The sequence below is a fragment of the Micromonospora sp. NBRC 110038 genome, assembly GCF_020884815.1.
Taxonomy (GTDB): Bacteria; Actinomycetota; Actinomycetes; order Mycobacteriales; family Micromonosporaceae; genus Micromonospora; species Micromonospora haikouensis.
Genome location: NZ_BBOL01000005.1, coordinates 1 through 55587, shown reverse-complemented (window position 1 = coordinate 55587; position 55587 = coordinate 1). Strand labels below are relative to the sequence as shown.

Annotated in this window: 56 protein-coding genes, 1 tRNA gene and 2 pseudogenes (1 of these 59 only partly in view); 34 read left to right on the top strand and 25 right to left on the bottom strand. The window is 73.7% G+C overall.

Annotation, left to right across the window (positions count from 1 at the left end):
- The 3 genes from LPU61_RS18550 to LPU61_RS18540 form a co-directional block, all read right to left on the bottom strand.
- Window positions 1–223: the beginning of a phosphatase PAP2 family protein gene (locus LPU61_RS18550; RefSeq protein WP_043961259.1), read on the bottom strand. 401 nt of this gene lie to the left of the window's left edge; only the first 223 of its 624 coding nucleotides appear in the window; its start codon is at window positions 221–223; the stop codon falls past the left edge of the window.
- 242 nt (window positions 224–465) lie between these two features.
- On the bottom strand, window positions 466–957 hold the full coding sequence (locus LPU61_RS18545) for a hypothetical protein (protein WP_043961260.1): 492 nt from the start codon (window positions 955–957) through the stop codon (window positions 466–468).
- Between the two features lie 335 nt (window positions 958–1292).
- The gene (locus LPU61_RS18540) at window positions 1293–1550 is read right to left on the bottom strand and encodes a hypothetical protein (RefSeq protein WP_229405623.1); all 258 of its coding nucleotides are present in this window, start codon (window positions 1548–1550) and stop codon (window positions 1293–1295) included.
- Between the two features lie 170 nt (window positions 1551–1720).
- Here LPU61_RS18540 and LPU61_RS18535 point away from each other — a divergent pair, with 170 nt between their 5' ends.
- Entirely contained in the window at window positions 1721–2257 is a 537-nt protein-coding gene (locus LPU61_RS18535) for a hypothetical protein (RefSeq protein WP_043961262.1), read from the top strand.
- A gap of 18 nt (window positions 2258–2275) precedes the next feature.
- Here LPU61_RS18535 and LPU61_RS18530 read toward each other — a convergent pair whose 3' ends face one another.
- Together LPU61_RS18530 and LPU61_RS18525 are read right to left on the bottom strand one after the other, a co-directional pair.
- Window positions 2276–3808, bottom strand: coding sequence for a serine/threonine-protein kinase (locus LPU61_RS18530; protein WP_043961263.1), 1533 nt, complete (start codon window positions 3806–3808; stop codon window positions 2276–2278).
- Between the two features lie 244 nt (window positions 3809–4052).
- The gene (locus LPU61_RS18525; protein WP_229405622.1) at window positions 4053–4286 is read right to left on the bottom strand and encodes a hypothetical protein; all 234 of its coding nucleotides are present in this window, start codon (window positions 4284–4286) and stop codon (window positions 4053–4055) included.
- Between LPU61_RS18525 and LPU61_RS18520 the strand changes: the two genes are divergently transcribed.
- Complete coding sequence (locus LPU61_RS18520; protein ID WP_229405621.1) at window positions 4269–4949, top strand: substrate-binding domain-containing protein; 681 nt, start codon at window positions 4269–4271, stop codon at window positions 4947–4949. The genes LPU61_RS18525 and LPU61_RS18520 overlap by 18 nt on opposite strands.
- 53 nt (window positions 4950–5002) lie before the next feature.
- Here LPU61_RS18520 and LPU61_RS18515 read toward each other — a convergent pair whose 3' ends face one another.
- Window positions 5003–5395, bottom strand: a complete 393-nt coding sequence (locus LPU61_RS18515) for a helix-turn-helix transcriptional regulator (protein ID WP_158499147.1) — start codon at window positions 5393–5395, stop codon at window positions 5003–5005.
- 167 nt (window positions 5396–5562) lie between these two features.
- Here LPU61_RS18515 and LPU61_RS18510 point away from each other — a divergent pair, with 167 nt between their 5' ends.
- The 4 genes and pseudogenes from LPU61_RS18510 to LPU61_RS18495 all read left to right on the top strand — a co-directional run bounded on the left by LPU61_RS18510 (window position 5563) and on the right by LPU61_RS18495 (window position 8701).
- On the top strand, window positions 5563–5847 hold the full coding sequence (locus tag LPU61_RS18510) for a helix-turn-helix domain-containing protein (protein ID WP_229405620.1): 285 nt from the start codon (window positions 5563–5565) through the stop codon (window positions 5845–5847).
- 1267 nt (window positions 5848–7114) lie between these two features.
- Entirely contained in the window at window positions 7115–7642 is a 528-nt protein-coding gene (locus LPU61_RS18505; protein WP_043963713.1) for a DUF6244 family protein, read from the top strand.
- A 194-nt stretch (window positions 7643–7836) separates the two neighbouring features.
- A pseudogene (locus LPU61_RS18500) lies at window positions 7837–8236 on the top strand (hypothetical protein).
- Window positions 8237–8251: 15 nt separating this feature from the next.
- Entirely contained in the window at window positions 8252–8701 is a 450-nt protein-coding gene (locus tag LPU61_RS18495; RefSeq protein WP_043961265.1) for a SitI3 family protein, read from the top strand.
- A gap of 478 nt (window positions 8702–9179) precedes the next feature.
- On the opposite strand, the pseudogene argS reads toward LPU61_RS18495, so the two are convergent.
- Window positions 9180–9655 (bottom strand): annotated as a pseudogene (gene argS, locus LPU61_RS18490) (arginine--tRNA ligase); the annotation flags it as partial.
- Window positions 9656–10060: 405 nt separating this feature from the next.
- On the opposite strand from argS, the gene LPU61_RS18485 reads away from it, so the two are divergent.
- The 3 genes from LPU61_RS18485 to LPU61_RS18475 all read left to right on the top strand — a co-directional run bounded on the left by LPU61_RS18485 (window position 10061) and on the right by LPU61_RS18475 (window position 13741).
- Window positions 10061–10132, top strand: a tRNA-Lys gene (locus LPU61_RS18485).
- 1015 nt (window positions 10133–11147) lie between these two features.
- A complete protein-coding gene (locus LPU61_RS18480; protein ID WP_052503584.1) occupies window positions 11148–11528 on the top strand; it encodes a hypothetical protein in 381 nt (126 codons plus the stop codon).
- Window positions 11529–11971: 443 nt separating this feature from the next.
- Window positions 11972–13741: a tetratricopeptide repeat protein gene (locus LPU61_RS18475; RefSeq protein WP_229405619.1), complete on the top strand. Its 1770-nt coding sequence runs from the start codon at window positions 11972–11974 to the stop codon at window positions 13739–13741.
- Between the two features lie 338 nt (window positions 13742–14079).
- On the opposite strand, the gene LPU61_RS18470 is transcribed toward LPU61_RS18475, so the two are convergent.
- Entirely contained in the window at window positions 14080–15294 is a 1215-nt protein-coding gene (locus LPU61_RS18470) for a hypothetical protein (protein WP_229405618.1), read from the bottom strand.
- Window positions 15295–15508: 214 nt separating this feature from the next.
- Between LPU61_RS18470 and LPU61_RS18465 the strand changes: the two genes are divergently transcribed.
- Window positions 15509–18421 (top strand): tetratricopeptide repeat protein, encoded by a 2913-nt coding sequence (locus LPU61_RS18465; RefSeq protein ID WP_082106139.1) that lies wholly within the window; start codon window positions 15509–15511, stop codon window positions 18419–18421.
- A gap of 110 nt (window positions 18422–18531) precedes the next feature.
- Here LPU61_RS18465 and LPU61_RS18460 read toward each other — a convergent pair whose 3' ends face one another.
- The 3 genes from LPU61_RS18460 to LPU61_RS18450 are packed head-to-tail and all read right to left on the bottom strand — an operon-like array spanning window position 18532 to window position 21442.
- Entirely contained in the window at window positions 18532–19353 is an 822-nt protein-coding gene (locus LPU61_RS18460) for an ABC transporter ATP-binding protein (RefSeq protein ID WP_043961277.1), read from the bottom strand.
- A gap of 44 nt (window positions 19354–19397) precedes the next feature.
- Window positions 19398–20420: an iron chelate uptake ABC transporter family permease subunit gene (locus tag LPU61_RS18455; RefSeq protein ID WP_043961278.1), complete on the bottom strand. Its 1023-nt coding sequence runs from the start codon at window positions 20418–20420 to the stop codon at window positions 19398–19400.
- A complete protein-coding gene (locus tag LPU61_RS18450) occupies window positions 20417–21442 on the bottom strand; it encodes an iron ABC transporter permease (protein ID WP_043961279.1) in 1026 nt (341 codons plus the stop codon). The genes LPU61_RS18455 and LPU61_RS18450 overlap by 4 nt, the downstream gene beginning before the upstream one ends.
- Window positions 21443–21544: 102 nt before the next feature.
- On the opposite strand from LPU61_RS18450, the gene LPU61_RS18445 reads away from it, so the two are divergent.
- On the top strand, window positions 21545–22594 hold the full coding sequence (locus LPU61_RS18445) for an iron-siderophore ABC transporter substrate-binding protein (RefSeq protein ID WP_043961280.1): 1050 nt from the start codon (window positions 21545–21547) through the stop codon (window positions 22592–22594).
- Window positions 22591–23502 carry a siderophore-interacting protein gene (locus LPU61_RS18440; RefSeq protein WP_043961281.1) on the top strand — a complete coding sequence of 304 codons (912 nt, stop codon included), beginning with the start codon at window positions 22591–22593 and terminating at the stop codon, window positions 23500–23502. The genes LPU61_RS18445 and LPU61_RS18440 overlap by 4 nt, the downstream gene beginning before the upstream one ends.
- On the opposite strand, the gene LPU61_RS18435 is transcribed toward LPU61_RS18440, so the two are convergent.
- Entirely contained in the window at window positions 23444–24481 is a 1038-nt protein-coding gene (locus LPU61_RS18435) for a LacI family DNA-binding transcriptional regulator (RefSeq protein WP_082106140.1), read from the bottom strand. The genes LPU61_RS18440 and LPU61_RS18435 overlap by 59 nt on opposite strands.
- A gap of 74 nt (window positions 24482–24555) precedes the next feature.
- Here LPU61_RS18435 and LPU61_RS18425 point away from each other — a divergent pair, with 74 nt between their 5' ends.
- Genes LPU61_RS18425 through LPU61_RS18415 form a run of 3 tightly spaced genes read left to right on the top strand, consistent with a single transcriptional unit; the run spans window position 24556 to window position 27048 of the window.
- Window positions 24556–25587, top strand: coding sequence for a P1 family peptidase (locus LPU61_RS18425; protein WP_052503589.1), 1032 nt, complete (start codon window positions 24556–24558; stop codon window positions 25585–25587).
- Window positions 25588–25614: 27 nt separating this feature from the next.
- Window positions 25615–25920 carry a hypothetical protein gene (locus tag LPU61_RS18420; protein ID WP_229405617.1) on the top strand — a complete coding sequence of 102 codons (306 nt, stop codon included), beginning with the start codon at window positions 25615–25617 and terminating at the stop codon, window positions 25918–25920.
- Between the two features lie 45 nt (window positions 25921–25965).
- Window positions 25966–27048, top strand: coding sequence for an NAD-dependent epimerase/dehydratase family protein (locus LPU61_RS18415; RefSeq protein ID WP_229405616.1), 1083 nt, complete (start codon window positions 25966–25968; stop codon window positions 27046–27048).
- A gap of 23 nt (window positions 27049–27071) precedes the next feature.
- Here LPU61_RS18415 and LPU61_RS18410 read toward each other — a convergent pair whose 3' ends face one another.
- The 4 genes from LPU61_RS18410 to LPU61_RS18395 all read right to left on the bottom strand — a co-directional run bounded on the left by LPU61_RS18410 (window position 27072) and on the right by LPU61_RS18395 (window position 30455).
- Window positions 27072–27818: a ZIP family metal transporter gene (locus LPU61_RS18410; protein ID WP_043961283.1), complete on the bottom strand. Its 747-nt coding sequence runs from the start codon at window positions 27816–27818 to the stop codon at window positions 27072–27074.
- Between the two features lie 40 nt (window positions 27819–27858).
- The gene (gene eis, locus LPU61_RS18405) at window positions 27859–29049 is read right to left on the bottom strand and encodes an enhanced intracellular survival protein Eis (RefSeq protein ID WP_229405615.1); all 1191 of its coding nucleotides are present in this window, start codon (window positions 29047–29049) and stop codon (window positions 27859–27861) included.
- The gene (locus tag LPU61_RS18400) at window positions 29046–29768 is read right to left on the bottom strand and encodes a PP2C family serine/threonine-protein phosphatase (protein WP_043961285.1); all 723 of its coding nucleotides are present in this window, start codon (window positions 29766–29768) and stop codon (window positions 29046–29048) included. Before LPU61_RS18400 ends, eis begins: the two co-directional genes overlap by 4 nt.
- 117 nt (window positions 29769–29885) lie before the next feature.
- A complete protein-coding gene (locus LPU61_RS18395; RefSeq protein WP_229405614.1) occupies window positions 29886–30455 on the bottom strand; it encodes a helix-turn-helix domain-containing protein in 570 nt (189 codons plus the stop codon).
- A gap of 55 nt (window positions 30456–30510) precedes the next feature.
- Here LPU61_RS18395 and LPU61_RS18390 point away from each other — a divergent pair, with 55 nt between their 5' ends.
- Window positions 30511–31821 carry a benzoate/H(+) symporter BenE family transporter gene (locus LPU61_RS18390; RefSeq protein ID WP_229405613.1) on the top strand — a complete coding sequence of 437 codons (1311 nt, stop codon included), beginning with the start codon at window positions 30511–30513 and terminating at the stop codon, window positions 31819–31821.
- Between the two features lie 159 nt (window positions 31822–31980).
- Here the strand turns inward: LPU61_RS18390 and LPU61_RS18385 are convergent, their stop codons facing one another.
- The 4 genes from LPU61_RS18385 to LPU61_RS18370 form a co-directional block, all read right to left on the bottom strand.
- Window positions 31981–32367: a hypothetical protein gene (locus tag LPU61_RS18385; RefSeq protein ID WP_043961287.1), complete on the bottom strand. Its 387-nt coding sequence runs from the start codon at window positions 32365–32367 to the stop codon at window positions 31981–31983.
- 178 nt (window positions 32368–32545) lie between these two features.
- Window positions 32546–32806, bottom strand: a complete 261-nt coding sequence (locus LPU61_RS18380) for a hypothetical protein (RefSeq protein WP_229405612.1) — start codon at window positions 32804–32806, stop codon at window positions 32546–32548.
- A gap of 81 nt (window positions 32807–32887) precedes the next feature.
- A complete protein-coding gene (gene mscL / locus LPU61_RS18375; protein WP_229405611.1) occupies window positions 32888–33361 on the bottom strand; it encodes a large conductance mechanosensitive channel protein MscL in 474 nt (157 codons plus the stop codon).
- Window positions 33362–33401: 40 nt separating this feature from the next.
- Entirely contained in the window at window positions 33402–34025 is a 624-nt protein-coding gene (locus LPU61_RS18370; RefSeq protein ID WP_043963729.1) for a FadR/GntR family transcriptional regulator, read from the bottom strand.
- A 377-nt stretch (window positions 34026–34402) separates the two neighbouring features.
- Here LPU61_RS18370 and LPU61_RS18365 point away from each other — a divergent pair, with 377 nt between their 5' ends.
- A complete protein-coding gene (locus LPU61_RS18365; protein ID WP_043963730.1) occupies window positions 34403–35557 on the top strand; it encodes an MFS transporter in 1155 nt (384 codons plus the stop codon).
- A gap of 9 nt (window positions 35558–35566) precedes the next feature.
- On the opposite strand, the gene LPU61_RS18360 is transcribed toward LPU61_RS18365, so the two are convergent.
- A complete protein-coding gene (locus LPU61_RS18360; protein WP_043961290.1) occupies window positions 35567–35923 on the bottom strand; it encodes an STAS domain-containing protein in 357 nt (118 codons plus the stop codon).
- A 164-nt stretch (window positions 35924–36087) separates the two neighbouring features.
- Here LPU61_RS18360 and LPU61_RS18355 point away from each other — a divergent pair, with 164 nt between their 5' ends.
- From LPU61_RS18355 to LPU61_RS18330, 6 genes are read left to right on the top strand one after another with little or no spacing between them, the layout of a single operon-like run.
- Window positions 36088–36948, top strand: coding sequence for an STAS domain-containing protein (locus tag LPU61_RS18355; protein ID WP_043961291.1), 861 nt, complete (start codon window positions 36088–36090; stop codon window positions 36946–36948).
- Window positions 36948–37358 (top strand): STAS domain-containing protein, encoded by a 411-nt coding sequence (locus tag LPU61_RS18350; RefSeq protein ID WP_229405610.1) that lies wholly within the window; start codon window positions 36948–36950, stop codon window positions 37356–37358. The genes LPU61_RS18355 and LPU61_RS18350 overlap by 1 nt, the downstream gene beginning before the upstream one ends.
- Window positions 37355–37774: an ATP-binding protein gene (locus LPU61_RS18345; RefSeq protein WP_043961293.1), complete on the top strand. Its 420-nt coding sequence runs from the start codon at window positions 37355–37357 to the stop codon at window positions 37772–37774. Before LPU61_RS18350 ends, LPU61_RS18345 begins: the two co-directional genes overlap by 4 nt.
- Window positions 37771–38787 carry an ATP-binding SpoIIE family protein phosphatase gene (locus LPU61_RS18340; RefSeq protein WP_043963731.1) on the top strand — a complete coding sequence of 339 codons (1017 nt, stop codon included), beginning with the start codon at window positions 37771–37773 and terminating at the stop codon, window positions 38785–38787. Before LPU61_RS18345 ends, LPU61_RS18340 begins: the two co-directional genes overlap by 4 nt.
- A 32-nt stretch (window positions 38788–38819) precedes the next feature.
- Window positions 38820–40145 carry a sensor histidine kinase gene (locus LPU61_RS18335; protein ID WP_229405837.1) on the top strand — a complete coding sequence of 442 codons (1326 nt, stop codon included), beginning with the start codon at window positions 38820–38822 and terminating at the stop codon, window positions 40143–40145.
- 2 nt (window positions 40146–40147) lie between these two features.
- Complete coding sequence (locus tag LPU61_RS18330) at window positions 40148–41689, top strand: SpoIIE family protein phosphatase (protein ID WP_043961294.1); 1542 nt, start codon at window positions 40148–40150, stop codon at window positions 41687–41689.
- A gap of 52 nt (window positions 41690–41741) precedes the next feature.
- On the opposite strand, the gene LPU61_RS18325 is transcribed toward LPU61_RS18330, so the two are convergent.
- Window positions 41742–41972 (bottom strand): hypothetical protein, encoded by a 231-nt coding sequence (locus LPU61_RS18325; RefSeq protein WP_043961295.1) that lies wholly within the window; start codon window positions 41970–41972, stop codon window positions 41742–41744.
- 146 nt (window positions 41973–42118) lie between these two features.
- On the opposite strand from LPU61_RS18325, the gene LPU61_RS18320 reads away from it, so the two are divergent.
- Both LPU61_RS18320 and LPU61_RS18315 read left to right on the top strand, forming a co-directional pair.
- A complete protein-coding gene (locus tag LPU61_RS18320; protein WP_229405609.1) occupies window positions 42119–42409 on the top strand; it encodes a Scr1 family TA system antitoxin-like transcriptional regulator in 291 nt (96 codons plus the stop codon).
- Window positions 42400–42591 carry a DUF397 domain-containing protein gene (locus tag LPU61_RS18315; protein ID WP_043961296.1) on the top strand — a complete coding sequence of 64 codons (192 nt, stop codon included), beginning with the start codon at window positions 42400–42402 and terminating at the stop codon, window positions 42589–42591. The genes LPU61_RS18320 and LPU61_RS18315 overlap by 10 nt, the downstream gene beginning before the upstream one ends.
- Before the next feature lie 31 nt (window positions 42592–42622).
- Here the strand turns inward: LPU61_RS18315 and LPU61_RS18310 are convergent, their stop codons facing one another.
- Window positions 42623–43573, bottom strand: coding sequence for a helix-turn-helix domain-containing protein (locus LPU61_RS18310; protein ID WP_043961297.1), 951 nt, complete (start codon window positions 43571–43573; stop codon window positions 42623–42625).
- 32 nt (window positions 43574–43605) lie between these two features.
- On the opposite strand from LPU61_RS18310, the gene LPU61_RS18305 reads away from it, so the two are divergent.
- From LPU61_RS18305 to LPU61_RS18275, 7 genes are read left to right on the top strand one after another with little or no spacing between them, the layout of a single operon-like run.
- Entirely contained in the window at window positions 43606–44175 is a 570-nt protein-coding gene (locus tag LPU61_RS18305) for a TIGR03086 family metal-binding protein (RefSeq protein ID WP_043961298.1), read from the top strand.
- Window positions 44176–44216: 41 nt separating this feature from the next.
- Window positions 44217–44501 carry a type II toxin-antitoxin system Phd/YefM family antitoxin gene (locus LPU61_RS18300; RefSeq protein WP_043961302.1) on the top strand — a complete coding sequence of 95 codons (285 nt, stop codon included), beginning with the start codon at window positions 44217–44219 and terminating at the stop codon, window positions 44499–44501.
- On the top strand, window positions 44498–44734 hold the full coding sequence (locus LPU61_RS18295) for a Txe/YoeB family addiction module toxin (protein ID WP_229405608.1): 237 nt from the start codon (window positions 44498–44500) through the stop codon (window positions 44732–44734). The genes LPU61_RS18300 and LPU61_RS18295 overlap by 4 nt, the downstream gene beginning before the upstream one ends.
- A gap of 12 nt (window positions 44735–44746) precedes the next feature.
- Window positions 44747–45283, top strand: coding sequence for a PadR family transcriptional regulator (locus LPU61_RS18290; RefSeq protein ID WP_229405607.1), 537 nt, complete (start codon window positions 44747–44749; stop codon window positions 45281–45283).
- On the top strand, window positions 45280–46053 hold the full coding sequence (locus tag LPU61_RS18285) for an ABC transporter ATP-binding protein (protein WP_229405606.1): 774 nt from the start codon (window positions 45280–45282) through the stop codon (window positions 46051–46053). The genes LPU61_RS18290 and LPU61_RS18285 overlap by 4 nt, the downstream gene beginning before the upstream one ends.
- Complete coding sequence (locus LPU61_RS18280) at window positions 46050–47513, top strand: FtsX-like permease family protein (RefSeq protein WP_229405605.1); 1464 nt, start codon at window positions 46050–46052, stop codon at window positions 47511–47513. The genes LPU61_RS18285 and LPU61_RS18280 overlap by 4 nt, the downstream gene beginning before the upstream one ends.
- Window positions 47514–47527: 14 nt before the next feature.
- Window positions 47528–48475 carry a threonine/serine dehydratase gene (locus LPU61_RS18275; protein WP_229405604.1) on the top strand — a complete coding sequence of 316 codons (948 nt, stop codon included), beginning with the start codon at window positions 47528–47530 and terminating at the stop codon, window positions 48473–48475.
- A gap of 9 nt (window positions 48476–48484) precedes the next feature.
- Here LPU61_RS18275 and LPU61_RS18270 read toward each other — a convergent pair whose 3' ends face one another.
- A complete protein-coding gene (locus LPU61_RS18270) occupies window positions 48485–50581 on the bottom strand; it encodes a S9 family peptidase (RefSeq protein WP_229405603.1) in 2097 nt (698 codons plus the stop codon).
- A 110-nt stretch (window positions 50582–50691) separates the two neighbouring features.
- Between LPU61_RS18270 and LPU61_RS18265 the strand changes: the two genes are divergently transcribed.
- Entirely contained in the window at window positions 50692–52050 is a 1359-nt protein-coding gene (locus LPU61_RS18265; RefSeq protein ID WP_043961314.1) for an FAD-binding oxidoreductase, read from the top strand.
- A gap of 274 nt (window positions 52051–52324) precedes the next feature.
- On the opposite strand, the gene LPU61_RS18260 is transcribed toward LPU61_RS18265, so the two are convergent.
- Entirely contained in the window at window positions 52325–54406 is a 2082-nt protein-coding gene (locus tag LPU61_RS18260; protein ID WP_043961315.1) for a SpoIIE family protein phosphatase, read from the bottom strand.
- A gap of 212 nt (window positions 54407–54618) precedes the next feature.
- On the opposite strand from LPU61_RS18260, the gene LPU61_RS18255 reads away from it, so the two are divergent.
- On the top strand, window positions 54619–55587 hold a 969-nt coding region (locus LPU61_RS18255), incomplete at its 3' end, for a HAMP domain-containing protein (protein WP_229405602.1).

Below are 55587 nucleotides of genomic sequence, written 5' to 3'. Positions count from 1 at the left end.
CGGTGGCCGGCGCGGCCACGGCGAGGGCCAGGTTGCGCGGCCCGGCACCCAGCTTGGGCAGGGCGGCGGCCACGAGGAGCAGGCCGAGCAGGACGATCGACCACTCGGTGAAGTGCGCGGCGAACCACTGGACCGGCTCGGGCGTGCCGTCGGCGAAGCTGACGACGTCGTGGTACAGACCATCGCTGAAGGGTGGAATCGATGACAAACCAGCGTTGATCATGATTCACCCTACCAAAGTTCATCTGCTGTTCACCCGACCCCAGGCCAGGAAACTGACCGGCGTCACCGGCCCAGACGAGTAGGCCGCCCTGGTCGACGACGAACCTCTTCACGAACCTGATGGCGCGGCGCAACCTGCGCGGCGCGGCCGAGGCCGTCACGCGGCATCCGGAGGTAAGGAGGGGCCCCTTGTCGACGCATACGGTAGAGAAGGGTCCCCTTCTTGCACCCGGGCGAGGCGGCTTACGCCGGGGGTGCGGCCGGGCCGGGGACGGGGTGCTGCACCACGCCGGACATCCGCTCGACGACGTCCTCCAGCGCCTCGAAGGCGTACGCCCAGTTGTGGCACTTGAAGCTGCGCAGCCCGTCGATCGGGGTCCGGCAGTCGACGCAGTGCACGCCGGGGATCGCGTCCGGGACCTCGGTGTTGACGTACCGGCGGTCGCCGAGGATCACCCGGGCGATCATCGCGGGGTCGTGCACCCCGTGCAGGGCCGACGAGACGATGTCCAGCCAGGTCATCCGCCGGCCGCACTTCGGGCAGTCCGGCTCGTCGCCGCTGACCCACAGCGGCGCGCCGATGCTGCGCGCCGGCATGCCGAGCAGCTTCTCGATCCGGCGTACGTCGTGCTCGGGGGTGACCCAGCGGTGTCGGCCGGGCAGCGAGGCCGGTGAGTCGTACACGGCGCGGAACAGGACCGGATCGACCTCGACGGTTTCCCGCTGGCGGGTCATGGCGACCTCCTCGACCTCGCGGCGCCGGCCTGGCCGGCACCCGCAGCCCACCGTCGCCCGGGTGGTCGACGGACACAACCGGATCAACGACACGATGGGCCTGTGGGCAGCCACGCGGGGAGCTGGACATTCAGGGCGCGCTCGCGGCGGGCTGCCCGGGTGGCGGGCGCCGACCGCTCCCGTGGAGGACGCCGTGCTGGCGTCCGGACGGCGAGCCGCGAGCGGGGGTGTCGCACGGCTTCGGCGGGGTGGGCGTCCGCCGCTGAGCCGCCCGGCCGGGCCGGAGGGCTGCCGTCGGGCGGGGCCCGGCTCGTCGTCGGGCCCCACCCGAGCCCCTACAGGTCCCCGGGGCAGGTGACGCGGTTGATGGTCGAGTAGGCGGTGCGGATGCCGTACTGGAAGTCGTCGAGACAGTTGCCGTAGACGACCATGCCGACCTCCACGGTCCTGCTGGCGTCCGAGTAGTAGATGATGGTGATGCTCTCGTTGGCCCCCGGGTAGGGGAGGGCGTGGGCCGGGCTGGCCACGACCGCCGTGGTGCCGGCGACCGTCAGCAGGGTGGCCACCACGGCGTTCCGCACGAGCTTCTTCACTGAGGCACCTCTCGATCGAGCGGGCTGGATGCGCTGATGATAGTCGTCTGTCGATCAATGGCGTAGGTGTGGCGGCGGTGGCTATCGTGCGGGGATGCCGATGACGGACGAGCCGTGACCGGGCGACCCGCCGCCGCGGACCACGACGGTGCAGCGGTGGGCCGGGCCCGATGAGCGACCCAGACGACGGAGCGCGCCTGGCCGGGGACCTGTCCGACCGGCTCGCCGCCCTCACCTTCGTCGACCTCACCACCGAGCGGGTCACCGAGCTGCTCGTCGACACGATCGCCGACTGGGGTGCGGCACAGGGGTGGCGGGTCTACCGGCGGGCGGCCAGCGTCGTGCCGCTGCCGCCCCCGATGTCCGGGCAACAGTCGGTCGTGGACGTCGCCTGCGCCCGGCCGGCCGCGCCGCCGGTGGTGATCGAGGTCGACCACACCGACCGGCGTCGTACGGTCGAGAAGCTGCTCGCCGAGGCCGCCGCCGGGCGGGTGCCGATCTGGGTGCGGTGGGGTTCCCGGGGCTTCACCGCACCGCCGGAGCCGGTGCGGATGGCCACCCTCACCGTTGCCGCACGGCGCGGGGAGGCGGGCGTACGCCTGTACTCCCGCCAGCCGGCGAGGCAGCTCCCGCCGCCGGAGCACCACGCCGAGCCGGTCACCGCCGGCCCGGCGGATCCCCTCTTCGGCCCCACGAGCGCGAGCTGAGCCCGCCACGTCCCCTGGTCAGGCCGCGCCTCGGTCGACCAGGCTGAACGTCGTGCCGACCGGGGCGTCGCCGAGGACCTCCACGTAGATCTTCTTCTGGCTGGGGCTCCACTGCACCACCCCGTACTTCTCGCTGATGATGGAGTAGGAGGTGCGCCCCTTGTCGTCCTTGCCCTCGCGGGTGATCCCGAACAGGGTGGCGTCGGTCGGCTGGCAGTCGGTGCCCACCAGCGACGCGTACCCCGCGGAATCGATCTTGACGCCGAGGCACGGCTGGTGCGCGATCTCCGGGTTCAGCGATCTGATCATGTAGTCGACGCCGACCGGTTCGAGCACGAAGACGGCGTCCTTGCCGGTGCCGTCGCCGACGTGGACCTTGCCGTCGTACGGCAGCGAGAGGTCACGGTCGATCTCCACGACGTGCAGCAGGATGCGCCGCTGGCCGGCGAGCATGGCCCGAGTGCGGTCGGCCCCGGCGGACGACGGCGACCCGGTCGGCGTACCCGATGCGGGTGTCGGCGTGGTGGACGCCGGCCCGGTCGTCGCCGGCCCGCCGACCGTGTTCGACCCGGTGGGGTCCGGGTCGGACGGGCCCAGCAGCCGCGGGCCGAACAGGGCGGCGGGCACCAGCACCGCGATCACCGCGGCGGTCACGCCCAGCCCGGTGAGCCAACCACGCCGTTTCGAGCCCGTGCGTCCGGCCGTGCCCGACCCCGACGACAGCGACCCCTGGTCCGCTGCCGTCAGCAGCCCGTCGAGCAGTTCCCGGGCGGTGGGCCGGGCGGCGGGGTCCTTCTCCAGCGCCCGGGAGACCAGCTCCCGCAGCGGCCCGCCGAGGCCCGCCAGGTCCGGGGGCTGGGTGAGGATCCGCATCGCGATGGAGGTGGCGGAGTCACCGCCGAACGGGTTGCGACCGGTCGCGGCATGGGCGACCAGGGCGCCCCAGGCGAAGATGTCGGCGGCCGGGCCGGCCGGCTTGCCGGACGAGGTGTCCAGCCGCTCCGGAGCCATGTACGACACCGTCCCGACCAGCTGGTTGGTCCGGGTGTGCTGGCTGGTCGCCTCGAACGCGCGGGCGATGCCGAAGTCGATGACCCGGATCCCGCCCGGCGCGACCAGGACGTTCGCCGGCTTCAGGTCCCGGTGGATCACCCCGGCGCCGTGGATCGCGGTGAGCGCGGTGGCCACCCCGACCGCGATGCTGTGCAGTTGCGCCGCGCCCAGCGGCCCGTGTTCCCGGAGCAGCTGGGCCAGGCTGGGACCCTCGACGTACTCCACCACCAGGTACGGCGGGTCGTGGTCCGGGTCGGCGTCCAGGACCTCGGCGGTGCAGAACGGCGGGACCTGGCGGGCCCGGTTCACCTCGCTGCGGAACCGGGCCCGGAACACGTCGTCGTGCGCGAGCTCCGGCCGGACGACCTTGACCGCCACCCGTCGCCCCTGCGGCGACCGGGCGAGGAAGACGCTGCCCATGCCACCGTCGCCGAGCCGGCCGAGGAGCTCGTACCCACCGAGTCGGGCCGGGTCGCCGGGACGCAGCCCGTCGTTCACGCCGGATGCCCGCAGGCCGCGACCACTGCGCGAACCATGTTGCCAACCACCCGTTCTCCTCAGGCCGCTCGAACGCCGCCCGCAGCCTATCGTTCGCCCACGCAGCGGCGTCGATGCCGTCCACGCCCGGGCGGGCCGCGACGCCGCCCGCGGACGCGCCCCGGCCCCGGAACGGACGGCGGGTCGACCGGAGAACCGGGTCGACCCGCCGTCCGCCACCCGTATCCGGTGCCGGGGCAGCGCCCTAGCCGACCCTGACCAGGTCGAACCGGTCGAAGACCATGCTGTAACCGGTGGAACCCGCGTTCTTCCCGACCACCACGGCCCGCAGGGTGTGGTTGCCGGCGGACAGCGACAGCCCACTCGGCTGCTGAACGGTGCCGCCGACGCGGCCCACGAGTCCGGCTACCTGCTGGACGTCGTGGGGCTCGAAGGCGACGCTTCCGCCAGGGCCGACCGGATGCACACGCTGCTGCATCCCGACAACATCGACGGCATCCTGGCCTTCGCCCCGCTCGCCACCTGCATGGCGGGCCTCGACCTCACGTCCTTTCCCGTGCCGGTGCTGGTCGAGGGCGAGTACGACGACAACATGCGGGCCCAGGGCCTGCTGGCGGACGCCGCGCCGATGGCCGAGATCGTGCGCCGACTCGCCGCCGACGGACACCGCCGCTTCGTGCACGTGGCCGGCTCCGACCTGTGGGCCTCCGCCCGCAACCGCCGCACGGTCTACGAGGCGACCGTCGCGGAACTCGGCCTCACTTCCTGCGCGGTCGTCGACGGCGACTGGACCGTACGCTCCGGCTGGGAGGCGGCCACCACGGTGATAGCCGGGTGCGGAGCCACCGCCGTGCTGGCCGCCAACGACCGGGTCGCGTTCGGGGTCATCCAGGGGCTACAGAGCCTGCACATCGACGTGCCCGGCCAGATCAGCGTCGTCGGCTGGGACGACGAGGAGATCGGCCGGTACATGCGGCCCGCGCTGTCGACCGTCCGGGTCGACCGGGAACGGCAGGGCCGTGAGGCGATGCTGCGGCTCCTCGCCCTCCTGAGAGGCGAGGAGCCGGAAAGCCTGGTACACCCGCCCGGCCTCAACCACGTCGTGCTGCGCCAATCGACCGGCCCGGCGCCTGGGGCGTGAGCCGACCACCCGCCCACCAGGCGACCGACGGGCCGACGCCCGCCCGGCCGTGCTCAGGTCCGGCGGCTGCGATTGGCCTGCTCGAAGATGTCGAGCAGATCCAGCATCGTCCTGCGCTGCTGGTCGGTGTAGGCCGGGTCCCGCAGGATCGCCTCGCGGGCGCTCACCCGGGGCGTGCCCTCCCCGTCGGTGGGGGCGGCCGGCGGGACCGGCGTGCGACCGGCGAGCCGGTGCGCCTCGGTAAGGTCGATGTCGAGGGCGTCCGCGAGGGCATTGACGACGCGGGCGGTGGGTGGCCGCCTCCCACCCCGGAGGCGGTCGACCGTCGTGCGGGCGATGCCGGTTCGGGCGCGTAGCTCCTCGTCCGTCCAGCCGCGTGCGCCCTGCTCGTGGCGCACGCGCCACCAGAAGTCGTACGCCACGCCCCTTTCGGGCCCCTGAGTCACGTGCATGTTGTAGCACGACTGCATGATCCGGACATAGTCCCGGCGGCGAGGGCACAGGTCACGAACTGCCGCCGTGTTCGTCCCGCATTGCTTTGCATCGGATTCGTGCGTCGACTAGCATCTTGTAGCGCACGGATGCGCTGCGATTCGATGCAAGGTGGTCTTCGATGACGGAGTTGGACACAGACCGCTTCCTGACCGTCCAGGAGGTCGCGGACGTCCTCCGGGTCTCCCGATGGAGCGTCGGGCGTTACATCGGGGCCGGCGCACTGGAAGCGATCAAGGGCGACGGGCCGAACGGCAGCATCCGCATCCCGCTCCGAAGTCTTCATGCCTACATCGAGGCCCACACCGTCGCCGGCTCTGAAAGGGGGCGAGGTGATCCACCCCGTGCCGGCGGCGCCGGTCCGGTGCGCGGTCCGGGTGCACATCGCGCGCGACCGCCGTCCTGACCCATGACACAGTGCCGCCTCCGGCAGGTGTGGCCCGGAGGTGACTGCACGCTATGCCCGATCGGCGGGCGGCCATCTGGTTCACAGTCATATGTTTTCGCACGTCAGTGCATATTTGTGAGAGTGCCGCGTCGTTATTGAAGCGTCCTCGTTGGATGCTGAGAATGGTGCGGGGCCGGCATGCGCCGGCCCCGCACCGGGAGCGGCTACCTCTGATCGTTGAACTTTGCGAGTGCGGCGATCAGGCGTAGCAGATGGGCGGTGGCCCTGGCTGCGTCAGCAGGGCCACCGCTTCCCCGGGCCTCCAGCACTACTGCTGCAAGCTCGAACGCGGTGGCCAGCGCCTCCACTGCTCGGACCGTGCCGTCTCGGGGTGCTGGCTGCCTCCCGGGACGGGCGGGGCTTGTCTCGTTGGGGCCTTCAGGCCTTTCAGTTTCTTCGGACACCGGTGCCCCGAAGAAGGTTTACGTACTCCCCTCCGCGTTCGACTCAACGCTCAGCAGGGGCGGGAGTGACGGACGTTGCGACGGAAACGCGGGCATCGCCCCGGGGGTCGCCGGTCGCCGTGACTATTCCCTCACCGTCTTGCCACACGGTTTGTACGTTGACATTCGGGTCGAATCCTGCTTCCCACCCCCACAAAACGTCTCATATTCCTTGTAACGGACACGTTTGACGAAATGCAGCGGCGCGCTTGTCGCTAGTTGCAATTTGCACCATGCAACGCCGTGTGACATTGCCCACGATCGAAGGATCGCGTCGTGGCGGTGACCTGTCATCATGCGCCGCCAGGCAATCGACGTCCGCGACGCCGCCTTGTCCACATTCGACTGCACTACCCAGGGCGCTGCGCCAGACCCGGCGAGTGCCGGCGGGCGTTGCGGCAGAGGGTAAGGACCGGGTGAGAGCCCGCCGAGAGCGGGCCGACGACCGGCTCGCCGCACTCTCCCGCCGCGCCAGTGGTCTCCTCGACTAAGGGCCCGGACCGGCTAGGCGGCGTAGGCGACTGCTGGCAGTGCAGCCGACGTCGAAGGTGAGCCCAACGCTTGCTGACGACACCGGGGGAGACTGTCGCCCCCGGTGTCGCCTACTGCAGCCGGGCGAGGGTGGGTCGAGGTCGACGTCCAGGATTCGCGCCGTGAATCCGTCCGTGTCGGGGACATACGAGCACCTGTGGAGCACCCGTCGGCCCCGATGGGGTTCTGGTGGCCGTGAGGACGCCCCGGTAGCTTCAGTGGTCTCTGTCTTCGATCGGAAAGTCGGCCTCGTGTCGCATATCGAGAAGATCACCGGTGAGTTGCGTGCGCTGATGACGGGCGTCGAGCGTGCGCAGGGTCTGATGGCCGCTGCCCGAAACCAGGCGCAGGAAGTGGCGCTGCGGGCCGCGGGTGCCGGCTTCGTCGCGGTAGCGGCGGGCATGACCCGGGTCGGCAGCACCATCACGGAAATCCAGGGCGGTCTGGGCAGCCTTTCCGGTTCGATCGGGGAGGCGACGAAGGCGACTGCGGCCGTCCCGCACGAAGCCACCCCGCAGGAGACGATCGCCGGGCTGACTCCCGTGCTGGCCGCCGTGGACAGCGCCCGCGACGCCACGACCGGCATCATCACCCAGGTCGGTGAGGCACAGCAACTCGTTGCGATGATCCTCCAGGGTGGACAGCCCGGCCCACTGCTCCAGGCCCTGGACGGCATCAAGCAGGTCCTGGTCCTGGTGGTCCAGCGCACCGGCATCGCACGTCAGCACGTCGAGGCGGCGATCGCCGAGGCGCGACAACTCGGCTCCTCGGGAAACTGACCGGGGCTGGCGGTCCCGCACCGACCAGCCCGCCCCCGTCCGCCACCAGCGCCCCGGCTGGTCCAGCTACCAGCCTCGACGGTGACACCTCCGCTGGGCGTGGCCCCACCCCGTGGGCCAGGCAACCCACCGGCGTCCCCGGCGGATCACCAACCGGACCACGAACGCGGATCCCGCCGCAGGAGGACGAGAGCGTGCGGCGGTCGCTGGAGTTGGAGAACGCGTGCGCCGACACGGTCGCGGAGCGGGGCTACCGGGTCCACCAGAACCCGACTAAGCGGGAGATCGCCGAGGCGCGGCTGAACACCGGCGACGTCGGGAAGCCGGACAAGGACCCCGACTATCTGATCGAAGGCCACGTCTTCGACTGCTACGCACCGAATCCGGCGAAGGCCGTGCGGGGCATCTGGACGGAGGTGTCGGGGAAGGTGGCTAGCCAGCAGACCCAACGGGTGGTGCTGAACCTGCGGGACTGGCGCGGTGACCTCGCCGCTCTCCAGAAGCAGTTCGACGACTGGCCGATCCACCAGCTCAAAAGAGCTCGCTGCGGTGACCCGCGGCGGTGAGATCATTCAACTCGTACGGCGAGACTGAGAAGGCGGGCGGCACGTGGCTATCGAGTACCGATTGACGCTGGCGGGAGACATCCCACTGGAACGGGTGGCCGAACTCGTCTCGCCGGAAGGATTCGAGGAGTCGGCCCTGCCCGGCTATCCACGGCTGCTCGGCGCGGACCTTCAGGACACGTCTGGGTACACGGTCAGCATCTACGGCGGCAGCGACGGCTACTTCGACGCCGAAGACGACGACGGCACCCAGTGGGAGTGGGAACCCGACCGGCATGTGAACCTCGTTTTCCACATGCCAAAGGACGACCCGTCCGGTAGGTCGGTGCCCGACATGGTGAGGGCCGTGGCCCGCGTGCTCGCCGGCCGGCCGGAGGACGCCGCACTGGTATTGAACGGCAACTGGCTGCTCCTCACCCGCATCGCCGGCATCCTGCGAAGACACCGTCACGCCTGGTGGGACAACTACGGCATCAACGACATCTTCCTGTAGCTGCGATACCGCAGCGCGAGCCAGAAGGGCGGGTAGCGCTGCCGATACCGACCGGAGCGGATGGCGGGCAGGATGGGCACGTGCGGATGCTGTTTTCCATCGGCAGCACCTGCACGATCTTCGGTGCGGCCACGTCTGCAGACGAGAGAGCCCCTCGGAAGGCGTGGGTTCGCTGGGATGGCGACCGACTGGTCACCGCCGCAAGCAACGACGCAGACGGAAGCCTCGTCATCAGCCCGTCCCCACGAGGTTGGCTGCTGACCACGACCCTTGCCACCGCCCGGCTCCCAGGTGGTGGCCGGGTCGGACCATGGGCACCTGAGGTCTTCCGGCTCAGCGACGAGATCCTCGGCACCAACCTCGGCCGCCTCGCGCCGCCATTTGGGACTCGGTCCCGCAGAAAGCACGATTCAGTGCGGAGTTAGCTCGGTAGTAGACCTGCCGTCCGGCGAGCACACGTGGTGAGGCCGAGGATCGGTTACATGCGGTCCGGGGTGGTGATGCCCAGCAGGTGCAGACCTTGGTGCAGGACTCGGGCGGTGAGTTCACACAGGGCCAGCCGGCTATCGCGTACTTCGCTGGCCGCGCAGGACCGGGCAGTGCTCGTAGAAGCCGCTGAAGGTGGCCGCGAGGGTGTGCAGGTATCCGGCGAGCCGGTGGAACTCCAGGCTCTGCTCGACGTCGGCGACGACGGCGCCGAAGTTGACCAGTTCGAGGGCGAGGGCGTGCTCGGCCGGGTGCGTGATCGAGATCGGTGCCACGGTGGGCTGCCCGATCCCGGCGCGGCGGAAGATGGACCGGATCCGGGCATGGGCGTACTGGAGGTACGGGGCGGTGTTGCCGTCGAGGAAGAGCATCCGCTGCCAGTCGAAGACGTAGTCCTTGGATCCGGTCGGTGGACAGGTCGGCGTACTTGATGGCGCCGATGCCGACCGCGCGGGCGACGTCGGCGATGGCCGCCTCGGGCAGGTCGGCCGAGCTGGTCGTAGACGGTCAGGAAGTGCTTCTCCGACTCGGCGGCCAGCAGCCGCCACAACCGTAGGGCCAGCTCGTCGCCGCCTCGTCTGACAAGGTGCTGCCAAGCTTCGCCGTGAGCTGCAAGCTTGCTCGGGGGCACCTCGGAGGACTTGGCGCTGTTGAAGTCGTCGCCCAGGTACCGCGGAACGATGTGCCAGTGGAAACGCGGGATGTCTCGGGAGAGCGGCCAGCATGGGGCCGCCTCCTCGGGCGACACGTCGGCGATGCCGCTGACGCGAACTGCCGGGACGAGGAGCATGTGACCCCGGCCGGCCGTACCGAGCCGCGGCTCGCAGGCGGACCCCGACCGCGAGGAGGCATTCGGGTAATCTGTGGCTCAGCGGGCCGTTAGCTCAATGGCAGAGCTGAGGACTTTTAATCCTTAGGTTCTGGGTTCGAGTCCCAGGCGGCCCACCGTTGAGCTGGGAGAACATCCCGCCGTCACCTCATGTCGCAGCCCTTCGCGCGAGCATTGTCGGGTTTCTGGGCTTTGTTGTACGGGCGGCGGCGAGCACTCGCCCGGTTGGTGGCCACGGGGGCACGCGGTGCGCCGCCGCCAGCCTGGGCGGGCCTGGTGCTGCCAAAGGCCGTACATGCGCGTTGGGTATTCGAGGATCGCAGGTGGCATCCGGTCGCTTGATCGAGGACAGGGACCGCGCTCGACCACCGGGCCTCAATGTCGCCCCTGTCGATGTCGCGTTCGATCGTGCCGCAGCGGGCTGCGGGCGATGCAGACGCGGTAGGAAGTCCGGCAGCTTCGTCAGCGAGACCGGTGCCCGTACTCCCTGGGCCGTGGCGCCGGTCGCCGACGATGGCGGGGGTGGCCTCTCTCGGTCGGAACCGGGCGTCGTCTCGCCATGCCGGCGAGAAGCCGGGCTGGGTAGCTCGATAGAGGGTGTGCGCTGCCGGCCACGGCCGGCAGCGCACACGTAACGCAATCGCTGCAACTGCGTTAAGTAGTCGACAGCTTTCAGAACGTTATTGAGTTCATCAGCAGATCCATGACATGTGCCCCAGTGGAAGTGACCCACTTGTACCAAAATGATGAATACACTAGGACTGTCTCCGTATCGGGCATGTGCAGAGTGAAGCTAGGTGCTAACTCCGAGTGAAGTACCGATAACTTGGTGGCGAGGCCTGCAATGGCCAGCGCTGCCAGCATTGCTTGGATCATGAGGGGGGACGTTATCGCCTCGGGGGCGGTAAGTCGATCTGTCGGAAGGTGGGCGGCCGTCTGTCCGAAATGATCGCAAAGCGTCGTTTGCGTGCTATGCCGTATTTCTTGGTTCGTGCGATTCTGTTGGCAAATGGATAAAATCTGCTGCTTTGTGGTGCTTGTCGAAGGCTCGGAGCTGTTGACTGAATGCGTTAGGCTGATCGAAACCTGAAACGCCAAACGTCTATGTGAATCCTGATTCGGGGGGCGCGTGTGGAGGATCAGGTAGTCCTTGCTGTCGCCACGGCGCTGTCGACCAAGGGGGCGGAGGCGCTCGCGGCCGGTGCCCGCAGTGCGATCGGCTCGCTGTTCCAACTGGTCCGTGCCCGGTTCGGGGCGGGAACGCAGGAATCGGCTGTTCTTGAAGCCGCGATCGAGCACCCACAGGAGCGTTGGCGGCAGGCCGCTCTCGCCTCGGCGTTGGCTGACGTGATGGCTCGGGACCCCGACTTCGCCACTGCCCTCGACGAAGAGTGGCGCAGGTTGTCGAGGGCAGGCGTCGTCGCTGTTCAGGGTCAGGTGGTGAACCACTTCAGCGGGACGGCCGAGAGGGTCGTTCAGGCGCGTGACGTGCAGGGAGACATCATCTTCTAGGGCCTGCCGGAATGGGGCGTGCGGCGAGGCGTATGGGGGCGCGGCGATTGGGAAAAGATTTCCGCGGGGCCGGGGACAAGATGCCGTTCGCCGCGTCGAACGAGCAGTCGGGTTATGTGTCCGGGTCGAGCATCCAGGCTGGCGTAATTCACGGCGGTGTGCATTTCAACGGCGTTCCCGCTGATCGTTATCCAATTCCCCGGCAACTGCCCGCCCCGTCGCCGAACTTTTCCGCCCGGCTGAGTGAGTTGTCAGCACTGGACAGCCTTCTCGCTGAGGGCGGAAACAGCGTCGCGGTGCTGTGCGGGCCCGGCGGCGTGGGTAAGTCGGCGCTGGCGAGACAATGGGCCCACGGCAGGCGGAACCAATTCGTGGATGGTCAGCTCTATGCCGATTTGCGGGGTTTCAGCGGCGACCGGCCGCTGGACCCAGGGGTCGCGCTGGTGGCCTTCCTCCGGGCCCTCGGGGTGGCGCCGGACCGCATCCCTGTGGATCTCGCCGAGCAGGTCGCCCTCTATCGAACGGTGACCGCGAACAGGTCCCTGTTGGTGCTGCTCGACGACGCGTTCTCGGCAGGCCAGGTCAGGCACCTGCTGCCGGCCTCGACGTCCACGGCGGTGGTGGTGACCAGCCGGCGTCGGTTGACCGGTTTGTTGCCCGACGGGGCCCGCCTGTTCGACGTGGGTCCGTTGCCGACCACGCAGGCGGTGGAGTTGCTGGGGCGGGCGGTGGGCCCCGAGCGGATCCTGCGGGAGTCCGGGCCGGCCGAGGAACTGGCGGCGATCTGCGGCGGGTTGCCCATCGCGCTCGTCGTGGCGGCGGGCCGGCTGGCCTCCCGTCCCAAGCTGACACTCCGACGGATGGTCGCGGAGCTGGCCGACGAGGCGCAGCGGCTGGCCCGGCTCTCGACGGTGGACGGTGTGTCGGTCAGGACGACGTTCCAGTTCTCGTACCAGGCGCTGACGCCGGAGGCGTCGGTGCTGTACCGGAGGCTGGCCCTGCACCCGGGGGCGGAGTTCGGGGTGGATCTGGTCGCGGCGGTGGCCGGCGCGGGGCCCGGCGACGCGGCCCGGGTGGCTGCGTTGGTGGGCGAGCTGCTGGACGCGAGCCTGCTGGACGAGGTGTCCGAGGACCGCTTCCGGTATCACGACCTCCTTCGGCTCTGCGCCCGCGAGGTGGCGGAGCAGCACGACCCGGAGGCCGACCGGCAGGCGGTGGTGCGCACGATGCTGGAGTTCTACCTCGCCGCCGCCCGCCGGGCGGACCTGGTGGTGACTCCCTACCGGCGGCGGCTGCCGTACGCCTTCCTGCGACCCCTGGACGGGCCACCCGAGTTCGCCGACCGCGCCGCCGCCCTCGCCTGGCTGGATCGGGAGCGGGGCAACCTCATGGAGGCGGGCCGGGTCGCCCTCGGCCTAAGGCACCACGAGCTGGCCTGGCAGCTCAGCGACGTGATGTGGCCCCTGCTGCTCTACGTGAAGAACTACCGGGACCGGCTGGAGATCGACGAGCGCGGCGTGCAGGCGGCCCGGGCCTGGGGGAACGTGTGGGCCGAGGCGGACATGCTCAAGCGGCTGGCCCGGGCCTGCAGCCGGGTCGGCGCCTACGAGGCGGCCGAGCAGCACGGGCGGGCGGCGGTCGACCGGTACCGCCAGGCGGGCGACGCCCAGGGGGTCGTCGACGCCGAGGAGGGCCTGGCCACCCTCTACGCCGACACCGGCCGTGCAGAACAGGCGGCGGAGGCGTACGCCCGGGTGCTCGCCGGGCGGCGGGCGCTGCCGGACGTACGGAGCGTGGGCCTGTCCTGCCTCAACCTGGGCATGCTGCTGACCACGACCGGTCGACCCGCCGACGCGCTACCGCTGTTGGTGGAGGCCGGGGAGATCTTCGCCGGGCTGTCCGAGGTCGACCCGTACAACGCCGCGCGGGTGCTGTCCGGGCTGGCCGGCGCCCACCTCGGGCTCGGTGATCTGGCCGCCGCAGAGAGCTGTGCCGCCGAGGCGGTGCGCCGGATGGCCGACCTCGGGTCGGACAGCGAGCGGGCAGAGGCGGTGGTGCTGCTCGGCCGCATCGCCCGGCGGCGCGGCGACGACGAGGCCGCACGGCAGCACTACCGGGAGGCCGCCGACGTCTTCACCCGGCTCGGCTCTCCCCGGCTGCCCGACGTGCTCCGCCTGGTCGACGAGGCGGGCGGCGGCGCGGGCGAGCCGTAGCGCGTTCGGTGCGGTCCGTCGGTGGTGGAGGGTTCCGGCGACCCAGCGGGTGTGCAGCAGCCCGGCCGTCGCGGCGAGCAGTCCGACGGTCAGCAGGCCGGGCGGGGTCACCTGGCCGAGCTCCAGCGGCGGGCCGTTACGTACGCCGACGGTGACGTCGCCTGCCGGGGTGCCGACGACGGCGAGGGCGATCCCGGGGCAGGCCGTGAGCAGGCTCGCGCCGACCCGGGCCGGATCGCCGCCGGTGATGGTCACCACGACGTCGGCGAGCCGAGCCGCGCGGGGCGGTGGGCCACCCGGCAGCAGCGCGACGACGACGACGGGCTCGGCGGCGGCGCTCATGCCCGGCCGTCCAGCGGCACCGGCATCGGCACCGGGGAAGTCTGCCGGTGCCGGCCCGGCTCGGCAAGCTGGAGCAGCCGGTACATGGTGCGCCGCAACAGCACGCCGGCTTCCCCCGGCCGGGCGGTCAGGGCGGCCATCACCGCCTGCGGGTCGACCGTCGCGGCCAGGGCGAGCTGGGGTGGCAGCGGCCGGTGCGGGTCCAGGTGGGTCGCGTTGGCGGCGAGCAGGTGCTGGGCCGTGCCGGCGGCGGGCATCGACCGGGGGGCGGGCAGCAGCAGGGTCGGGCGTCCGATGGCGGCGGCGTAGGCGGTGACGGAGCCGTGGTCGCCGATGACGTGGTCGGCGGCGACCACCGGGCCGCGCCAGTCGACGGTCGGATCGGGCAGCAGCAGCCCGCCGTCGCGGCAGTCCCGGAGCCAGGCGCGGATCTGGCGGTGCCCGTGTGCGTCCCACACCGCCGGGTGCAGCAGCGCGGCGATCCGGTACCGCTGCGCCGGGAGCTGCGTCATCAGCTGCGGAAGAAGGTCGGGCCAGCGGCCGAAGACGCCGTCCCGGCCCCAGGTGGAGGAGACCACGACGAGTTCCTGCTGCTCGTCCAGCCCCATCTCCCGTCGGTAGTCCGGGCGTCGGGGGAGGCTGGCGACGAGCCGGTCGACGCAGGGGTCGCCGACGACCACCGCGGCCTCGACCGCCTCGGGGCACTGCCGGCGCAGCACCTCCAGCTCGCCGTCGTGGGAGAGGGCGAGGGCCGTCGGGAGCACTCGCCCGCCGTGGGTCAGTCGCTGGGCGTCGAGCCCGTACACGGGCGGTTCCGCGAGCACCGGTCCGCCGTACGACGCTGGTCGCACCCGCTTGCTGTGCCCCGCCCCGTGGGCCATCAGCAGCAGGGGCGCGTGCAACTGGTGCAGCCCGCCGTAGGTGGCGGCGAGGCCGAGGTCGAACCGCTCCCGGACGGCCTGGTGCCAGGGCAGCACGAGCGCGCCGAGCCGGTCGAGGAACCGCCTCACGTGCGGGTTGAAGACGTCCGGCGCCACCGTGAAGACCAGCTGGACCCGGGGGTCGCTCTCGACGTACTCGATCACGTCCAGCAGCCGCTGGCAGCTCGTGATGGTGTGGGCGACGACGAGCACCGTACGGCAGCCCGACCGGCTCACCCAACGGTTGGCGTCGATGCCGATCGGGCTGGCCGACCATTCCAATGACGTCATTTTGCGTCCCTTCCGGCGTGCTGTGTGGATGGGAATCAGCGTCGAGTGGGCGGCTGCGGATCACCTTGCCGGTCGCCTTGCAGTGGGCTTGCAGGGCGCTGGGAAGTGGAATGTCCGATCTTGGACTCTGCGGAGAAATGTTTGTGACTATCGGTCTGTCGGATCAAGAATAAATAGGTGAACGTCGATCAAGATCTAGTGGGGGCGAGAGCTGATGGAGTTCACGATTCTGGGTCCCACCGAACTCACGGTCGGGGGGCGGACGATCCCGCTGGGAGCGGCGAAGCAGCGCGGCCTGCTCGCTGTCCTGCTCTACCACGCCGGTGATCCCGTGCGGGTCGAGACGATCGTGGAGTTCCTGTGGCAGGATTCCGCCGTCCATGCCCGCCGACCGCTGCTCTACACGCTGGCCAGCAGGTTGCGGTCGGCCCTGCGGCTGGTCGGCCTCCAGGATGCCCTGGTGCGGGTGCCCGGCGCCGGCGCCTACCGGCTGGCGGTGGATCCGGAGCTGGTCGATTACCACCGGTTCCTGCGATTGACCGCCGAGGCGCGGCAGGCAATTGACCGGCATCATCATGATCGGGGAATTGATCTGCTCACCGGGGCAATCGATCTGTGGCGGGATGATCCGCTCGCCGAGCTGCGCGGCGCGCGTGGTGAACACCTCCGGCGGGATATGCGGGAGAAGCAATTCAGGGCGGAGAAACTTCTGGCGGAGAGTGAGTTGGCCATCGGCCGACACGAGCGGGTGTTGACCCGACTCGAACCGTTGCTGATCGAGAACCAGCTCGACGAGGGGCTGGCCCGATTGTGGGCCACCGCACTGCACGCGGCCGGTCGTACCCACGATGCGCGGGATTTTGTCGCCGCCTACCGGCGACGCTATCGCCGAGCGATGCGAACTGATCCGGTGCTGGACCTGGCGGCTCTCCAACCCGGCGTGCCGGCGAGGAGCCAACTCGCCGGCACGGACGGAACCGTGCCGATGCCCCGGCAGCTGCCGCACGACGTACCCGATTACACCGGGCACACCGCACTGCTCGACGAGCTGGACGCTCTCGCCGCCGGCGACGGCATCGCGAAGGTGGTCGTGCTGACCGGGATGCCGGGGGTGGGCAAGACGACCCTCGCCGGGCACTGGGGGCATCGCCGGCAGAGCTGGTTCCCGGACGGGCAGCTCTACCTGAACGCGGAGGCACACGGACCGGCCCCGCCGGTCCGCCCGCAGGAGGCGCTGCACCGCTTCCTCGTCGCCCTCGGTGTCCCGGCCGACCGGGTGCCCGCCGACGCGGAACGACGCCTCGAGCTGTACCACCGGCTGATGAGCGGGCGGCGGATGCTCGTCGTGCTCGACAACGTCGTCGACTCCGACCACGCGCGGCAGCTCCTGCCCCGCGCCGACACCGGTTTCACGGTCGTGATCAGTCGCAACCGGCTCCCTGGGCTGAGTGTCCGGCACGGCATCCGCAGCCTCACCGTCACGCCGTTGTCGTACCTCGAACGACAGCGCATGCTCGGCCGGATCGTAGGAGGGAGACGCGCCGGCGCGGAGCCCGCGGCGCTGGAGACGCTGGCCCGACTGTCGGACGGCCTGCCGCTCGCGCTGCGGGTCATCGGCGAGCACGTGGGTTCCCGGCCCGATGCGCGGCTCGGCGACCTGGCCGACGAACTGGCCGGTCGACTGCTCGACATCGAGGGCGACGACACCGACGAGATGACCCTGCGGACCGTCTTCGCCTGGTCGGTCAACGCGCTCGACCCGCTGCCCGCCCGGCTCTTCCTGGCGCTCGGCCTCTTTCCGGGCAGCACCATCGGGGCCGAGGCCGCCGCGGCGATGCTGGCGGTGGACGTCGCCGGAGCCGAGCGGGCCCTCGACCGGCTCGCCCGCGCCCACCTGGTCGACCACGACACCGTCCGCCGGTACCGGATGCACGACCTGTTGCGCCAGTACGCCGCCGACCGGGCCGGAGAGGACGTGCCACCCGAGCAGCGCCGCGCGGCGCTCCGTCGGCTGTTGGACTGGTACCTGCACACGGCCGTCAACGCCGTCGGTCTGCTGGCGCCGGGCCGACCGGCCGTTCCCGACCTGCCCGAGCCGGGCGGGGTGACGCCGATGACGTTCGCCTCCGACTGTGCCGCCCTGCGCTGGTGCGAGGTGGAACGGACCAACCTGCTCGCCATGGTCCGTCGCGCGGCTGCCGAAGGCTTGCACCGGCACGCCTGGCAGATCGTCGACACCGTCCACGAGGTCTTCGACCGGTCCGGCGACCAGGAAGACACGCGGGAGATGTTGCGGATCGCCCTCGACACCGCGACTGCCGACGGTCATGACCTGGGCCGGGCCGGCACCCTCGTCAACCTCGGCGCGAGCTACTTCACCACCCACGACTACCACCGCGCCGGCCGCCTCTTCACCGAGGCCCTGCGCCTCGCCCGGGAGAACGGGTGCGCCGAGCTGCAGCGGGCCTGTCGGCACAACCTCGCCTCCGTACAACTGCGCACCGGGGCGACCCTCGCCGCCATCGACAGCTTCCACGAGGTGCTGACCGACTGCCGCGCGGTCGGGGAGGTCCCCGGGGAGGCGTACGCCCTCCATAACCTAGGCGATGCGCACCATCGGCTCGGGCTCCGCGACGAGGCGCGCGCGTTCTACCGACAGGCTCTTGTCGTCTGGGACCGGATCGGCTCGCTGCGTGGACGAAGCCTCACCCACGTCGGGCTCGCCGAACTCAGCCTCGACGCGGGCCAGCCTGAGGTCGCCCTTGCCCAGGGCCGCGTCGCACTCGGCCTGCACGACCGGGTCACCGACGACACCATCCGGTGCGACGCCCTCACCATCTCGGCCGAGGCCCAATTGCGCCTCGGCCGGCACCGCGATGCGCTGGCCGACGCCGCCCTGGCCCGGGCCGTCGGCGACGAACTGGCCGACCCGCTGCGGCAGGCGCGCGCCCTGGTCGTGTCGGCGGAGGCCCTCAGCGCGGTCGGCGACCACGACGGCGCCCTCGTCCGGGGCCGGGAAGCCCTCGGTCTCCTCGGCGACACGGACCACCCGCAGCGGCAGGTCGTGCGGGACCGACTCGCCACTTACCACGACCACTCGCAACGGAGGGAGGAACGGTCGGCGTGAGCCCCCCCCCGGCAGCCCGGATGCCGTCGATCGAGCGCTTCGACCCGGCCCGGCGACGTCCGGGCCGGGGAGCTACGCCGGCGGCAGCGACTGCCGTACCGGTCGCCCGTTCACCCGCCCGCCGGCGCGGAACCGGTCGGGTGGGGTCGGGAAGGCTCGGGGAACACCGCGGGCGTGCCGGTCACCGGATCGGGCACGATCCGGCAGCGCAGCCCGAACACGTCGGCGACGAGGTCCGGGGTGAGCACCGTCGCCGGGTGGCCGGTCTCGGCGACGTGGCCGCCGCGCAGCACCACCAGGTCGGTGGCGTAGCGGGCCGCCTGGTTGAGGTCGTGCAGGACGGCGACCACGGTCCGGCCGCCGGCGTGCAGGTCGGCGAGCAGGTCGAGGACCTCGTACTGGTGGGCGATGTCGAGGTAGGTGGTCGGTTCGTCGAGCAGCAGGATCGGGGTGTCCTGCGCCAGCAGCATGGCCAGCCAGGCGCGTTGCCGCTGACCACCGGAGAGTTCCGCGAGGATCCGGTCGCCGAACCCGGTGGTCCCGGTGACGTCCAGCGCCGAGCTGACCGCCTGTTCGTCCTGCGCCGTCCAGCGACTCAGCGGCGATCGGTGCGGATGCCGTCCGCGTAGCACCAGATCGGTGACGGTCATCCCGGCCGGTGCCTCGATGCCCTGGGGGAGCAGCCCCACGGTGCGGGCGTACTGCCGCCGGCTGTAGCCGCGGACGTCGCGGCCGAGGACGGCGACGCGGCCCTCGGTCGGCCGCAACACGCGGGCGACGGTGCGCAACAGGGTGGACTTGCCGCATCCGTTCGGTCCGATGAAGACGGTGAAGCTTCCCTCGGCGACCCGCAGGGAGACGTCGCGGCAGACGGTTCGGCGGTCGTAGCCGACGGTGACCGAGTCCAGCTCGATCGCGGGCGGGGCGGTCATGGTTGCCTCCGGGGCGGCGGGTGCGGTGTGAGACGGGGGACGGCTCACCTGGGCCTCCCCCGCCAGGTCCAGGCCAGGACGAGAGCGAGGTAGCCGCCGCCGAGGACGCCGGTGACCGCGCCGACGGGCAGTTGTTGCCCGGGGACGAGTCGTTGGGCCAGCTGGTCGGCGGCGAGCAGCAGGGCGGCGCCGAGCGCCGCGCTCGTGGTCACCAGGGGGGCGGCGACCCGGGTGAGCCGGCGGGCCAGGTGGGGGGCGGCCAGTGCGACGAAGCCGACCGGCCCGGCGCCGGCGACACCGACGGCGGTGAGCGCGACCGCCAGGGCCGTCGCGGTGAGGCGTTGCCGGCGTACGGGTACGCCGAGGCTCAGTGCCTTGTCCCCGCCGTTCTCGATGAGCCGCAGCCCCCGGGCCGCCAGCACGGAGAGCGGCAGCAGCGCGGCGAGCGCGCCGAGCAGCAGCGGCAGGTGGTGACCGCTGCCGTTGAGGCTGCCGACGAGCCAGACGGCGGCGTTCTGCGCGTCGGTCACCTCGGCGCGGGTCAGCAGGTACGCGTTGACGGAGGTGAGCAGGGCGGACAGGCCGATCCCGACGAGGATGAGGCGCTGCCCGGTCCCGCCGAGCAGCAGCGCCGCCGTGGCGACGGCGGCGCCGCCGAGCACCGCGCCCACCGCCGGGGTGAGCCGGGTGTCGTGCAGGACCAGCAGGACGACGAGCGCGCCGGTGGCTGCGCCGACGGTGAAGCCGACGATGTCGGGGCTGCCGAGGGGGTTTCGGCTGGCGCTCTGGAAGAGGGCGCCGGCCGCGCCGAGGGCCGCCCCGACGGCGAGGGCGGTGCCGATCCGGGGCAGCCGCAGCTCGAACAGGACGAACCGCAGGCCGGGGTCGCCGCCGCCGGTCAGCACCGGCCACAGTTCGTGCAGCGGAGTGGCGTACCGGCCGCTGGCCAGGGCGGCGACGGCCAGGCCGGCGCTGAGCGCGAGCACGACGACGCAGGCGAGGGTGGCGCGGCGGGTCTGCCGACGGAGCGTGCGTCGGCCCGGACCGCTGGTGGGGGCGGTGGTCATGGTCGGGGGATCCTCCGGGCACGGACCAGGGCGATGAACACGGGGGCGCCGATGGCGCCCATGACGATCGCGACCTCGATCTCTCCGGGGCGGGCCAGGAGCCGGCCGAGCACGTCGGCGGTGATCAGCAGGATCGGGCCGAGCAGGCCGCTGTAGGCGACGACCCACCCGAGCCGGGGGCCGCAGATCGCGCGGGCGGCATGGGGGACGGCGAGTCCGAGGAAGCCGATGGGGCCGGCCACGGCGGTCGCGCCGCCGCAGAGCAGGGTGGTGGCGACCAACGCGAGCAGCCGGGTGCGGCCGGGGTTGACGCCGAGGGCGGTGCCGCCGTCGTCGCCGAAGCGCAGCACGTCCAGCGGCCGGATCACGGCCACGGTGACGACCAGGCCGGCGACCAGCGCGGGGGCGGCCGTGAGCAGGGCGGACAGCGGCTGGTCTGCGAGGCTGCCGACGGCCCAGAACCGGTACCGGTCGAACGCGGTCTGGTCCAGCAGGGTGACTCCGGCGACGGCGCCGGTCAGGCAGGCGCCGACGGCCGCGCCGGCCAGGACCAGCCGGCCGTCCTCGGCCGTACCCGGGCCCCGGGTGCCGCCGATGACGGTGACCAGGCCGGCGGCGACGCCCGCGCCGAGCAGGGCGAGCAGGAGGTGACCGCGTTGGCCGGCCACCCCGGCGAGGATCCCGGCCACCACGGCGGCGGCGGCACCGGCGTTGACGCCCAGCAGCCCGGGGTCGGCGAGGGGGTTGCGGGTCAGCGCCTGCATGAGGACGCCGGCCAGCGCCAGGGCCGCTCCGACGCAGATCGCGATCGCCGTACGGGGTAGCCGGACCTCCCAGACGATCAGGCCCGCCTGGCTGTCGCCGTGGGCGACGAGTTCCCGCAGCACGGTGCCGGGCGTCAGGGGCAGGGCGCCGACGACGAGGCTGGCCGCGATCGATGCCAGCAGGGCGACGGCACAGGCGAGCAGCCCGGCGGCGAGGAGGTGGGGGCGGCGTAAGCCGGTGGGGGTGGCGACCGACACTGTGACTCACTTCATGGTGGAACGTTCCATCGCTGGCTAAGGTAAACCTACCCTAAGCCCCATGGGAATCTCGTTTCGCCGCCCCTCAGAGGATCGAATGCCATGTCACACACCCGCCCACGCCGGCTGAGCACACTCCTGACCGCCGCCGCACTGTTGCTCGTCACGCTGGTGGCCGGCGGTTGCGCCGCAAGCGAGGCGGGCCCGGCCGACACGGCGTCCGGATCGTCCAGCGCCGCGTTCCCCACGACGCTCACCCACGCCTTCGGCACGACCACCATCGCCGCCAAGCCCGAGCGGATCGTGGTGGTGGGCCTCAAGGAGCAGGACTACTTCCTCGCCCTCGGCGAGGTGCCCGTCGCGATCCGCGACTGGTACGGCAACATGCCGAACGCGACCTGGCCGTGGGCCCGGGAGCGGCTCGGCGAGGCCAGGCCGGAGGTGCTGGCCCGCGCCGAGCTCGACTACGAGAAGATCGCCGCGCTGCGCCCCGACGTCATCGTCGGGCTCTCCTCCGGCATGTCCCGCCAGGAGTACGACCTGCTCGCGAAGATCGCCCCCACCGTCGCCCAGCCGGCGGGGGACGGCAGTTGGGCGGTGACGTGGCAGCAGATGACCAGGGCCGCCGGGCAGATCACCGGCCGCAGCGCCGAAGCCGAGACGCTCGTCGCCGACCTGGAGAAGCGGATCGCCTCCGTCGCCGGGGCGCAGCCCCGCCTCAAGGGCGCCCGCACCGTGTTCGCCTCCACGTACGAAGGCCAGTACTACCTGTTCAGCCCCGAGACCACCGCCTCGAAGGTCCTGCTCGACCTCGGCCTGACCATGTCACCCGAGGTCACCACGCTCACCGACAACGCCAACCAGTCCGCCACCATCAGCCGCGAACGGTTCGACCTGACGGACGTGGACGTCGCCGTCTGGTCCGAGGCGGCCACCGACCCCGGCGTGGCCACCCTGCTCGGCGACCCGCTCTACACCCGGCTCGACGTGCACACCCAACGCCGCGAGGTCTTCCTCGGCACCGAGGCCAACGGCGCGCTGGCGTTCTCCTCCGTGCTGAGCCTCCCGTACGTGCTGGACAAGATCGTCCCCGCGCTCGCCGCCGCTGCCGACGGCGACCCCGCCACCGACTCGGAGTACAGCGCGAAATGACCGACACGCTCACCCGGCCCGGCTTCTGGACCGCCACCGTGCACGAGACCCGGCGACTGACCCCGCACCTGCAGCGGGTCGTCCTCGGCGGCCCCGACCTGGCCCGCTTCCCCGCCCTGGGCGTGCCGGACGAGTCGGTGACGCTCTACTTCCCCCGCCCCGGCGAGCCGGCCCCGCCACCGATGACCCTGCGCGGCGAGGTGTGGGGCTACCACGACGAGCCGCACCCGCCCACCGGCCGCAACTACTCCGTCCGGGACTTCGATCCGGTCGGAGCGCGGCTGACCGTCGACTTCGCCCTGCACGACCACGGCCCCGCCACGTCCTGGGCGCGGCGGGCCGAAACCGGCACCGGTCTCCTGCTGTGGCGCTGTCGCGCCTGGTTCCGCCCACCTGCGGACACCCGGTGGCTCGTGCTCGCCGCCGACCTGGCCGGGCTGCCGGCTGCCACCCGCATCGTCGCGGAACGGACGCCCGGCGTCCCGGTGCGGGTGCTGGTGGACCTGCCGGACACGGCCGACGCCCGGGACCTGTTCGCCGCCGCCGGCGACGATCCCGCGGTGCAGATCGACGTACGGGTCGGGGTGGGCAACGGCCACGGCCCGGGTAGCCTCGTCGACCGGCTGCGGGAGACGACCCTGCCGGACGGTCCCGGCTACGTCTGGGTCGCGGGGGAGGCCGGCGAGTGCCGCCAGGCCCGGTCCGTGCTGCGTACCGTGCACCACCTGCCCCGCGACCGCGCCGTCTGCGTGGGCTACTGGCGCACCGACGCGGCCGACTGGGAACACCGCTACGCCCGCTTCCGTCCCCTCCTCGACCAGGTCTACCAGGACGCCCTCGCGGCCGGGCTCAACCCGGTGGAGGCCGGTGACCGGATGGAGGAGGCACTGGAACGGATGACCCGGTGACCGGCTCCGACCCCCGGGTGGAGTCCCGCCACCACAGGTGGACCGGGTGCTCGTAGACCCCACCCGGGCCGCCACCGATCAGCTCGTCGAGCAGGTCGGCGCAGCGGCGCCCGGCGTCCAACGGCGACAGGTCGAGCGCGGTGATCGGCGGTTGTCCCAGCCGCAGGGCGCTCGACTCGGTGGCGCTCGCCAGCAGGACGTCCCGCCCGACCCGGCGGCCGAGCCGGTGCAGCACCTGCACGGCCAGCGGAGCGGTGTCCACCGAGGCGCACACCAGGGCGTCCACCCCCGGCTGGGCGAGCACCTGTGCGACCGCCCGGGACACCTCCGCCGGCGAGGGTACCCACGGATGCTGCGCCACCACGGTGGCGACGCCGTGCCGGGCGCACCAGTCGCGGTATCCCGCCGCGAGCTGGGCCGCCCAGTCGCCGGTCTCCGGTGGCACCACCAGGGCGGGACGCCGGGCACCGGCGGCGGCCATCCGGTCCAGCAGCCCGGTGAGCGCCCGGTGGTGGTCCGCCCAGAGCACCACCTCCGGACGCATGCCGTCCGGGGGCCGTTCGAAGCACACGACCGGCATGCCGCCCTGCATCAGGACCGCCACGAACTCGTCGTCCTGGTGGGGGTCGGCCACGATCACCCCGTCGAGCGCCCGCGGCGACCGGTGCTCGGAGGCGGTCAGGATGGTGACGTCCCGGTCGCGGGCGGCAGCGCGCTCCATGATGCCGAAGACGAACCGCATGTAGAACTCCGAAGTGGACGGCACGCCGGGAACGTAGACCCCGATGATGCCGGTGCGGCCACCCCGCAACTGCCGGGCCGCGCGGTTGGGGACGTAACCCAGTTCCGCCATCGCCGCGCGGACCCGCTCCCGGGTCGCCTCGGAGACCCGGCCGGAACGCGACAGCACATTGGAAACCGTGGACTTGCCGACTCCCGCCCGGCGCGCGACGTCGTGCAGCGTGACCGGACGGGGCATCAGCCCAGTCTAGGGAACCGGGCACCGGCCGGGACACGGCACCACCACACCCCCCACGGAAGACGGTGACCCTCATGTCCGAGCACCATCCCGCCCCGCCGCGCACGACGTCGCCCGTCGGCAACGACCACCGGCAGCGACCCGCCGTGCTCGGTGCGGCCGGCGACGGTTGGGTCGAGTTCGACCTGCCCGGCGTGGGGATCGGCACCGCCGAGTATCCCGACGGGCCGACCGGCGTCACCGTGCTCAGCATCCCCGGCGGCGCGCGTACGGCCGTGGACAGGCGGGGCGGGGCCGTCGGCGTCAGCGGCGGGTTCCCGTACCACCATGCGTTGTGCTTCGCCGGCGGGTCGAGCTTCGGTCTCGCCGCGGCCTCCGGCGTCTACGACGAACTGCTCCGCCGCGCCGGCTACGCGACCGACTTCGGCAGCCTGCCGGTGGTGTCCGGGGCCGTCGTCTACGACTTCACCCCCCGGGACAACGCCGTCTATCCGGACGCCCAGCTCGGCGCGGACGGGCTGCGCGCGGTACGCACCGACGGGGTGGCCGTGGGCAGGGTCGGCGCCGGGGTCGGCGCGACCGTCGGCAAGGTCGACAACGCCCGCGCCGAGTGGGGCGGGCAGGGTGCCGCCTTCGCCCGCATCGGCGCGGCCCGGCTGCTGGTGCTGACGGTGGTGAACGCGATGGGCGTGATCGTCGACCGGGAAGGCGGCATCGTGCGGGGCAACCTCGACCCGGCGACCGGCCGGCGTCGCCACCCGGCCGAGGACTACGCCGAGCTGCTCGCGGCAGCCACGCCGGACCCCGCGCCGGCCGGCGGCAACACCACCCTGACCGCCGTGGTCACCAACGTCCGGATGACCGACACCGAGCTCGCCCAGTTCGCCACCCAGGTGCACAGCTCCATGCACCGGGCGATCCAGCCCTTCCACACCATCGCCGACGGCGACACCCTGTTCGCCCTGACGACCGACGAGGTGACGGTGCCCTCCCCGTCGCTCCGGCTGGGCACGGTCGCCGCCGAACTGGCCTGGGACGCCGTCCTCGCCAGCGTCGACACCCCGCGGCGGGCACCCGCCGCAACGGCCGGGGTGGCGGCGGGATAGTTCGCGCCGGGTGGGGAACCTGGGGGCATGCGGATCAGCAGCGCCCCGGCGGTGGCGGCGTCGAGCGAGGAGACCGGCCCCGACGGGGTGCGCCGGCCCGGCGGCGAGGTGCACGCCTGGCTGCCCGGGCAGAACCAGACCCTGTGCGGGCTGCCCCTGAGCCGGACCAGGCTGCGCCGCTTCCCGCACGTCCGCTTCGACTACTCCTCGACCGACGTGCTCACCGCCGGCGACGCCGTGGGCCACGTCTGCCCGCGCTGCCTGGCCGCCACCGGCGGCAGCCGGGACCGCCGGCAGCGGCAGAGCTGGGTACGCACCTCCCCCCGCCCCTGACGTCCCGCGTGATTCGTCCCCCGCCCAGCGGGTACGGGGCCAGGCATGCGGATCGTGGTGCTGGGGGCGAGCGGGAACGCCGGGACGGCGCTGCTGCGGCGGCTGCGCCGGGAACGGGGCCTGGACCTGGTCGGGGTGGCCCGCCGCCCACCCGGCCCGGACGCCGGTGAGCCGTACGACGGGCTGACGTGGCACCCCTGCGACGTCGGGGCACCGGGTGCCGCCGCCCGGCTGGTGGAGGTCTTCGCCGGGGCGGACGCGGTGGTCCACCTGGCCTGGCAGATCCAGCCCAGCCACGACCAGCGGGTGCTGCGCCGGACCAACGTCGACGGCAGCCGGGCCGTGGTCGACGCGGTGCTCCGCGCGCGGGTGCCCGCCCTGGTGTACGCGTCGTCCGTCGGCGCGTACGCGCCCGGCCCGAAGGACCACCCGGTCAGCGAGCGGTGGCCGGCGACCGGGGTGCCCGGGTCGTCGTACAGCCGGGACAAGGCCAACGTGGAGGCGCTGCTCGACGGGGTCGAGCGGCAGCACCCGGGGCTGCGGGTGGTGCGGATGCGCCCCGGGCTGATCTTCCAGCGGGACGCCGGCACCGAGATCACCCGCTACTTCCTCGGGCCGCTGGCCCCGGTGCGGCTGCTGCGGTACGGCCGCCTCCCGCTGGTGCCCACGCACCGCCGCCTGCGGATGCAGGCCGTGCACGCCGACGACGTGGCCGACGCGTACGCCCGGGCGGTGCTGGGCGACGCGCGGGGCGCGTTCAACCTGGCGGCCGACCCGGTGCTCACCCCGGAGTTGGTGGCCCGGCACTTCCACGGCTGGACGGTGCCGGTGGCGGCCCCGCTGCTGCGCGGCGCGGCGGCGATGACCTGGCGGGCCCGGCTGCAACCGGTGGACGCCGGCTGGGTCGAGCTGGCGCTGAACGCCCCGCTGATGTCCAGCGAGCGGGCCGAGGCCGAGCTGGGCTGGCAGCCGGGTACGGACGCGCTGGCCGCCCTGCGGGACCTCTTCGCCGGGATGGCGTACGGCGGGCACACCGGCAGCCCGCCGATGTCGGCCGCCCCGGACCGGCCGGGCCGCCCGGCGGCCCTGCTGCGCGCCCGCCCGCCCGGCCACACCAACCCCTACTGACTCCGCCCGCGCCGGGGGCACCCTCAGGCGTGGGAGAGCGCGAAGGCGGTCAGGAAGCCGGCGACCGTGATCAGGCCGACCAGCAGGTGGGCGTCCTCGAACGCCTCGGGGACCATGGTGTCGGTGATCATCGCGAGGATCGCGCCGGCCGCCAGGGCGGTGATCGAGGCCAGCACCTCCGGCGGCGCACCGCCCAACAGCGTGTAGCCGGCGAGCGCCGCGAGACCGCTGACCAGCGCGATCCCGGCCCACAGGGCGAAGACGTACCGGCTGCTCCGGCCGGCCCGGCGCATCCCGGCCGCGCTGGACAGGCCCTCCGGCACGTTGCTGAGGAAGACCGCGACGACCGTGACCAGGCTGACCGGGCCGCCGGTGAGCAGGCTCGCGCCGATCACCACCGACTCGGGGATCCCGTCGAGCAACGCGCCCACCGCGATCGCCGACCCGGAACCGGGCGCCTCCTGCTCCGACGGCTGCGCGCCGGAGCGCTTGCGGTGCCGCGCGCCCCGCCTGGCCAGCAGGACGTTCGCCCCCGTGTACGCGAGCGCGCCGCCGGCCGCCCCGACCGCGGTGGGCAACAGCCCGCCCTGCTCGTGCGCCTCGGCGATCAGCTCGAAGGAGACGGCGGAGAGCAGCACCCCGGCCCCGAAGGCCATGATCGACGCGATGACCCGGCGCGGGACGGGCACGAACCAGCCCAGCGCCGCCCCGAGCAGCAGCGCCGACCCGGCCAGCAGCCCCCAACCACCCGCTTGCGACCACTCCGGCACCCGCAGGACGCTACCCGCGCCCCGGGATCGCGAAACAGGGTCAGAAGTCCGCGAAGAGGTATGGCAAACGGCGGGGGAAGAGGCGGCGCAGCTCGGCGGCGGCGTCCGCCGGCACCCGCCCCAGGCCACGGACGTCGACCTCCGCCGGGTCCAGCACCCCGTACGCCAGGGCGGAGAGCCCGGCCGCCGTGAGCGTCGCGGCCGGCACGGACCCGGTGGCGTCGCCGGACAGCTCCAGCCGGCCGGTCGCGCCGTCGAGCAGGTGGGTGCCGGCGAGCCACCGGTCCCCGGTCAGCTCCACCCGGACCCGGCCCGGCCCGGCCGGGAGACCGGCCAGCGCGTCGAGCGCGAGCAGCCGGGCCATCGGCGCGGACGAACCCGGCCGGGCGACCCGCGCCTCGACGTGCACGGCCAGGTCGGTCAGCCACAGCTCGGGCAGCTCGTCCGCCGCGATCCGCAGGCGGATCCGCTCCACCTGGTCGACGTGCCGGGCGAGGAACTGCAGGATCAGGGCCCGGGCGTACGGGTCGGCGACCAGCAGGTCGTCGCCGGCCAGCTCGCCGCCGTGGTCGTCGATCCGGTACGTCAGCACGCCGACCGTCTCGCCGTCGATGCGGGCGGTGAGCTGCCACCGGTCGTCGTCGTCGCGCTGCCGCACCGCCCGGGTCTCGGGGAAGATCGCGAACCCGTGCCGCTCGGCCAGGCAGCGCTCGGTGAAGGCGCGGTGGTCGGCGTACCCCGAGCCGCTGCGGCCCCAGGCCAGCTCGCCGGGCAGGTCCGCGCGCAGCAGCGCGGCCAGGTCGGCCGGGGCGAAGACGGCCGTACGCGCCCGGGGCAGGCCGACGTACCCGAAGCGCTCGTAGAACGAGGCGCGGAACGGGTACAGCGCGGTGAGCGGGTGCCCCTCGTCGCGCATCTCGTCGAGGAGCTGGCGCAGCAGGGCCCGGACGTGCCCGCGCCGCCGCGCCAGCGGGTGGGTGGCGACCCCGGCGACGCCGGCCATCGGCAGCACCGCCCCGCGCAGGTTCTGCCGCATCGGGATGGCCGACGCGGTGGCCAGCGTCTCGCCGCCCTCCTCGGCGACCAGGGTGCGGGTGGCCTCGTGGTAGGGCAGGTAGCTGCGGAACTCCTCGGCCCGCTCGGGCCGCATCGGGGACGCCTCGAAGGCGTACGCCTGGAGCGGGAAGGAGGTGGCCGGCCGCTCGGAGTTGGTCAACCGCCGGATGGTCATGAGAGCGCCGTGACGTCGGAGACGACGACGGTGACGTTGTCCGGCGCGCCGGCCTGGTGGGCGAGCTTCACGAGCTGCTCGCCGCACTGCTGGCGGTCGCCGTACATGGCGAGGGCGGCGGCGATCGCGGCGTCGTCCACGTAGTCGGAGAGCCCGTCGCTGCACAGCAGCAGCCGGTCGCCGGCGAAGACGGTGAGCGTGCCGACCGCCGGGGGCGTGTCGGCGCCCTGCACGGCGCGGGTCACCAGCGACCGCTGCGGGTGGTGCCGCGCCTGGTCCGGGGAGAGGGCGCCCTGGTCGACGAGCGCCTGCACGAACGTGTCGTCGCGGGTGAGCTGGGTCAGCTCGTTGTCCCGCAGCAGATAACAGCGGGAGTCCCCGACCTGCGCGAGGACCAGGACGTCCCCGGCGAGCAGGCCGGCCGTCAGCGTCGTACCCATGCCCTCGCGCGCGGGGTCGACGGAGATGGCGGCCCGGATCCGCTGGTTGGCGGTGCTCACCACGGCCCGCAGCGCGTCGGCGGCCCCCTCGGTGGTGGTGGGCGGGTCCAACTCGTCGAGGATGCGGATGACGATCTCGCTCGCCACCTCACCAGCCGGCAGGCCACCCATCCCGTCGGCGACGGCGACGAGGCGGTCACCGGCGAGGGCGGAATCCTCGTTGTTGGTCCGCACGAGGCCGACGTCGTTGAGGATGGCCGAGCGGAGGATCAGCGTCATACGACAAGCTTGCCAAGAAGACCCGCCCGGCGTCTCTACGCACTCCGGGGTCGGCCCGAAAAGAATCTTGTGTCGGCGCGGGTGGCCGACCGGCCGGCGGCCCGAACGGTCGACCGGTCAGCGGCGGGGGTAGCGCAGCAGCAGGCTCGCCCACACCTCCTCGTCGCCGATCGCGGCGTAGCCGTGCGGCACGTCCGACGTCCAGCGCAGGTGGCCGCCGGGCCCGGCGGTCAGCGGGTCGTCCACCGGCCCGGCGCGGAGCTGCCCGGCGAAGACGGTGACGTGCTCGGTGACCCCCGGCTGGTGCGCGGGGGAGAGCTGGCCGACGCCGGGCGCGACCCGCATCCGGTACAGCTCGTACGTCGCCCCGGCCTCGGTGAACACCTCCAGCAGGGTCGCGCTCACCGCCGCCCCGCGCACCGTGGGGGTCGCCGCCGGCCCGGAGAGCGCCGCGGTCAGCGGCACCCCGAGCTGGGCGGTCACGGCGTAGAGCGTCTCCAGGGTGGGGTTGCGGGTGCCGTTCTCCAGGCCGGAGAGGGTGGCCTTGCCCACCCCGGCGAGCCGGGCCAGGGTGGACAGTGACAGGCCCCGCTCCTCGCGCAGGGCGCGCACCCGGGCACCGACCGTGCCGGCGTCCGTGGCTGCCTGCTCCCGGGCCGCTTGCGGGGTTGGTGTCGGCGACTCCATCCCGCTATCGTGCTACACGCCATCGTTCCGTAAACGGAACGGCGAAGGGGGAGACGTGGCCGGCCTGCTGCAACCCGTGCTCGCCGGGGTGGTGACCGCGCTCGTCGGCTTCGCCAGTTCATTCACCGTCGTGCTCGCCGGGCTGCGCGCCGTCGGCGCCGACGAACGGCAGGCCGCCTCCGGGCTGCTCGCCGTCAGCGTCGCGTCCGGCCTCTGCGCGGTGTGGCTGGGGCTGCGGCACCGGCTGCCGATGGCCATCGCCTGGTCCACCCCCGGGGCGGCGCTGCTGGTGGCCACCGGCCCGGTCCCCGGCGGCTGGCCGGCCGCCGTCGGCGCGTTCGTCGTGTGCGGGGCGCTGATCGTCGCCGCCGGGCTGTTCCCGGCGCTCGGCCGGGCGGTGGCCGCGATCCCCGGCCCGATCGCCGCCGCGATGCTGGCCGGGGTGCTGCTGCCGCTGTGCACCGCGCCCGTCCGCGCCCTGGTCGAGGTGCCGAGGCTGGCCGCGCCGGTGGTCGTCACCTGGCTCGTCCTGCACCGCTTCGCCCGGCGCTGGGCGGTGCCCGCCGCGCTCGTCGCGGCGGCGGTCGCCATCGCGGTGACCACGCCGGGCGGCGTCGGCACGCACGGCCTGCGGCCGGTGCTCGTCCTCACCGCACCCGAGTGGACGGTGCCGGCGGTGATCGGGCTGGCGCTGCCGCTGTTCCTGGTCACCATGGCCGCGCAGAACGTCCCCGGGATGGCGGTGCTCACCGGGTACGGCTACCGTCCCCCGCTCGGCTCCGCGCTGCGGGTCACCGGCCTGGCCAGCGCCATCGGCGCGCCGGTCGGCGGGCACGCGGTCAACCTCGCCGCGATCACCGCCGCGCTGGCCGCCGGCCCCGACGCCCACCCGGACCCGGAGCGCCGCTGGGTCGCCTCGGTCACGGCGGGGGTCGGGCTGGCCCTGCTCGGCCTCGGCGCGGGCGTCGCCACCGCCCTCGTGCTGCTCTCCCCGCCGGTGCTGATCGAGGCCGTGGCGGGGCTCGCGCTGCTCGCCGCGCTGGCCGGCGCGGTGTCGGCGGCCGTCGCCGACCCGGCGACCCGGGAGGCGGCCGTGGTGACCCTCGTCGTCACGGCCTCCGGGGTGAGCCTGCTCGGCGTCGGGGGCGCGTTCTGGGGGCTGGTCGCCAGCTGGCTGATGCTGCTCCTCCTACGCCGCCGCCACGAGAGCGACCACGCTGAGCCCGGCGAGCCCGTCGAGCCCGTCGAGCCCGCCCGGCCGGCCCAGCCGGTCGAGTCCGTGCAGCCGGTTCCGCCGGTCGAGCCCGTCGAGCCCGTCGAGCCGGCGTCGGCTGGGCGGGCGTCGGCTGGGCGGGCGGAGCGCTAGATCGACTCCATGTCGGCGACATGGCGGGAAAAACCGCCCCGGGATACCCCGATGTCGCCGACATGGAGTCGATCAAGGGGGCCGCGTCGATCAAGAGGGGCGGGGTCGACCAAGGGGCTCGCCTCGATCAAGGCCCGCGTCGATCGAGGCCCGCTGGCGTCACTCCTCGGCGGGCAGGCTCGTCGCGAGGACGTCGAGGCGTACCCGGCCGTCGGCGACGGCGGCGATCTGGTCGGCGAGCACGTAGACCGCGCCGGTCGGGGCCTGGTCGGTGGAGACCTTCAGGTAGCCGGTGCGCAGCAGGCGGGCGGCCAGGTCGGCAGGGACGTCCGGCTCCTCGGTCGCCGCGGATTCGATCAGCTCGTCCAGGCTGCCGCCCGGGTCGGCGGTCGGGGCGGCGGTCGGCGCCTGCACGGTCACCGCGTTCGGGTCGCCCCGCTGGACGAGGTCCACGGTGCCGACCTCTGCACCGGTCACGTCGAACACGGGCATCCCGGTGGTGACGCGGGAGATGGCCGCCTGCTGATCCGTCCCCTGCTGCTCCATCCCGAGGCGGTTCCCGCCCCGCCACCCGACTAAACGCCGCGCCGGTCAGGCCCGACCAGATGCCGCGCCGGCCGAACGCCGCGCCCGGTCAGGCCCGACCAGATGCCGCGCCGACCCCGAACATCGTCCGGGTCAGGCCCGACCGAACGCCGCGCCGAACCTCGAAACACCGTCCCGGTCAGGTGCGGGTGTCCGGGGTCGGCAGCCACGAGCCCGGCGGCCGGGGGGACAGCTCCCGCCACCCGTCCGCCCCGGCGAGCAGCGCGCGGACGGTCTCCTCGGCCTCCTCCGCGTTCGGGTACTCGTAGAACTGGGAGACCCCCTCCGCGCCCCCGGCGCGCTGCTCGACGTGCCACCGGTCGCCGTCCACCCGGAGGAAGACGTCCCGCCGCGCGAGCCGCCCCCACTTGCCGTTCCACCAGTGCTTCCGCTGCTCCATGGCGGGACTCTATCGAACATGTGTACGACAAGGCCCGGCCCCCACGGGAATCCCGTGAGGGCCGGTGTGCGTCGGTGTGCGTCAGCGCGCGGCCGGGGGCTCCGGGCTGCGGCCGAGCACGTCGTCCAAGGCGCCCCGCTGCTGGCCCGGGGTGGTGTGGCCGGTGGCCATCAGCGCGTCCCGGATCTCGGTGAGCAGCTTGACCTCCTCGCTGGGGGCGGCCGGCGGCGGCTCCTCGCCGCGCTTGCGCCGCTCGGCCAGCCTGTTCATCGGGAAGACGACCAGGAAGTAGAGCGCCGCCGCGGTGAGCAGGAAGGTGATCGCCGCGTTGACGAAGGCCACCCAGTCGAACGGGATGCCGCGAAACGTCGGGGTCGAGCCCTCAAGGCCCTTCGGATTTCCGGTGATCAGCACGATCAGGACTCTGACCAGCGGTTCCAGGAACGACTTGGTGAGCTGGGTGACCACGCCCGTGAACGCCGCGCCGATGACGACGCCGACCGCGAGGTCGACGACGTTGCCGCGCATGATGAAGTCCTTGAAGCCCTTGAGCATCCGTTACTCCCGTGGTGTCCGGTTCGGTTTCCCGGGCAACCTATTCCCCCGGGGAGGGCTCCAGGAAAGCACCAGCTTCCCGGGCCGCCAAGGCCGGGTCACCGGCCCTGATCGCGTCCACCAGCCGGGCGTGGTCGACGTACCGCTCGGGCTCCAGCGCGTCGCCCGTCGCCTGGCTGATCGTGCTGCGCAGCGCAGCGCCGACCGACGCGTACAGCTCGGCGAGCATGCCGTTGTGGGCGGCGGCCACCACCGCCGTGTGCAGGGCTGCGTCGGCCTCGACGAACTCGTCGACCCGGCCCGCGCGCCAGGCGGCCTCCCGGGCGGCGAGCGCGCCGTCGAGGGCGGCCAGATCCGCCGGGGTACGCCGCAGCGCGGCCAGCCGCGCCGCCTCCACCTCGAAGGCGCGGCGCACCTCGACGACCTCGGTCATCCGGTCGTCGGTGAGTCGGCGGGCCACCACGGGGGCCAGCTCGTCGGTCGACACCACGTACGTCCCGGAGCCCTGCCGGCACTCCAGCACCCCGGCGTGCACGAGGGCGCGGACGGCCTCCCGGACGGTGTTGCGCCCCACCCCGAGGGCGGCGACGAGCTGCGGCTCGGTGGGGATGCGGCCGCCCACCGGCCACTCGCCGCCGAGGATGCGGGCCCGGAGCTGCTCGATCGTCTGCCGGACGCGCTGGCCCCGGGGCGGCGGGGGCGGGGACCCGGGCGGGGGTGCGGAGTCGGGCCGGGGGGCGGACCCGGGCGGGGGCGCGGAATCAACCGACGGTGGCACTGGTTACATCACCTGCCCAGGATTCATCCCATGATTGTAGGTTGAAGGCCATGACCCCGCCACCGACCGCCGTCGCGGAACCGACCACCGGGACCGCCCGATCCCGCCCGACCGTCGACGTGGCGCGCGCCCCGGCCCCCGCACCCACCCTCGTCGAGAAGACCGAGGCCAAGAAGACCGGGACCGAGAGGACCGGGACCGAGAAGGTCGAGGCCAAGAAGACCGGGCAGCCCGTGACCGGCGGGCTGCTGGTCCTGGTCGGGATGCTGCTGGTCGCCCTCAACCTGCGCGCCGCCGTGACCAGCCTCGGCGCGCTGCTCGGCGAGGTCCGCACCGGCCTCGGGCTCTCCGGGGCGATGGCCGGGCTCGTCACCACCCTGCCGACGATCGCCTTCGCCGGGCTCGGCGCGCTCACCCCCTGGCTGGTCCGGCGGTACGCCCCGGCCCGGGTGCTCGTGGTCGCCATGTCGGCCCTCGCCGTCGGGCAGGTGCTGCGCGTGGTCACCGACTCCGCGCTGGTCTTCGTGGCCACCAGCGCGCTCGCGCTGGCCGGCATCGCGGTGGCGAACATCCTGCTGCCGATGCTGGTGAAGCAGCACTTCCCGCACCGCACCGGCCTGGTCACCGGGGCGTACACGATGGCGTTGACGACGGGCACGACGGTGGCCGCCGCGTCGGCGGTGCCGGTGGCGCACGCCTTCGGGTCCTGGCGGGCCGGGCTCGGGGTCTGGGCCGGGCTGGCCGCGCTGGCCGTACTTCCGTGGGTGCCGCTGGCGCTGCGGGCCCGCGCCGCGCGGCGGGCCGCCACCGGCGCGGTGGCCGTCGCCGCCCCGGTCCGGGTGCGGCCGGCGCGGACGCGGCTCGGCTGGGCGATGGCGGTCTACTTCGGCGCGCAGTCGCTGAGCGGGTACGCGATCATGGGCTGGCTGGCCCAGCTCTTCCGCGACGCCGGCTTCCGTCCGGAGACGGCCGGGCTGCTGCTGGCCGGGGTGACCGCGCTCGGCGTGCCGGTGGCGCTGCTGATGCCGACGCTCGCCGGCCGGCTGCGGACGCTGCGGCCGCTGGTGTTCGGGCTGACCGCCTTCTCGGCCGCGTCCTACCTGGGGCTGGCGCTCGCGCCGCACGACGGCGCGCTGCTCTGGGTGGCCCTGCTCGCCCTCGGCCAGGGCGCGTTCCCGCTGATCCTCACCACCATCGGGCTGCGCGCCCGCACGGCGGAGGGGACGGTGGCGCTGTCGGCGTTCGCGCAGAGCACCGGGTACGTGATCGCGGCGCTCGGGCCGCTGCTGGTCGGCGTCCTCTACGAGGCGACCGGCGGGTGGACCGCGCCGATCGGGTTCCTGCTCGTCGCCCTCGCCGTGCAGACGGGCGCGGGCCTGGTCATCGCCCGCCCCCGCTTCGTCGAGGACGAGCGCTGAGCGGGACGGTCAGGAGGAGGCCGGCGTGGGGTCGCCCGCGACGGCCTGCTCCACCGTCGGGTAGGTGTGCAGCACCTCGACGAGCCCGCTGACCTCCAGGATGCGCAGCACCCCGCGCTGCGGGGCGGCCAGCCGGACCACGCCCCCGGCCTCGTCGCAGCTGTTCTTGGCGCGTACGAACACCGACAGCCCGGTCGAGTCGCAGAACGAGACCTCCGCCAGGTCGAACACGAGGCGGCTGCGGCCCTTGTCCAGCAGGTCCGTGATCTGGTCCTGGAGCTGCGGAGCCGTCGCCATGTCCAGCTCGCCCGCGACCGACACGACGACCACGTCGCCGCGCTGTTCCGTCTGCACCGTCAAGGACATTCGCCGACCTCCTGCTGGTATCGGTGGAACCGTATCCCACGAGGGCGGTTCGGCGCAGAGCCGGGAGCGCCGGGGTGCCGGTCGTCATGTCGTTGCCGTGGGACAACTAGTTTCCGACTACCCGGTGGTAGAGTCCGGCCGACCCAGGTCATAGGGAGGATGCCGTGGCGTTGAGCGCGGAGGAAAGCGGTCGCCTGACCGGTCTGCTCGACGAGCACGCCGAGCGGATCACCCAGCGCTGGACGGAGCTGGTGGGCGCCTCGCTGCGCGGCCGGCTCAGCCAGGCGGAGCTGCGTCGCCAGGTGCAGGAGCTGCACCGGGCCGTCATCGAGGCCGCCCGCGGCGGCGGTTTCGACCTGGAGTCCGAGTCGGCCGGCGAGCTGCGCGCCGTGCTGGCCGAGCTGTCCCGGGGCCGGGCCCGGCAGGGCTTCACCGCCACCGAGACGGCGATCAGCGTGTACGCGCTCAAGGACGTCCTGCTGGAGCTGCTGGAGGCCGACGCCACCGACACGGCGCTGCGCGACTACGTGGCCTTCTCCTCCCTGGTCGACCAGATGGGGCTGTTCACCTTCGAGAGCTTCGTGCGCACCCGGGAGAGCCTGATCGCCGACCAGGCCGAGCAGCTGCTCGAACTCTCCACCCCGGTCGTCAAGATCTGGGAGGGCGTGGTCGCCGTCCCGCTGGTCGGCACGCTCGACTCGGCCCGCGCCCAGGTGGTGATGGAGCGGCTGCTGCAGACCCTCGTCGACACCGGCTCGCCGTACGCGATCATCGACATCACCGGCGTTCCGGCGGTCGACACCCAGGTCGCCCAGCACATCCTCAAGACCGTGGTGGCCGCCCGGCTGATGGGTGCCGACTGCATCATCTCCGGCATCCGGCCGCAGATCGCCCAGACCATCGTCGCCCTCGGCATCGAGTTCGGCGACATCGCCACCAAGGCCAGCCTCGCCGACGCGCTGCGACACGTGCTGCGGCTGACGGGCGTGGAGACGGCGCGCCGCCAGCCGCGTCGGGAGTCCTGATGGAGCGGGTGCCGGTCCTGAAGATCGGCGACATCCTGCTCGTATCGATCCAGGTCGACATGTCCGACCAGACGGCGGTGCAGCTCCAGGAGGACCTGGCCGAGCGGATCGTCGCCACCGGCTGCCACGGCGTGATCATCGACATCACGGCGCTGGACATCGTCGACTCGTTCGTCGGCCGGATGCTCTCCACCATCGCCTCCATCTCCAAGGTGCTCGACGCCGAGACGGTGGTGGTCGGGATGCGTCCCGCCGTCGCCATCACCCTGGTCGAGCTGGGCCTGTCGCTCAACGGCATCCGCACCGCCCTCAACGTGGAACGGGGCATGGAGCTGATCGCGGCGACCCACGACGACGACTACGGCTACGACATCGACGAGCCCGGCGACCAGTCCACGGACACGAGGTGACCGCGGGCGTCGACCTGGGCGACCCGCAGGCCCAGGCGATCCGCAGCGACGAGGACGTGGTGCGGGTCCGCCAGTTGGTGCGTACGGTGGCGGTGGCCGTCCGGCTCTCCCTGGTCGACCAGACGAAGCTGGTCACCGCCGCCAGCGAGCTGGCCCGCAACACCCTGGTCTACGGCGGGGGCGGCAGCGCCGAGGTGTCCGTGGTGGACAACGGCCGGCGGCGCGGGGTGCGCATCGTCTTCGCCGACGACGGCCCCGGCATCGCCGACCTGGACCTGGCCCTCACCGACGGCTACACCACCGGCGGCGGCCTCGGGCTCGGCCTCAGCGGTGCCCGCCGCCTGGTCGACGAGTTCGACATCGACACCGGCCCGGGGCGGGGCACCCGCATCACGGTCACCAAGTGGTCCCGATGACCCTGGACGCCGTGTCCGACCACGGCATCTGGTTCCGGGTGGAGAGCGGCAGCGCGGCCAGTTCGGTCCGGCGGGCCGCCGAGCGGCTGGGCGGGCAGCTCGGCATCGGCGACGCCCGCACCGCCGACCTGGCCATCGTCGCCGCCGAGCTGACCAGCAACCTGGTCAAGCACGCCGACGACGGGGTGCTGCTGCTGCGCCCCGTGCGCGTCGGCGACCGGGCGGGCGTGGAACTCGTCGCCATCGACTCCGGGCCCGGCATGGCCGACCTCACGGTCTCCTCCCGCGACGGCCACTCCACCGCCGGCACGCTCGGCATCGGCCTCGGCGCCATCATGCGCCAGGCGGACTGGTTCGACGGCTACTCCCTCCCCGGCCGGGGCACCGTGCTCGCCGTGCAGATCTGGCCGAAGGGCCCCGCCCCGGCGCAGTCCTGGGCCGGGGCGCTGACCCGGCCGCTGACCGGCGAGGCGGTCAGCGGCGACGGGTACGCCGTCCGCGTCGCCGAGGGGCGGCACCAGGTGCTGGTCTGCGACGGTCTCGGGCACGGGCCGCTGGCCGCGTCCGCGACCGACGCGGCGCTCGCCGCGTTCCGGTCCGCCCCGGCCGCCCCGCCGGCCGCCGTGGTGCAGCACCTGCACCGCGCGATGACGCACACCCGGGGGGCCGCGCTGGCCGTCGCCGAGCTGGACGGGCAGGCCCACCTGCTCCGGTACGCGGGGCTGGGCAACATCGCGGCGACCGTGCTCGCCGAGGGCGAGCGGCGGCGCGGGCTCGTCTCCCTGCCCGGCATCGCCGGCCATCAACGACCCGTCGTCCGCGAGTACGAGTACCCCTTCCCCGCCGGAGCTTCGCTGGTGATGCACAGTGACGGGGTGGCGGACCGCTGGCAGCTCGACGACTACCCCGGCCTGGCCGGGCGCGCCCCGCTGGTGCTGGCCGCGACCGTGCTGCGCGACGCCGGGGTGCGACGGGACGACGCGTGCGTACTCGCCGCGAGGGCGCCCTGGTGACGGGCCCGGCCGGCGGCCCGTCGCTGCTCCAGATGGCGCTGCGGGTCGAGCACGACATCTTCCTCATCCGGCAGCGGGGCCGGGAGGTCGCCGAGGCGGTCGGGCTGGAACATCAGGACCAGGTGCGGCTTGCCACCGCACTCAGCGAGGTGGCCCGGGACCTGCTGCGGATCTGCGGCGGTGCCGACGTCACCTTCGCCGCCGTGGTCGAGGCGCAGGGCCCGGTCCGCCTGCGCGTCGACCTGGCCCCGGTGCGCCCGCTCCCCAGCGGCCGGTACGAGCCGCAGTCCGGCGCGGTGGCACGCCTCGTGGACATGCTGGGCGTGGTGGGCCGGGAGGGCGATACGGTCGTGAGGATGTCCCGACGTGTCCCGGCCAACGCGCAGGCGCTGACCCCGGAGCGCCTCGCCGAGCTGCGCGCCGAGCTCGGCAGCTCTGCTCCGGCCAGCGCCGTGGACGAGCTGGCCCTCCAGAACGAGCAGCTCATCGCCGCCCTGGACGAGGTACGCAGCCAGCGCGACGAGCTGGCCGTGCTCAACGAGGAGCTCCAGGAGACCAACCGGGGCGTGATGGCGCTCTACAACCAGCTCACCGAGGAGCTGGAGGAGACCAACCGGGGCGTGGTGGCCCTCTACGCCGAGCTGGACGAGAAGTCGGCCCAGCTGCGTACCGCCAGCGAGTCCAAGAGCCGGTTCCTGGCCAACGTCAGCCACGAGCTGCGCGCCCCGGTGACCGCGATCATCGGGCTGAGCCGGCTGCTGGCCGACTCCGCGTCCGACCCGCTCACCGCCGAGCAGGCCCGCCAGGTGGGGCTGATCCGGGACTCCGCCACCGACCTGCTCGGCCTGGTCAACGACCTGCTCGATCTCGCCAAGGCGGAGTCCGGGCGGCTGGAGCCGAACTGGACCGAGGTCGACCTGCGGGCCATCTTCGGCCAACTGCGCGGCACCCTGCGGGCGCTGTCCACCAAGCCGGACGTCGAGCTGGTGGTGGAGGACCCGCCGCCGCCCGGCACGGTCCGTTCCGACGAGGTGCTGCTCGCCCAGGTGCTGCGCAACCTGCTGCACAACGGGCTCAAGTTCACCGAGCGGGGCCAGGTCCGGCTGCGCGCCGAGCTCCGCGACGGGCGGTGGCGGCTGTCCGTCTCCGACACCGGGTCGGGCATCGCCCCGGAGCTGCACGAGCGGATCTTCGAGGAGTTCTACCAGGTGCCGGGGAGCACCCGCATCGGCGGCACCGGCCTCGGTCTGCCGTACGCCCGGCGGGTGACGCACCTGCTCGGCGGCGCACTGGAGCTGGCCAGCGAGCCGGGGCGGGGCAGCACCTTCACCGTCGTCCTGCCGGTGGGCGGAGCGTGACGGTGGACGGTGGTCAGGGGACCGTGCTGGTCGTCGACGACAGCCGCACCAAGCGCTACCTCCTGGTGAGCTGGCTGAGCCGGGCCGGCTTCGCGACGCTGGAGGCGGAGAGCGGCGGCGAGGCCCTGGCCCGGGTCGGGGTGGACCCGATCGACCTGGTGGTGCTCGACGTCCGGCTGCCCGACCTGACCGGGTTCGAGGTCTGCGAGCAGATCAAGAAGGCCCACCCGGCGATGCCGGTGATCCACGTGTCGGCGCACGCCGTCGACGTCAACGACCGGGCCCAGGGCCTGACCCGGGGCGCGGACGCCTACCTGGCCGAGCCCATCGAGCCCGACGAGCTGGTCGCCACCACCCACGCGGTGCTGCGCTACTACCGGGCGCGGCAGCGCGCCGAGCAGCTCGCCGACCGGCTCAGCCGGCTCGCCGAGACCACCCTCGCCGTCAACTCCGCGCCGACCTTCCCCCGGCTGATGGTCGCCGCGGCGGCCGGGGCGGCCGAGATGCTCGGCACCCCCGTCGTCGTGCTCGCCGAGACCATGGACGGCACCACGCTCGCCGCCGCCACCACCGGCCCCGGCGCGGAGCCCGTCGTGCGCCCGTGGCCCATGCCGACCGACGACGTGTCGATCGGGGCGATCCTGCGGGAGCAGGTGGACCCGGCCGAGTGGGCGGTGCACGACTGGGCCGGCGAGCCGGAACTGGTCGTCGCGGTCGCCCGGCTGCGCCCCGACCGGTCCCCGATCTACGTGGCGGTGCCGCCCCGGGCCCTGGTCCCGGGCGCCCCCGTGGTGCGCCAGCTCGCCCAGGCCCTCGCGGCGGCCGTGGAGGCGCAGCGGACCCTCGACGAGGAACACCGGATCGCGGTGACCCTGCAACGCAGCCTGCTGCCGCGCCGGCTGCCCGAGGTGGCCGGGCTAGACCTCGCCGTCCGGTACGAGCCGGCCAGCGCGCAGACCGAGGTCGGCGGGGACTTCTACGAGCTGGTGATGCTCGGCGACGAGCTGTTGGTGGCCATCGGCGACGTGGCCGGCCACTCGCTGCACGCGGCGACGGTGATGGCCGAGCTGCGGCACGCGGTGCGGGCGTACGCGGTCGAGGGGCACCCGCCCGGCGTGATCCTGACCCGGGTCGACGAGCTGATGCGGACGCTGCTCCCCGGCGAGCTGGCCACCATCTGCGTGCTGCAACTGCACCCCGGCACCGGTCACGTCCGACTGGCCAGCGCCGGCCACCTGCCGGCGCTGATCAGCCGCGACGGCCGGGTGGAGTACGTCCAGCACTCCGCGCCGCTGCTCGGCGTGCGTGTGGACCGCCCCGCCGACCTGGAGTTCGTGCTGCCGGCCGGGTCGACGCTGGTGCTCTACACCGACGGGTTGATCGAGCGGCGGGACGCCACCATCGACGAGGGGCTGGCCGCCCTGGCCCGCTGCGCCGAGACGGTGGACGACGACCTGGACGGCTTCTGCCAGCGGCTGGTGGTCGAGCTGGCCCCCACGGAGATCCAGGACGACGTGGCGGTGGTGGCGGTCCGCCGCCGGTGACGTGCAAGGAAGGGCACCTTGGTAACGCTTTCTGTTGTACAGGGGCCCCTTCCTAACACCCGTCGCCCGCCTCCAGTATCAGCCCGGCGAGGTGGACGGCGAGCGTGACGGGCGCGTCGGCGTACTCGTGCAGGAGCCGGCGGCGGGCCGGCGAGCAGGGCCACGGCCCGCCGCAGACCCGGCAGAGCCAGATCGGCCGGGCCGGCAGATGCTCCCGGGCCGGCGGGCGTTCGCGAGCCTGCGTCGCGTGTTCGCGGGCCGGGTCCCGGGGTCGCTCGTCCACTGTGGCTGTCCCTCCTCGACTGGTGCGGGGGCGTGCCGCCGTGCCCGGCACGCCCCCGCGCGGTCCCGTCCGGGCCGGGGAATCTCGGGGGAAGACACCCGAACGGGCCCGCTGGGGTCACATTCTGCTGATGCTGCGGTTACTGTGTGAATGGTCGCGGCCCGGGCCGTCCGGGCGTCCGGGCCGCGATCCTGCACGTGGTGCCGTTCGCGGTGGGGGCGTATGCCGGGCTGGACGGCTCGTTCGTCATCGCCACGCCGCCCGTCGGCGAGGATATGGTCTATGTGGAGACTCAGCTCGGCGGGCACGTCGTCGATCGCCCGGCCGACGTGCGCCGGGCGATCGACGTGTGGGAGTCGATCCGGGGCGAGGCGCTGCCCCACCAGCGGTCGATCGAGCTGATCGCGGAGATCACGGAGGCGGGACCATGGACCTGAGCGCTGCGCGGTGGCGCACCAGCAGCCGCAGCAACAGCACGGGCGGCAACTGCGTCGAGGTGGCGGGCAACCTGCCCGGCGTGGTGGTCGTGCGCGACTCGAAGGACCGCACCGGCCCGGTGCTGGCGTTCGCCCCGGCGGCGTGGGGGGCCTTCCTCACCCGGCTCGCCCCGGCCGACTGACCCGCTGCACCCCCCCGCTGGCTGATCCGCTTCACCCCGGTCGGCTGAGCGAGGCTCCCGCCGGTCGGTTGAGCGACCGGGCGTACGCGGCCGGGGTGAGCCCCGTCGCGGCGGCGAACTCGCGGATCAGGTGGGCCTGGTCGGCGTACCCGAGGTCGGCGGCGACGGCCGCCCAGTCCACCGGCCCGCCGCTGGCGGCGTGCTCGATCGCCTCCTGGATGCGGTACCGCCGGATCACCCACTTCGGGCCGACGCCGACGTGGTCGAGGAACAGCCGTTGCAGGCGTCGGGTGGTGGTGCCGTGCCGGCGGGCCAGGTCGTCGACCCGCAGCACGCTGCGGTCGGCGCGGATCTCCCCGGCCAGCGTCATCACCTCCGCCGAGAGCGGGTCGACCGACGGCAGGCCGGTCGCCGGTGAGCCGGCCATCGGCGGACTGGCCGCCGACAGGCCGTTCGCCGTAGCGTCAGCCGCCGACGGGGTCGCCGTCGGCGAGGCGGGGCGGGGGTGCCAGGCGAGCAGGAGGGCGTCGAGGGCGGCGGCGCGCTCGTCGTCCGTACCGTCGCAGGGGTGCCGGCCCGCGACGAGCCCGGCGGGCAGCGGGCGGCGCTCGCCGGTCAGCTCGGCGACCGGCCCCGGCCAGAACGGGCGGAACCCGCCGGGGCGGAACTGCACGCCGCTGACCCGGCCGGTGCCGGCGAGGGTGATCCGGAACAGCTCCCGCCCGACGCCGGCCACCTCGGCGGACTCGGAAACGGCAGCGTCCGCCACGTCGCGGCGGAAGACCAGGTTGACCGCCGGGTGCGGCAGCACGCGCTGCTCGAACGGCTCGTCGAGGCACCAGTCGACCAGCCAGTAGTGCTCGACGTACGGGAGCAGGGCCGGGGCCGGCGGCAGGCGGCGGAAGCGGACCTCGCGCCGCAGCCGTGCGGGGTCGAGGATGCCCCGGTTGTCGGCGCGCGGGCCGCTGTCGCATTTCTTCAAGCTTGTCCTCCCGGGCTGCCTACGCTGCCCCTATGACCACGAAGACTAGTGAACTGCTGGCGGATGCCGCGCCGCGTGCCGTGGCGGTGGTCCGGGCGATCTCCGGCGACCAGTTCGACCTGCCGACCCCGTGCGCGGACTACACCGTGCGGGACCTGCTCGGGCATCTCTTCCAGGTGGTGGTCAACTTCCAGGCGCTGGCCGCCCGGCAGCCGGCGGACTGGGCGGACAAGACCGACCGCCTCACCGACGGCTGGCGGGACCGGTTCGCCGCCGAGACGGAGCGGCTGGTGGCGGCGTGGGCCGACCCGGCCGCGCTGGAGGGCGTGTCGCCGGGGATGGGCCTGCCGCAGGAGACCGTCGGCGACATGGCGCTGATCGACCTGACCGTGCACGCGTGGGACCTGGCGCGGGCCACCGGCCAGCCGTACGACGCCGCGCCGGCCGTGATCGCCACGCTGAACGGGTTCATGGACCGGATGGGCGAGATGGGCCAGCAGCAGGGCGCCTTCGCCGCCCCGGTCACCGCCCCGCCGAACGCCACCGACCTGGAGCGCGGCGTCGCCCGGATGGGCCGAAACCCCAACTGGTCGCCGAGCTGACCGGAGAGCCAATGTCTTGTACGTGAAGTTCGGGAGGTGTCATGCGTACCGTCCCCTACTCGGAAGTCCGGCAGAACCTGGCCAAGATGCTCGACCACGTCGTGAACGACGCCGAGGAAGTGGTGGTCACCCGCTCCGGCCGTGAGGCCGCCGTCATCATCTCGCTGCGTGAGTACGAGTCGCTGAAGGAGACGGCGTACCTGATGGCCAGCCCTGCCAACGCGCGCCGGCTCAACGAGGCCGTCGAAGAGTTGCGCAACGGGGGCGGGGAGATGCGCGATCTGATCGACCCCGATGCCAGCCCAGGCGAGGCGTCGACAGCGTGAAGGTCCAGTTCGCCAGCCGGGGCTGGGAGGACTATCTGGCCTGGCAACAGGATCGTCAGATGCTCAAGCGGGCCAACACCCTGATCGAGGACATCCGCCGCAACGGACACCAGGGCATCGGCAAACCTGAGCAACTCCGTGGCAACTGGGCGGGATTCTGGTCGAGGCGCATCGATCAGGAGCACCGCCTGGTCTGCCGCATCGTCGGCTTGACGGTCCTATTCGCTCAGTGAATAGTCTATCCGGTGTCCACTCCGCACGTGCTGCTCGGCCTGCTCGCCGAGGGCGACAAGCACGGGTACGAGCTGAAGCGCGCCCACGACCGGCGGCTGCCCCGGGCGCGTCCGCTGGCGTTCGGGCAGGTCTACGCCACGCTCGGCCGGCTTGAGCGGGACGGGCTCGTGGCCGCCGCCGGCCAGGACCGCGACGCCGGCCCCGACCGCACCGCCTACGCGCTCACCCCCGCCGGACGCGACGCCCTGGCCGCCTGGCTCGCCGAGGTCGAGCCGCCTATGCCGTACGTGGCCAGCACGCTCTTCGCCAAGGTGGTGGTGGCACTCCTGGTCGCCGACACCGGCCACGTCCGGTCGTATCTCGTCGCGCAGCGCCGGGCGCACACCGAACGGCTGCGCGAGCTGACCGCCGTCAAGACGGACCCGTCGGCCAGCCTCGACGACGTCGTCGCGGCCGACTACGCCATCGCCCACCTCGACGCCGACCTGAGGTGGCTGCACACCACCCTGGAGCGGGTCGCCGACTGGCACCGGGAGGTGCACTCGTGACGGAACTTCAGGCTCGCGGCGTGGTGAAGGCGTACGGGCCGACACCCGCGCTGCGCGGGATCACCCTCGACGTCGCCGAGGGGGAGATCGTCGCGGTGACCGGCCCGAGCGGCTGCGGCAAGTCCACCCTGCTGCACTGCCTGGCCGGCATCCTGCGCCCGGACGCCGGCCAGGTCTTCTGGCGGGGCGAGCGGATCGACACCTGGTCCGAGGCGGCCCGGTCGAAGCTGCGGCGCACCGAGTTCGGGGTGCTGTTCCAGTTCGGCCAGCTCGTGCCCGAGCTGACCGTGGCGGAGAACGTCGCCCTTCCGCTCCTGCTCGCCGGCACGGGGCGGCGAGCAGGGCGGACGGTGGCGACGGCCTGGCTGGACCGGCTGGGCGTGGCGGACCTGGCCGACGCCCGGCCGGGCGAGCTGTCCGGCGGGCAGCAGCAGCGCTGCGCGCTGGCTCGCGCACTGGTCACCGAACCCCGGGTGATCTTCGCCGACGAGCCGACCGGCGCGCTCGACACGCTGGCCGGCGAGCAGGTGCTCACCCAGCTGGTCCGGCTGGCCCGCGAGCAGCGTACGTCGGTCGTGCTGGTCACCCACGAGCCGCGCATCGCCGGGTACGCCGACCGCGAGGTGATCCTCCGCGACGGCGAGGTGGACGGGGCCGGCCTGGGGCTCGACCTGCCGGCGGCGGGCGGGCCCGGTCTGGGGCTGCTCGCCGCCGGGGCACCGGCGGGCGAGGCACCGGCTGGCGGAGCGCCCGCGGGTGGGGCGCGGTGAGGCCCGGCGCCCTGGGCCGGCTGGCCCTCGCCGGCACCCGCACCGACACCGTCCGGGTGGTGCTGACCGCGTTCAGCGCCGCCCTGGCCACCCTCGCCGGGCTGGCCGCGCTGACCGTGCTGGCCATCCCGACGCCGCCGGCCACCGACGACAACGGGGTCCGCTGGTCCCAGCAGTATTCGGAGGCGCTGCTGCGCGAGCCGGGGCTGCGCGGCGGCACGGCCTTCGCGTTGCTGCTGCTCGCCCTGCCGGTGCTGGCGCTGGCCGGGCAGTGCGCCCGCCTCGGCGCGCCGGCCCGCGACCGCCGGTTGGCCGCCCTCCGGCTGGCCGGCGCGACCCCCGGCCAGGTGACCCGGCTGGCGGCGTTGGAGACCGGGGTGGCCAGCCTGCTCGGCACCGTGGTCGGCCTGCTGGTCTTCCTGGTCGCCCGCGAGCTGCTCGACCGGCCCGACGCGGACGGCCGGCTCGCGTTGCCCACGGACGTGCTGCCGTCGCCCGTCGCGCTGGCGGCCGTGGTGCTCGGGCTGCCCGCCGTCGCGGCGGCGGCCACCGCGCTGCTGCTGCGTCGGGTCGTCACCACCCCGTTCGGCGTGGTCCGTCGTGCCCGACGGGACCGCCCGCCCCGCCCCTGGTTCGCGCTGCTCGTCCCGGCCGGTCCGGCGGCGGTCGGCGGCTACGGCCCGCTGCTGCGCTGGCTGGAGCGCCACGAGGTGCAGGCACCGCTGCCGTACCTGCCGATCCTGGTCGCCGTCGGAGGGCTCGCCGCCCTGGTCGGAACGGTGCTCGCGGCGGGCTGGTTCTCGTACGCCGCCGGCCGGCTGCTGCACCGTCTCGCCCGGGGGCCGGCGGCGCTGCTGGCGGCCCGCCGGCTCGTCGCAGACCCGTGGGCCGGCAGCCGCACCTTCGCCGCGCTGCTGGCCGCCGTGCTGTTCGGCGGGGGCGCGGCGGCCCACCGGGCCTACTTCCAGGCCCGGTACGACGCCGAGCTGGCCGAGGCACGCTCGTTCGGCGACATCCCCTGGGGGGACACGTTCTACCTGGACACGATCGGGCTGGTGGACCTCGCCGTCGCCGTGGCCGTCACGATCGCCGCCGGTGGGCTGCTGGTCGCGCTGGTGGAGGGGATCGTGGCCCGCCGCCGGGCGTACGCGGCGCTGGTCGCCCAGGGCGTGCCCCGGGGCGTGCTGGGCCGGTCGGTCGCCTGGCAGGCGCTCGCCCCGGTGGTGCCGGCGGTGCTGCTCGCCCTGACCGTGGGCCTGCTGCTCGGCCGGTTCCTCGCGGGCCCGGTGTCCACCTCCACGGTCGACGGAGCGAAACGGTACGTCATGCCCGGCGTACCCCTGGAGCAGCTGGCCCTGGTCGGGGCCGGCGCGGTCGCCGCGGTGGCCCTCACCGTCGCGGTCGGGCTGCTCTTCCTGCGGGCCAGCACCACCACCGTCGAGGAGCTGCGGGCGACCTGAGGCAGGATGGCCCCGTGGACCTCGTGACGCTCGACGACATCCGGGCCGCCGCCGCCGACATCGCGCCGACCGTCCTGCGCACGCCGCTGCTGGCCGCGCCGTGGGACGACGGGCTGTGGCTGAAGCCGGAGAGCCTGCAGCCGGTCGGGTCGTTCAAGCTGCGCGGGGCCACCCACGCGGTCGCCCGGCTCGACCCCGACGCGCGGGCCCGGGGGGTGGTCACCCACTCGTCCGGCAACCACGGCCAGGCCCTCGCGTACGCGGCGCGGGCCGCCGGCGTGCCGTGCACGGTGGTGGTGCCCGACGGCGCGCCGGAGGTGAAGGTCGCCCGGATGCGGGCGTTCGGGGCGGAGGTGCTGCTCGTCCCGCCGGCCCGGCGGCTGGCGGAGGCCCAGCGGATCGTCGCCGAGACCGGGGCGACCCTGGTGCCGCCGTTCGACGACCGGCGGATCATCGCCGGCCAGGGCACCGTCGGGGCGGAGATCGTCGCCGACCTGCCCGACGTCGACGTGGTGCTGGTGCCCGTCGGCGGCGGCGGCCTCGCCTCCGGGGTCGCCACGGCGGTCAGGGCGCTGCGCCCGTCGGCCGCCGTGTACGGCGTCGAACCGCTGCTCGCCGCCGACGCACGGGACTCGCTCGCCGCCGGGCGGGTGGTCACCTGGGACGTGGAGCTGACCTACCGCACCTGCGCGGACGGGCTGCGCACCAACCTGTCGGAGCTGACGCTGGCCCACCTGCGGGACCGCCTCGACGGCATCGTCACGGTGACCGAGGAGGAGATCCGGGCCGCCGCCGGTCGCCTGATCCGCGAGGCCCGACTGGTCGTCGAGCCCAGCGGCGCGGTGGCCACGGCCGCCCGGCTGTTCCGCGCGGACGAGCTGCCGCCGGGGCGTACGGTCGCGGTGGTGACCGGCGGCAACGCCGACCCGCAGGTCCTCGCCGAGCTGGTCACCACCGCCTGAGCCGCTCCTTCAGGCCGCGCCGAGGCGGTCGAGGATCCAGGCGTTGACGAACGCCTCCTCGCGCCACGAGTCGTACCGGCCGCTGGGGCCGCCGTGCCCGGCGCCCATCTCCGTCTTGAGCAGGTAGTCGCCCTGCGGGGCGACCGCCCGCAGCCGGGCGATCCACTTGGCCGGCTCGTGGTAGAGCACCCGGGTGTCGTTGAGGCTGGTCACCGCGAGGATCGCCGGGTAGTCGACCGCCGCCACGTTCTCGTACGGCGCGTAGGACTTCATGTACGCGTAGACCTCGGGGTCGTCGAGGGGGTTGCCCCACTCCTCCCACTCGGTGACGGTCAGCGGCAGCGACGGGTCGAGGATCGAGGTGAGCGGGTCCACGAAGGGCACCTGCGCGACGACGCCCGCGAACGCGTCCGGCGCGAGGTTGGCCACCGCGCCCATCAGCAGGCCGCCGGCCGACGCGCCCCGGGCCACCAGCCGGTCGGCCGATGTCCAGCCCGACTTGACCAGGTGCCGGGCGCAGGCCACGAAGTCGGTGAACGTGTTCTTCTTGGCCAGCATCTTGCCCTGGTCGTACCAGCGCCGGCCCAGCTCGCCGCCGCCCCGCACGTGCGCGACGGCGAAGACCACGCCCCGGTCCAGCAGGGAGAGCCGGGCGACGGAGAACCACGGGTCCATGCTCGCCTCGTACGAGCCGTAGCCGTAGATGACGCAGCCGGCGGAGCCGTCGCGGGGGGTGCCGGCCCGGCAGACCAGCGAGATCGGCACGCGCGTGCCGTCGTCGGCGAGCGCCCAGTCCCGGTGCTGCTCGTAGTCGGCCGGGTCGTACTCGCGACCGTCCGGGCCGGGCAGGACCGGCTTGCGGCGGCGCAGGGTCAGCTCCCGGGTGACCAGGTCGTAGTCGTACACCGACTCGGGGGCGACGAGCGAGGCGTAGCGCAACCGGACCTGCCGGGTGCGGTATTCCGGGTTGCTGTCCAGCCCGACGCTGTAGAGCGGCTCGGGGAAGTCGATGTCGTGACCGTCGCCGCCGCCGACCGGCAGCACCCGCAGCCCGGTCAGCCCGTTGGTGCGCAGCGACACGACCAGGTGGTCGGCGAACGCGTCGACCGACTCCAGCCGGGTCCCGGGGGTGTGCGGGATCAGCGGGACCCAGTCGCCGGGCGCGTCCGCCGAGGTGTACGCGAGCGCGAAGTCCTCGGCGTCGTCGTTGTGCAGGATCAGGAAGCGGTGCCCGTGGTGCTCGACGCTGTATTCCACGCCCTGCCGACGGGGCGCGACGGACGCCGGCTCGCCGGTGGGGTTGCCGGCGGGGATGACCAGCACCTCACTGGTGATCTTGCTGTGGATGTCGATCAGGACGAACTTCTCCGACCGGGTCAGCTCGACGCCGACCCAGAACCGCTCGTCGTCCTCCTGGTGGACCACCACGTCCTCGGTGGACGGGGTGCCGATCCGGTGCCGCCACACCCGGTGGGGCCGCCAGGCGTCGTCGACGGTGACGTAGAACAGCACCGAGGCGTCGGCGGACCAGGCCGTGCCGTAGAACGTGCCCGGCACCTCGTCGGCCAGCACCTCGCCGGTGGTCAGGTCCTTCACCCGCAGCGTGAACCGCTCGTCGCCGCTGAAGTCCGTCGAGTAGGCCAGCCAGCGCCCGTCGGGGCTCACGTCGAACGCGCCGAGGGAGAAGAAGTCGTGCCCCTCGGCGAGCAGGTTGCCGTCGAGCAGCACCTCCTCGCCGTCGAGCGGGGCACCGTCCACGCTGACCGGCGGGTCGGTCTCGCCGTCGCGGACCGCGCGGCGGCAGTGCACGCCGTACTGCTGGCCCTCGACCGTGCGCGTGTAGTACCAGTGGTCACCCTTGCGGGTCGGCACCGACAGGTCGGTCTCCTGGGTGCGCCGGCGCGTCTCCTCGAACAGGGTGTTCCGCAGCTCCGCCAGGTGCGCGGTGCGCGCCTCGGTGTGCGCGTTCTCCGCCGTCAGGTGGGCGATCGTCTCCGGGTCGTCCTTGGCGGCCAGCCAGGCGTACTCGTCGACGACGGTGTCGCCGTGGTGGGTGCGCTCGCTGGGGACCCGCTTGGCGACGGGCACGGGAGTCTCGGTGGTCACGCCGGTCAGGTTACCGTCCGTCGGGACCCCGGCACCCGCCCGGCGAGATCGACGCCCGGCACCGGCGCGGTGGCGCGACCGGGTGTTCGAACACATGTACGATTGCGGCCATGGCGACAGCAGCGGGGTCCATCGATCGGTCCGGTGCAGTGGACATCACCCGACGGCTGGCGGAGATCTGCGGCCCGCCCTTCGCGCGGTTCGCGGGGGCGGCCGACGAGGTCGCCGGCGCACAGGCCCGGTGGGTGGCCGTGCCCGGTGCCCCGCAGGCCGCTGCCGAGGTGCTGCGGCTGGCCGCCGCCCACGACCTGACGGTGGTGCCCCGCGGCGCCGGCACGAAGATCGACTGGGGGGTCGCCCCCGCACACGTCGACATCATGCTCGACACCGGGCGGCTGGCCGGCATCTGCCACCGGCCGGCCGACGGCGGCGTGGTCGAGATCGGCGCGGGCACCCCGCTGCGGGCCGCCCAGGCCACCCTCGAACGGGCGGGGCTGCGGCTGGCCCTCGACGCGCCCTCGCCCGGGGCCACCGTCGGCGGGGTGCTGGCCGCCGACGAGTCCGGCCCGCTGCGGCACCGCCACGGCGGCCCCTGCGAGCAACTGGTCGGCGTGCGCTACCTGGACGCCGCCGGCGAGCTGATCAGTGCCGGCGGCGGCGCACCCGGCCTGGAGCTGGCCCGGCTGCTGTGCGGGTCGCAGGGCGGCCTCGGCGTGCTCCTCTCCGCCACCCTGCGGGTGCAGCCGGTGCCGGCCAGCCAGGCCTGGGTCACCCGTCCGGTGTGGAGCCCGTTGGAGGTCGACGGCCTGGTCCGGGAGGTGCTCGCCGCCCGGCTCGACGCGGCGGCCGTGGAGCTGGACCTGCCGGCCCGCGCCAACCGGGCGCGCCCGCCGCTGCACCCCGACGCCCCGGAGGCCCTGGCCCGGGCCCGCCACCCCTCCATGTTCCGGCGTACGGTGACCCCGGCCGGCGCGGGCAGCCTGACCGTGCTGCTGGAGGGCGACCCCGCCGACGTCGCCGAACGCGCCGACGGCCTGCGCGGACTGTTCGGCGACGAGGCCAAGATCGGGCACTCGGCACCGCAGTGGTGGCGGCGCTATCCGTTCGGCCCCGGCGAGACCGCGCTGCGCATCGAGGTGCCGGTCGGCAACCTGCACGCCGCCGCCTACGCGCTGCGCGACGCGGCCGGCGGCCCGGTGCCGGTGCGCGGCTCGGCCGGTCAGGGGGTGCTGCACGCCGCCCTGCCCGGCACCCTGCCCGTCGATCGGGTGGCGTCCATCGTCGCCGGGGTGCGCGCCGTCCTGCTCGCCCGGCGGGGCCGGTGCGTGGTGGTCGCCGCGCCACCTCCGGTGCGGGAGGCCGTCGACCTGTGGGGCGAGCTGGCCTCGCTGCCCCGGCTGCGGGCGGCGAAGGAATACCTGGACCCGCACCAGCGGCTCGCCCCGGGCCGCCTCCCCGGCGGCCTCTGACACCACCTGCGCGCCCGCGCCCGCGCGCCCGCGCGCCCCTGCGCGGTCGCCGGTGCCGGCTGTCGGCCGCCGGGCCGGGTCGCCATGTCGGCGACATGGGGGTATCCCACGCCGGGGATACCGCGATGTCGCCGACATGCAGCGCCGACGCGCCCCGCGCAGCCCAGGCCCGGCCCCGGCATGGGCCCGGCCCCGGCGTGGACCCGCCTCGCGCGGCCCGACCCTCCGCGCGGGGACCCGGCACCCGGTGCGGGCCAGCCCGGTGGGCGGGGCGTCAGCGGCGGTCGTTGCGCAGCACGAGGATCGCGATGTCGTCGCGGGGCGTCTCGGCCGAGAACCCGATCGCTGTCGACCGCAGCCGGGCGGCCACCACGTCGGCCGAGTATCCGGCCAGCGGCGCGGCGGACTCCCGCAGCCGCTCCGTGCCGAACAGCTCCCGGCCGCGCCGACGCTCGGTCACCCCGTCCGTGTAGAAGATCAGCGAGTCGCCGGGGGCCAGGGTCAGCTCGACGGCCGGGGAGGCGATCGCGTCGAGCAGGCCGAGCGCGGTGCCGCCGGCCCCGACGAACGCGGCCCCGTCGCCGGCGCGCAGCAGCACCGGGCGGTCGTGGCCGGCGAGGTGCAGGGACACGTCGAGCTGGTCGCCCTCGCCCGGCCCGACGGCCGCCAGCGCGAGCGTGCAGTAGCGCCCGCCGCCGCGCTCGACCAGCGTGTTGTTGAGCCGGACCAGCGCCTCCGGCAGCGGCTTGCCGTCGCTGACCAGCACCCGGATGACGTCCCGGACCAGCCCGGTGACGGCCGCCGCCTCGACCCCCTTGCCGGACACGTCGCCGACCACCACGAGCCAGCGCCCGTCGGGCAGGGGGAGCACGTCGTAGAAGTCGCCACCCACCTCGGCGTCGTCGCCGGTCGGCACGTACTCGGCGGCGAAGCCGATGCCGTCGACGACCGGCAGGACCGGTGGCAGCAGCGACCGCTGGAGCGTCTGCGCCACCCGCCGCCGCTCGGCGTGGATGCGGGCGTTCTCGATGGCCAGGGCTGCCCGCCGGGCCACGTCCTCCAGCACGGCCACCTCGTCGGGGTCGTGCCGGTGCCGCTGGTGGCGGCCCACCGCGAGGGTGCCCAGCCGCTGCCCGCGCGCCACCAGCGGGACGGCGAAGCCCTCCATCGGCCCGCCCAGCGGCACCTGCGACCCGATCCGGGACGCCTCGCGCAGCCGGGACTGCACCGAGTCCGTGCCTGTCTCGCGGAGCACCTTGTGCAGCTGCGGCAGCACCGACTCGTCGGCGTGGGTGGCGGCCGCGAGTCGCAGCCGCCCCCACTCGTCGGCCGTGTGCACCGCGCACCACTGGCCGAGGCGGGGCACGACGAGCTGCGGGATCAGCACCATCGTCAGCTCGACGTCGAGGGACTGGGCGAGCAGCTCACCCGCCTCGGCCAGGAACGTCAGCCAGGCCTGCCGGCGTACGTCGGCCCGGCGCAGCCGGTCGTTCTCCAGGTGCAGCGAGAGCCGTTCGGCGGTCAGCACCGCGAGCGGCCGCGCGTACGTCGAGGGGGCCGCGTCCAGCTCCAGCTCCCCGGTGTACGGCCGGTGCACCGCCAGCGGCACCCGCAGCAGCTCGTTGCCGGCGCGGGGGGTGCGGCCGTAGCGGGCCAGCACCTGCCGGCCCAGCCCGTCGCCGCGGTCGAGGCGGACGAGGCCACCGGCCGCGCCGACCATCTCGGCGAGCCGGGTGAGCAGGTCGGTGGCGAAGTCCGGCAGCGGGTCGTCGGCGTACTGGTCGGGGGCGGTCTGCATCAGCTCGCTCATCGCCCCGGCGCTGGGCCCCGCGTGCTCCCCGCCTGCGGTCGACATCGGCGTGCCCCCGGCGGCACCGGCCTGGGGGCCGGCGGCGACCGACTGCCCGTCGGCGGCACCGGAGCGGTCCAGCCGGAACCACACCCCCTTGCCGGTGGGCAGGTAGGTCGTGCCCCACCGACTGGCGAAGTGGTCCACCAGCAGCAGCCCCCGGCCCCGCTCGGACACCTCGTTGATCTCCGAGGTGTCGTTGCGTACGCCGACGGTCAGCTCGTCGACGGATCCGGCGGCGAAGTCGGAGACCGTCACGGTGAGGCCGACGTCGTCGCCGACGACCTCGATGTCCAGTTCGGTGCGGGCGTGCTCGACGGCGTTGGTGGTCAGCTCGGTGGTGAGCAGCAGGGCCTCGTTGAGCAGGTCGTCGAGGCGCGCGGCGGCGAGCACGGACCGGACCAGGGCGCGGGCGGCGGCAGGTGTGCGCCGGTCGGCGGGCAGCCGGACCCGCCGGACGCGCTCGTCCGGACCGTCGAAGGCCGCCGGCCCCGCCTCCGCTGACACCTCCGTATCCTCCACCGCCGCCCGGCCCCGCGCCAAGCTGATCCGGCGGTCGGCCCGCCGTGCCGGGCGGGCCGGCGTCCCGTCGGCGGCGGTACGGCCGGGCGTGGCGGGCCGGCGGGCGGCGCGTCCCCGGAGCCCAGCCGGGCACAATGAGGGAACGGCCGGTGCGTTCGACGGGCGCCGGCGGCCCCCGGAACTCAGCGAGGAATGCGATGACCACGGCGAAACACCCGGTAGCCGCGGACCCGTCCGCGCCGGACCAGGCCGCTCTGCTCGGCGAGCTGGCGGAGGCGCTGCGGCGCGTGCGCGGGGGTGACCTGAAGGTGCGGCTGCGGCCCCGGGCGGGCGCGGCCGGCGAGGTGGCGGACGCCTTCAACGAGGTGGTGGCCCTCCAGGAGCGGCAGCACCGCGACCTGCTGCGGATCAGCCGGGTCGTCGGCCGGGACGGCCGGCTCAACGAGCGCCTGGAGGAGGAGGGGCTGGAGGGTTCCTGGGCGGAGGACCAGCGGGCCGTCAACTCGCTGATCGACGGCCTGGGCCGGCCGACCACCGAGATCGCCCGGGTGATCGTGGCGGTGGCCGACGGCGACCTCTCGCAGCACATGGCGCTGGAGATCGACGGCCGCCCCCTGCGCGGCGAGTACCTGCGGATCGGCCGCACGGTCAACACCATGGTCGACCAGCTCTCGTCGTTCTCCAACGAGGTGACCCGGGTGGCCCGGGAGGTGGGCACCGAGGGCAAGCTCGGCGGCCAGGCCGACGTGCGCGGGGTGGCCGGCACCTGGAAGGACCTCACCGACTCGGTGAACACCATGGCGTCGAACCTGACCGGCCAGGTGCGGTCGATCTCCCAGGTGGCGACGGCGGTGGCCCGGGGCGACCTGTCGCAGAAGATCACGGTCGGGGCGCGCGGCGAGGTCGCCGAGCTGGCCGACACGATGAACTCGCTCACCGACACGCTGCGCCTCTTCGCCGAGCAGGTGACCCGGGTGGCGCGCGAGGTGGGCACGGAGGGCAAGCTGGGCGGCCAGGCCGACGTGCCGAACGTCGCCGGCACCTGGAAGGACCTCACCGACAGCGTCAACTCGATGGCGTCGAACCTGACGGCGCAGGTGCGCAACATCGCCCAGGTCTCGACGGCCGTCGCCCGGGGCGACCTGTCGCAGAAGATCACCGTCGCC

Coding starts and splice junctions, on each gene's coding strand:
- LPU61_RS18545 (WP_043961260.1), bottom strand. CDS start 957: ATGACCCGCCAGCGGGAAACCGTCGAGGTCGATCCGGTCCTGTTCCGC.
- LPU61_RS18535 (WP_043961262.1), top strand. CDS start 1,721: ATGAGCGACCCAGACGACGGAGCGCGCCTGGCCGGGGACCTGTCCGAC.
- LPU61_RS18520 (WP_229405621.1), top strand. CDS start 4,269: ATGCACACGCTGCTGCATCCCGACAACATCGACGGCATCCTGGCCTTC.
- LPU61_RS18525 (WP_229405622.1), bottom strand. CDS start 4,286: ATGCAGCAGCGTGTGCATCCGGTCGGCCCTGGCGGAAGCGTCGCCTTC.
- LPU61_RS18510 (WP_229405620.1), top strand. CDS start 5,563: ATGACGGAGTTGGACACAGACCGCTTCCTGACCGTCCAGGAGGTCGCG.
- LPU61_RS18470 (WP_229405618.1), bottom strand. CDS start 15,294: ATGACGTCATTGGAATGGTCGGCCAGCCCGATCGGCATCGACGCCAAC.
- LPU61_RS18465 (WP_082106139.1), top strand. CDS start 15,509: ATGGAGTTCACGATTCTGGGTCCCACCGAACTCACGGTCGGGGGGCGG.
- LPU61_RS18460 (WP_043961277.1), bottom strand. CDS start 19,353: ATGACCGCCCCGCCCGCGATCGAGCTGGACTCGGTCACCGTCGGCTAC.
- LPU61_RS18455 (WP_043961278.1), bottom strand. CDS start 20,420: ATGACCACCGCCCCCACCAGCGGTCCGGGCCGACGCACGCTCCGTCGG.
- LPU61_RS18445 (WP_043961280.1), top strand. CDS start 21,545: ATGTCACACACCCGCCCACGCCGGCTGAGCACACTCCTGACCGCCGCC.
- LPU61_RS18440 (WP_043961281.1), top strand. CDS start 22,591: ATGACCGACACGCTCACCCGGCCCGGCTTCTGGACCGCCACCGTGCAC.
- LPU61_RS18435 (WP_082106140.1), bottom strand. CDS start 24,481: ATGCCCCGTCCGGTCACGCTGCACGACGTCGCGCGCCGGGCGGGAGTC.
- LPU61_RS18425 (WP_052503589.1), top strand. CDS start 24,556: ATGTCCGAGCACCATCCCGCCCCGCCGCGCACGACGTCGCCCGTCGGC.
- LPU61_RS18420 (WP_229405617.1), top strand. CDS start 25,615: ATGCGGATCAGCAGCGCCCCGGCGGTGGCGGCGTCGAGCGAGGAGACC.
- LPU61_RS18415 (WP_229405616.1), top strand. CDS start 25,966: ATGCGGATCGTGGTGCTGGGGGCGAGCGGGAACGCCGGGACGGCGCTG.
- eis (WP_229405615.1), bottom strand. CDS start 29,049: ATGACCATCCGGCGGTTGACCAACTCCGAGCGGCCGGCCACCTCCTTC.
- LPU61_RS18400 (WP_043961285.1), bottom strand. CDS start 29,768: ATGACGCTGATCCTCCGCTCGGCCATCCTCAACGACGTCGGCCTCGTG.
- LPU61_RS18395 (WP_229405614.1), bottom strand. CDS start 30,455: ATGGAGTCGCCGACACCAACCCCGCAAGCGGCCCGGGAGCAGGCAGCC.
- LPU61_RS18385 (WP_043961287.1), bottom strand. CDS start 32,367: ATGGAGCAGCAGGGGACGGATCAGCAGGCGGCCATCTCCCGCGTCACC.
- LPU61_RS18380 (WP_229405612.1), bottom strand. CDS start 32,806: ATGGAGCAGCGGAAGCACTGGTGGAACGGCAAGTGGGGGCGGCTCGCG.
- mscL (WP_229405611.1), bottom strand. CDS start 33,361: ATGCTCAAGGGCTTCAAGGACTTCATCATGCGCGGCAACGTCGTCGAC.
- LPU61_RS18365 (WP_043963730.1), top strand. CDS start 34,403: ATGCTGCTGGTCGCCCTCAACCTGCGCGCCGCCGTGACCAGCCTCGGC.
- LPU61_RS18360 (WP_043961290.1), bottom strand. CDS start 35,923: ATGTCCTTGACGGTGCAGACGGAACAGCGCGGCGACGTGGTCGTCGTG.
- LPU61_RS18350 (WP_229405610.1), top strand. CDS start 36,948: ATGGAGCGGGTGCCGGTCCTGAAGATCGGCGACATCCTGCTCGTATCG.
- LPU61_RS18340 (WP_043963731.1), top strand. CDS start 37,771: ATGACCCTGGACGCCGTGTCCGACCACGGCATCTGGTTCCGGGTGGAG.
- LPU61_RS18335 (WP_229405837.1), top strand. CDS start 38,820: ATGGCGCTGCGGGTCGAGCACGACATCTTCCTCATCCGGCAGCGGGGC.
- LPU61_RS18315 (WP_043961296.1), top strand. CDS start 42,400: ATGGACCTGAGCGCTGCGCGGTGGCGCACCAGCAGCCGCAGCAACAGC.
- LPU61_RS18305 (WP_043961298.1), top strand. CDS start 43,606: ATGACCACGAAGACTAGTGAACTGCTGGCGGATGCCGCGCCGCGTGCC.
- LPU61_RS18300 (WP_043961302.1), top strand. CDS start 44,217: ATGCGTACCGTCCCCTACTCGGAAGTCCGGCAGAACCTGGCCAAGATG.
- LPU61_RS18265 (WP_043961314.1), top strand. CDS start 50,692: ATGGCGACAGCAGCGGGGTCCATCGATCGGTCCGGTGCAGTGGACATC.